Source organism: Kitasatospora sp. NPDC006697, from assembly GCF_042869935.1.
Classification (GTDB): Bacteria; Actinomycetota; Actinomycetes; order Streptomycetales; family Streptomycetaceae; genus Kitasatospora.
Genome location: NZ_JBIAGU010000001.1, coordinates 1 through 56,024 on the forward strand (window position 1 = coordinate 1; position 56,024 = coordinate 56,024).

Here is a 56,024-nt window from a genome sequence, read left to right on the forward strand (position 1 = left end):
CCTTTCGGTGGGTTACCCCCCCCCCGGGGCGCCGGCGCGGGGGCCCCCCCCCCCGCGCGCCCCCCCCCCCCCCCCCCGGGGGGGGGGCGGGGGGGGGGCCCCCCCCCCCCCCCCCCCCCCCGCGCCGCGTGCGTTCACGCCGGCCGGAGTTGACAGCCAGTCAACTCCGCTGAGCGCGCCTCGCCAGAGAGCCCAGTAATCAACAGTTCCGAACGCGGGCCCGCCACTCCGCCGCGACCACCGGAAACCACCCGGCCGCCGCCCGCGATTCCACTCAAGTTCCTGCTCAGTATGGATTCACCGCATACCACCGGCAGCCACGGCCGTCCGGATCCGGTCACGGCCCGGCCGTCGAACGGCCGGAAACCACCCATCAGAATCCAACGTTGACGCACACTCAGGCCTGTGCAATTGTAGTGTCACATTGAACAGAGCGTGAGCGCGCACTCCTCCCGCAGGCACCCGGACGACGGGGTCCGGGGGCGGGCCTTCGGTGAGGACGCGCGCCGGCTGTTCGGCTGGGCGGCGTGGGGGCGCGCCCGACTCACGGCGCCCACGGGCATCGGCGACCGACGTCTGCCGCCAGGCCTGTGCCCCTCCGTCCATCGCAACTCAACGCAACCCTCCTCCGGAAGGTGAGCCGTGCCGAGTACGAACACGAAGAGCGTCAACGAGGAACCACGAGAAGCACAGGAAGCCGACCCCACCGACGTGGTCGTCGTCGGTGCCGGGTTCACCGGCCTGTCGGCCGCCTTGGAGCTGGCCGAGCGCGGGGTGCGGTGCCGGGTGATCGAGGCGGAGCCGGAGATCGGCGGGCTGGCCGGCACCTTCGAGGCGGGCGGGAACCGACTGGACCGGTTCTACCACCACTGGTTCTCCTCCGATCAGGAGATGCTGGACCTGGCGGCCGAGTTGGGGATCTCCCGACTGCTGGAGGCGCACGAGACCCGGACCGGCGTGTACTACGCCAACACCATCTTCCGGCTCTCCGCCCCGCTGGACGTGCTGCGCTTCGCGCCGCTGGCCATGACCGACCGCATCCGCCTGGGCCTGCTCGCGCTGCGCGCGCAGCGGGTCAGGCACTGGCGCGACCTGGAGCACCGCACCGCCGAGGAGTGGCTGGTCTCGCTCGGCGGGCGCCGGGTCTACGAGGTGGTCTGGCGCCCGCTGCTGGACGGCAAGTTCGGCAAGTACGCCGACCAGGTGGGCGCCACCTGGATGTGGACCAAGCTGCACCTGCGCGGCGGCAGCCGCACCAAGTCCGGCAAGGAGACGCTGTACTACCTGAAGGGCGGCTGCGAGGCGCTGCTGGATGCCTTCCGCGCCCGACTGGAGTCGCGCGGCGTCGAGTTCGTCATGAACACCCGGGTGGATGCGGTGCACGTCAGCGAGACCGGCGGCGTGGAGGGGGTGACGGCCGGCGGGCGGTTCCACCCGGCCCGGCAGGTGCTGGTGACCTGCGCGCCGCAGGCCGCCGCGGAGTTGCTGGACCAGCCGGCGGCCGAGCACCTGGCGCTGCCCGAACTGCTGCGCAGCTGGCGGGGCGTGGACTACCTGGGCAACGTCTGCCTGGTTCTGGAGAACAACCGGCGCCTGTCCGACACCTACTGGCTGAACGTCAACGACCCGAGCTTCCCCTATGTCGGGGTGATCGAGCACACCAACCTGGACCGGCCGGAGCGCTACGGCGGCAAGCACGTGGTGTACCTGTCCAAGTACCTGCCGACGGACGCCGCGCTGTACACGATGTCCGACGAGGAGGTCTTCGAGTCCAGCCTGCCGCACATCCGCCGGATGTTCCCGCGCTTCGACCGCAACTGGGTGGACCGCTACCACGTCTGGCGGGCGCCGTACGCGCAGCCGGTGATCACCCCCGGCTACACCCGCACCATGCCCGCCGTGGAGTCGCCGGTCGGCGGGCTGTTCCTGGCCGGCATGGCCCAGGTCTTCCCCGAGGACCGCGGCATCAACTACGCGGTCCGGGACGGCCGCCGGGTCGGCCGCCTGATCGCCGACCGGCGTGCCGGCCGCGCCGCCGCCGGCACCGCCGAGGTTCTCTCCACGACCGGGAGCAGCGCATGACCGAGCTCATCACCCTGGACGAGTGCGAGCAGCTCACCACCGAGCAGGTGCACGACCTCTACCGGCGCTACGTCTCCCGCAGCCAGGTCTCGCTGATCGGCTCCTTCGGCTTCGGCCGGGACCTGGTGGACCACGCCGAGGGCTGCTGGATCCACCTGCGGGACGGCCGGCGCATCCTGGACTTCACCGGCGGGGTGGGCGTGTTGAGCCACGGCCACAACCACCCGCGCGTCCTGGCCGCCCGGCAGCGGTTCCAGCGGCAGCGCCGGATGGAGGTCCACAAGAACTACTTCTCGCCGTACGTGGCGGCGCTGAGCCACAACCTGGCGGCGCTGCTGCCGGGCGACCTGAACATCAGCTACTTCCCCAACTCCGGCGCGGAGTCGGTGGAGGGCGCGGTCAAGCTGGCGTACAAGTACCACAAGGGCCGGCGCGGCACCGTGCTGCACAGCGACATCGCCTTCCACGGCAAGCTGATGGGCGCGGGCAGCCTGACCGCCTCGCCCGAGGTGCACTTCCCCTATCCGCGCATCCCCGGCACGGACAGCTTCGGCTACGACGACCTGGACTCCTTCCTGCTGGCGCTGGAGCGGCACACCGACTCGGCAGGCGGCAGCGACGTCTACGCGGTGGTGCTGGAGCCGTTCTCCGCCTCCAGCCTGCGCGAGTGCTCGGCGCACTTCCTGCGCGAGGTGCGCCGGATCTGCACCGAGAAGGACATCGTGCTGATCTTCGACGAGGTGTACACGGGCTGGGGCAAGACCGGCGCGCTCTTCCACTTCATGCACCACCCGGGCCTGGTGCCGGACATCGTCACCACCTCCAAGTCCTTCGGCGGCGGCAAGGCCTCGATCTCCGGCTACATCGCCCGCGAGCCGGTCTTCCGGGCCGCCTACGACAACCTCTCCGACGCCACCCTGCACTCCACCACCTACTACGGCTTCGGCGAGGAGACCGCCACCGCGCTGGAGGCGGTGTCGATCGTGGTGGAGGAGGACTTCCCGGGCCGGGCCCGGGAGTTGGACGAGCTGCTGGGCTCCGGCCTGGCGAAGATCCAGGCCCGGCACTCGCGCCTGGTGCGCGACGTCAAGGGCCGCGGGGCGCTGCACGGGGTGTTCCTCACCCCCGGCCCGCGCATCCCGCCAGCCCTGCGCTCGATCCTGCCGCCCGGCGCGGCGCGCGACCCGCAGATGGTGGCCAAGCTGCTGACCGGCGCGGTGATCGCGGCGCTCTACCGCGACCACGGCATCCTCACCTTCTTCGGCTCCAACCGGCTGATCGCGCTGATCGTCTCGCCGCCGCTGGTGGCCGGAGCGGACGAGGCCCAGCTCTTCCTCCAGGCCCTGGACGAGGTGCTGGACCAGGGCGCCGTCCGGCTGCTCACCGGCCTGGTCCGGGAGAAGGTGACCGGATGACCGGCCCCGAACGGCGCCTGCACCGCGCCCTGCTGGCCTCCGGTCTGCCCGGCGTCTGGCCCTGCGAGTACGAGGCGCTGCGCACCCGCGACGCGCAGCAGCGCGGCGTGCGGCACGCCGCCCGCAGCCTGGCCCGGATGCCCGCCGGCTACCGCTGGGGCGTGACCGCGGCACTGCGCCTGCTGCCCACCGCCTTCTGGGCCCTGACCCGCCACCAGCTGGCCGGGACGAACGGGCCGGCGCTCCGCCAGGGACTCGCCCGGCTCCGCCGCACCCCCGGCTACGCCGAGGTGCTGCGGGCGGTCACGGCCCTGGCCCTCTTCGGCGCGCTCGACGGCACCCCGAACAGCACCCTGCCGGGCACCCCCGCATGAGCACCCGACTCGTGGACTGCGAGACCCTGGTGATCGGTTCCGGCGCGGGCGGCGCGGTCGCCGCGCTGGAACTCGCCCGCGCCGGCCGGTCGGTGACCGTGCTGGAGGAGGGACCGCGGGTGACCACCGCCGAGCTGGCCGCCGCCTCCCCCGCCGACTCCATGCACCGCCTCTACCGCAACGCGGGCGCCACCGCGATCTTCGGCGCCCCCACCATCGCCTACGGCGAGGCCAGTTGCGTCGGCGGCACCACCGTGGTCAACGGCGGCCTGTTCTGGGAGCCCTCGGCCGCCCTGCTGGACCGCTGGGCGGCCTGGACCGGATACGACGGCTTCCGCCGCCCCACCCTGTCCCCGCACTTCGCCGAGGCCGCCCGGCGCCTGGGCATGACGGTGCAGCAGCACGGCGACGGCAACCAGGACTCCCGCCTGCTCGCCGCCGCGGCCGACGAACTGGGCTGGCGCTGGCAGCACCCCCAACGCGCGGTCCGCGGCTGCCTGCACCGCAACCGCTGCGCCACCGGCTGCCCCAGCGGCGCCAAGCAGTCCATGGCCCTCAGCTACCTCCCGCAGGCCGAACGGGCCGGCGCCGTCATCGAACCCGGGGTACGGGCGACCCGGCTGCTGCACGACCGCGGCCGGGTCCGCGAAGTCCTCGCCACCCGCGCCGACGGCCGTACCCTGCGCTACCGCCCGCGCACCGTCTTCCTGGCCGCCGGCCCGATCGGCAGCCCCGTCCTGCTGCGCCGCAGCTCCATCCAGCGCCACCGCGCCGGCCGCACCCTGGCCCTGCACCTCAACCTGCGCACCATCGCCCGCTTCGACCAACCCGTCGACGCCGAACGCGGCACCATGTTCACCGCCCAGGTCAACGAGTTCACCGAGCACGGCCTGCTCGTCATGCCCTCCAACCTCACCCCCGGCGGCCTCGGCGCGGCCCTGGCCGGCCGCGACCCGCACACCGTCAACTCCCTGCTCGCGCAGCGCGACCGGCTCGGGATGTTCACCACCCAAGTCCAGTTGCAGGGCCCGGCCGCCCTGGCCGGCGTGCTCGCCGGCTCGCCGCTGCTGCGCCACGGCCTGACCCGCGCCGACCACCACGCCCTGCGCCTGGCGTTCCGCCGCACCGCCCGGCTGCTGTTCACCGCCGGCGCCGTCGAGCTGGTCCCGCCGGTCTCCGGCGCACCGACCCTGCGCAGCCCGGCCGAAGCCGACCGGTTCTGCGCCGACGTCCGCCCGGGCGACTGGGAGCTGGTCTCGGTGCACGGCATGGCCACCTGCCGCATCGCCCGCCCGGAACGCGGCGGCGTCTGCGACGACCACGGGCGGCCGCACGGCTTCCGCAACCTCCACCTGTGCGACGCCAGCGTCCTGCCGGGCGCCACCGGCATCAGTCCACAGGGCACCATCATGTCCTTCGCCCACGAGATCGTGGGCCGCCACCTGGAGCACCAGTGACCGACACCATGGCAGCAGAACCGCACCACCACGCCCAACCCGAGCTGCCGCCAAGGGTGTTCAGCCGCACCGCCGTCATCGCTTCCTGTGCGGCGTTCGTCCTGATCGGCGCGCTGCAGGCCTTCTACGGCCCCGCCATCCCCGGCCTGCGCCCCAGGTTCGGCCTCTCCCCGGCAGCGGCCGGCCTGGCCCTGAGCGCGCACTTCGCCGGCGGAGTCGCCGGCGTGCTGCTCTTCGACCGGATCTACGGCAGGGTCGGCAACCGGATCGTGCTGGCCGGCTCCCACCTGCTGATGGCCGCGGGCGCCGCCGGCTTCGCCCTCGCCCCCTCCTGGCCGCCCGCCCTGGCCTGCGCACTCATCGCCGGCCTCGGCTTCGGCGGCATCGACTACGGCCTCAACCAGCTCTTCGCCGTCGCCTTCGGCAACCGCTCCACCGCGATGCTGAACATCCTCAACGCCCACTTCGGCATCGGCGCCATCCTCGGCCCGGTGCTGGTCGGCGCGGTCGGTGCCCAGCACTACACCGTCGTCTTCTGGGCCTTCGCCCTCGCCTGCCTGCCGCTGGCGTTCTGCCTCAGCGGCGTCCGCGACACCCCCCGCGAGCCGGCCGGCAGCACCGCCACCGGTGCCCGCACCCGCAGCCTGGCCGCCGTCCTCGGCGTCTTCGTCCTGCTCTACGTCCTGCACGTCGGCATCGAGGCCGGCGTCGGCGGCTGGGAGCCCACCCACCTGGAGACCATCGGCTACGGCGCCGGCCTGGCCGCCACCGCCACCTCCGTCTACTGGCTGATGATGACCCTCGGCCGCTTCCTGGTCGCCCCGCTCGCCCTGCGCTACTCCGCCCAGCAGATCATCGCCGTCGCCTGCACCGGGATGACCGCCTGCCTGCTGCTGGCCTCGATACGCCCGCTCGCGCCCTTCGCCTACGCCGGCGTCGGCCTCTTCATCGCGCCGATCTTCCCCACCGGCCTGCCCTGGCTCAACCGCGCCGCGCCCCGGGCACGCGCGGCCGGGGCCCTGGTCATCGCCGCCTCGATGGTCGGCGGCGTCGCCGCCGGCCCCGTGCTCGGCAGTGCCATCGAACAAGCCGGCATCCGCTCCGTCCCGCTGATCCTCGGCGCCGTCTCGGTCGGCTGCCTGGCGGCGACGGTCTGGCTGGTCCGGGCGGCGAAGGAGGCCTGAGCCCGGACCAGCCGCGGCTCCGCCTTACTCGATGACGAGCTGCACCGGGATGTTGCCGCGGGTGGCGCGGGAGTACGGGCAGACCTGGTGGGCCTGCTCGACCAGCTGCTGCGCGGTGCCGCGGTCCAGGCCGTCCGGCAGCTCGACCCGCAGCACGACCTCCAGGCCGAAGCCCGCCTCGTCCTTGCCGATGCCCACCTCGGCGGTGACGGCGGCCTCGGAGGTGTCCACCCCGGCCTCGCGGCCGACCAGGCCGAGCGCGCTGGCGAAGCAGGCCGCGTAGCCGGCGGCGAAGAGCTGCTCGGGGTTGGTGCCCTGGCCGTTGCCGCCGAGCGCCGGCGGCATGGCCAGCTGCACGTCCAGCTTGCCGTCGGAGCTGACGGCGCGGCCCTCGCGGCCGTGGGTGGCGGTGGCGACGGCGGTGTAGATCGCGCTCATGGTGATGTCCGTCCTTCTCTGCTGGTCCGGCGTGGCGTCCGCGGGCCCGGAGGCCCTGCGGCTCGGTACGGGATCGATAGTTGCACACAATTCAGTTGCGCACAACTAATTGGCGGACAACCCGAGTGGTAGCCTCGGTGTATGAGCACTGACGAGGTGGATGCGGACTGGCTGCGACTGGACAACCAGATCTGCTTCGCCCTGCACGCCGCCTCCCGCGCCTTCACCGCGCTCTACCGCGACACGCTCGACGAGCTCGGCCTGACCTACTCGCAGTACCTGGTGATGCTGGTGCTCTGGGAGCGCGGCCCGCTGCCCGTCAAGCAGATCGGCGAGCACCTGCGGCTGGACTCCGGCACCCTCTCCCCGCTGCTCAAGCGCCTGGAGGCGAACGGCCTGGTGGTCCGCGAGCGCAGCGCCGCCGACGAGCGCTCGGTCACCGTCCGGCCCACCGAGGCGGGCGCGGCGCTGCGCGAACGCGCCGTCGAACTCCCCCGCCGGGCCGCCGAGGCCACCGGGCTCGACCTCTTCGAGGTGACCGAGCTGCGCGACCGGATCGTCCGGCTCACCGAGTCGCTGGACGCCGCCACCACGGCAGGCTGAGCGGGGTCCACCTACCCTGGAGAGGTGATCAACCGGGTCCACCTGGAGTCCCAGTGGCGCAGGGAGGCGCTGCGGACCAACCTGTGGCTGGTGCCGACCGCGGAGGTGGTCGTCGCCGCCCTGCTCTTCCTGACCACCTGGGAACTGGACCGGGCCGCCTACCGCGGCGACCTCACCCTGCCGTCCTTCGTGATCAGCGGCACGGCCGACGCGGCGCGGCAGATCCTGACGGCGATCGCGGCCGCGCTGATCACCGTGGTGGGCGTGGTCTTCTCGATCACGATCGTCACGCTCACCCTGGCCTCCACCCAGTTCGGGCCGCGGATGCTGCGCAACTTCATCCGGGACCGGTCCACCCAGCTGACCCTGGGCACCTTCGTCGGCACCTTCGTCTACGCGATCCTGGCGCTGATCTCGATCGGACCGGGCACCCACGGCGACTTCGTGCCGCACCTGTCGATCACCTGCTGCCTGGTGCTGGTGCTGGCCGACCTGGCGGTGCTGATCTACTTCATCCACCACATCGCCGTCTCGATCCAGCTCCCGCTGGTGATCGCCTCGATCGCGGCCGAGCTGTCGCAGGCGATCGAGGCGGGCGCCGGGATGCCGCAGGGCGGCGGTCCGGGGCGCGGGCCCTCGGCTGCGGAGCTGAACGCCCGGCTGGACGAGGCGGGCGTGCCGGTGACGGCGCCGACCAGCGGCTACCTGCAGTTCGTCCGGCACCGCAGCCTGGTGCGGATCGCCGACCAGCTGGACGCGGTGATCCGGCTGGACCACCGGCCGGGCCACTTCCTGGTGCAGGGGCACCGGCTGGCCACCGTCTGGCCGCCGGAGGCGGCGCCCGCGGTGGCCCGCAGCTTCGCCCGGGCACACCTGACCGGCCCGTCCCGGACCCTGGCCCAGGACATCTCCTTCGCCGTGGACCAGCTGGTGGAGATCGCCATCCGGGCGCTCTCCACCGCCGTCAACGACACCTTCACCGCGCTGGCCTGCATCGACTGGCTGGGCGAGGGGCTGTGCCGGATCGCCCGCAGCTGGCAGCCGGACCCGGTGCACCGGGACGCGGACGGGCAGATCCGGGTGATCACCCAGCCGGTCGGCTACGAGCGGCTGGTGCAGCGGTCGTTCGAGAAGATCCGGCAGGCGGGCGCGGGGATGCCGGCGGTGCTGATCCGGCAGCTGGACGCGCTGGCCGAGATCATGGCCGCCACCCGCACGCCGGGCCAGCGGGTGGTGCTGCTGGCCCAGGCCGAGATGATCGACCGGCAGAGCGCGGCCACCGTCACCGAGCCCGCCGACCAGGCGGACGTGCACCGGCGCTACCTCGCGGTGCTGGCCGCGCACGCCGCCCGGCAGTAGCGGCCGGGCTCAGACCGCCGGCTCCCGCTCGAACAGCAGCGAGGAGACCAGTGCCCCGTTGCCGACGTTGACCACGGTGTTCGCCGAGCCGGCCGGCACCGCCCGGGTCAGCGCGCCGGCGAACCCGTCGGCCCCGCTGAAGACGCCCCAGGTGACCACCCAGTCCGACCACTCCCCGCTGTCGTCCAGGAACTGCTCGGGCAGCGGCTCGGCCCGGCGCTGCAGCAGGTACGGCCCGTCGACCGCCTCCCGGACGGCCCGCTCCCAGCGCTCCGCGGTCATCTCGCGGTCCCAGCCGAGCAGCACGCCCCGGCCGCCGTGCGAGAGGGTGGGCTTGAGCGCCAGCTCCTCGCGGTGCGCCAGCGCGTGGGCCAGCAGGTCGCCGCGCTCGCCGTCGGCCAGCGTCACCCGGCCCTCCCGGACCAGCCGGGTCCACGGCAGCAGCCGGTCCAGCGCGGCCAGCTCCGCGGGGTCGTACAGCCCGCGGTGCCGCTCGTCGGAGAGCAGCGCCAGCGCGCCCTTACTGGTGAAGGCCTCGGTCTCCATCGGGGTGAAGATCCGCACCCAGCCCGCCTCGGCGGCCTCCAGCACCGGGGCCATCAGCGCGGGCGCGCCCGGCGACTCCAGCAGGTCCTCCACCATGAAGGTGCGCACCACCAGGTCGATCGGCCGGCCGTGCAGCCACACTCGCTTCTGACGGACCGTCAGTTCGCCGAGGTGGCACGGGTGGGCCTCCAGGCCGTAGCCCGCCCAGCGGTCGCAGAGCAGCCGGTTGTACGGGGCCAGCTGCTGGTAGCTGCTCGGCCAGTCGGCCAGCGCCACCACCGGGCGGTCGGTGCGCGCGTAGCCGGACTCCAGCAGGGTGTTGGCGACCTGCACCTCGGTGGTGTCCACGTGGGTCAGCCGGTGCTCGGCCGCAAAGCCGGCCAGCACCGGGTGCTCCAGCAGCGCCGCCGCCATCTCGCCGTTGTCCAGCCCGCCCAGTGCGCTGCCCAGGTTGCACTCCAGCATCTTGAAGCCGTCCGCGGTGCGGTGCAGGTCGGCCCTGGACTGCCTGGTCATCCGCTCGCCGCGGCCCTTGAGCACGGCCGCGACCTGCACCTCCGTCATGCCGACCGCACGGGCGAAGGCAGCCAGGTCGCCCTCGAAGAGCCGGTCGGGCAGGCTCTCCAGGGCCCGGTGCCAGTGCGCCAGGTCCCGTTCCAGCGCGGTCTTCTCGTGGTGGCCGAGGAAGAGCGGCCGGGAGAGGAACCCCCCGCCGTAGGCGGCGGTCAGGTGCTCGGTCCGCGGCAGCCGGCCGGTCAACTCGGCGGCGGTGGCGCCGGATTCGCGCACCCGGCGGTGGTACAGCGCGGTCAGCTCCGCACCGCCGGTCATGGCTCGCGCCGGCCGGCCGGGGCGTCCCGCAGCTCCAGGGTGCAGCACTTGACGCTGCCGCCGGCCTTCAGCAGCTCGGACAGATCGACGCCGATCGGCTCGAAGCCGCGCTCCTTCAGCTGCGCGATCAGCCCGGCGGCGGCCTGCGGCAGCAGCACGTTGCGGCCGTCGCTGAAGGCGTTCAGGCCGAACACGGCGGCGTCCTGGGCGCTGGCCAGCACCGCGTCCGGGTAGAGCTCGCGCAGCACCGCCTGCGAGCCGGGGGTGAACGCCTCCGGCCAGTACATGATCTCGGTGTCGGAGAGCACCGCCAGCGCGGTGTCCAGGTGGTAGTGGTTGGGGTCGACCAGGGTCAGCCCGGTCACCGGGAGGCCGAAGAACTCCTGCGCCTCGGCGTGCGAGCGCTGGTCGGTGCGGAAGCCGGTGCCGGCCAGGATGCGGCGGCCGACCACCAGGTAGTCGCCCTCGCCCTCGTTGATGTGCTCGGGCCAGAGCACGTCCTGGTAGCCGTTGCGCAGGAACCAGGAGAGGTAGGCCGGGCCCTCGGCGGTGCGCTGCACGTGGCGGAACCGGGCGCCGAGCACCTTGCCGTCCACCACCGTGGCGCCGTTGGCGGCGAAGACCATGTCGGGCAGGCCGGGCAGCGGGTCCAGCACCTCCACGGTGTGGCCGAGCGAGGCGTAGAGCTCGCGCAGCCGCTCCCACTGGAGCACGGCGAGGCTGTTGTCCACCGGCTTCTCGGGGTGCATCCACGGGTTGATCGAGTAGCACACCTCGAAGTGGCTGGGCCGGCACATCAGCAGCCGGCGGGGTCGGGCCACCCGGACCGGCGCGGGCTCGGTCCGGCTGCTGATGACGTCGGTGCAGGGCATGTCGTACTTCCTCGGGTTCGGAGCGGTCTCGGGTTCGGAGTGGTCCGGGCGAACGGGCCTTGTGGGCCCGCCGGGACGAGTGGAGCACCGCGCGGAGTACGGGCGGTTACGGCTGGTCGAACCAGCCGTGGCCGAGCAGCGCCTCGACCAGCCGGGCCGGGTCGGCGGCCCCGTCCACCACCGCCACCTCGGGCAGTTCGGCGGCGACGTGGCCGCGCTCGAAGCCCGAGCCGGTGAGGAAGACCACCGCCTCCGGGCCCAGGCCCAGGGCCTCGGCGGCGCGGCGCAGACTGCCCGCCCGGGAGGTCCAGCCGGCCGGGTGCCGGACGAACAGCTCGGCGGGGAGGGGCGGTTCGGCGCCGCGGTGGCAGCCGGCCGGGTCGGCGGGGAGCAGCCGCACGCCCTGGTCGGCCAGCCGGCGCACGGTGCGGGCCAGCTCGGCGGGCCAGCCGGCCGCGTCCGGGCCGAGCGCCAGCGCCCGGCGCGACAGGCCCAGCCGCGCCTGGGCGATCCGCCGCACCTCCTGGGCGAGCAGCAGCAGGGCCGCGTCGCTGTACCCGGCGGCGCCGGAGCGGGCCGGGCCGCCGGCGGTGGCCAGCAGGCCCGCCAGGTCCACCGCCTGGATCCGGCCGTCGGCCCCGGCCAGCTCCAGTAGCCCGCAGTTGAGCCGGGACCAGTGCCGGGTCAGCACGCCCCGGGCGTGCAGGCCGAGCACGGTGTCGCGCAGCCGCCTGGGCAGCGGCACGGTGTGCAGCACCAGGGTGGCGGTGCCGGAGTCCAGCGCGGCGGCGGCCAGGGCGGCCAGCCGGTCCAGCCGGCCGGCCAGGTGGGCGCCGAGCGGGTCGGGGTCGGTGAGGTCGAACCGGTGCGGCAGGAACCAGCGTTCGTCCAGCAGGACGACCACCAGCTCGGCGGCCGCGCCGGCCAGTTGGGCCTCGAAGCACGGGTCGGCCCGCCCGGTCGACGGCTCCGGCTCGGCGCCGGGCCAGGCGCCGGCCGCCACCAGGACCGCCCGCAGCAGCGGGGCGAGCGGCCCGGACGGGCAGTCGGCCACCAGCAGCAGCCGGACCGGCCGCAGGGCTCCCGGCCGCTCGCCCAGCCGGCCGAGCAACCGGCCCGCGGTGCCGAGCAGTTCGGGGTCGCCGCTCTGGGCCAGCGCCAGCCGCACGTCGGCGGGCGGTGCGCCGCCCGCCGCGACGGCCTGCCGAACGGCCTCGATCAGCTCGGGCATCGGGCGGCTCAGGCCTCGGAGGCCGGTGCGGTGGCGGGGGCCGGCACCTCTTCCAGGTAGGAGATGCCGCTGTCGCCGTCGCGCCCGTACCGCTCCCACCACTCGCGCAGCAGGATCCGGCCGTCGGGCAGCGTGCTGGGCTCGGAGTGGCAGCGGCCGGAGACCACCTCGCCGGAGCCGAGCACCATGCAGTAGGCGAAGTCCAGCACGCCGTCCGCCGAGCAGACGCCGGTGAGCACCCCGCGGCGGGTGTCCCCGCCGGCGAACTCGCCCCAGAGCAGGTCGCCCTGCTGGTGGTAGCGGGCCGAGCGGCCGGCCTCCTCCGGGTCCTCGCTGACCGGGCGGAACCGGCGGCCGTCGTAGTCGATGCGCAGTGCGGAGTCGGTCATCGCGGGTCCACCGCCACCTTGATCAGGTCGGCGAACTCCATCATGGTGTCCATCGCCTCCGGCCAGGAGCTGCCCATGGTGCCGAGGAACCCGATGATCGAATTGCCGTGCGGCGGGCGCAGATTGGTGTCGCCCGGCTTGGCCGTCAGCTTCAGCAGGAAGACCCGGTCGGAGGAGCTGACCCGCTCGGGCACCTCGATCTCCCGGATCGTCCCGCTCTCCTCGCTGATCAGGCACATCGCGGTGATGTGGGTGCCGGTCGGCCGGTAGTGCCGCACCTCGGGCTTCACACCGCGGGCCACGTCCACCACGGCCCGGATCGGGTCGTAGCCGGCGGTCAGCCGGGCGCACTCGTCCAGCCCGCCGCCGCCGACCCGGGCGGCGATCTCCAGCAGGTAGGGCTCGCCGCGGTGGAACCGCACCTCGGCGTGGGCGACGCTGCGGCGCAGGCCCTGGGCCTGCATGCCAGCCTTCACCACCCGGTGCACGGCGGCGAGTTCGTCCGCGGTCAGGGTGGTGGGCCCGTGGTGCACGTCGTCGTCGAAGGTGGCGCCCTCGACGGTGATCCGGTCGATCACCGAGCCGAGGTAGACCTCCTCGTCCCAGGCCAGCGCCTCGATCAGCAGCTCCCGGCCGTCCAGGAAGGACTCGATCAGCAGCCCGTCCGGGCCGAGGTCCACCCCGGCGGCCTCGGCGTGCGACCAGTACATCCCGGCCAGGCCGTCGGCGGCCTGCCGGTAGCGCTCGGCCAGTTCCTCGGGGGTGTCCGCCTTGAAGACGAAGTTGCTGGCCGCGCCCAGGGTGGGCTTGACGATCACCGGGTAGCCGAACTCCTCGGCGGCCGCCAGGGCTTCCGCCTCGGTGGCGGCCAGCCGGAAGCCGGGGTGGGCGGCGGCGCCGCGCTGGTGGGCCTGGCGCATCAGGTACTTGTTGCGGCTGGCCACGGCGGCCTCCAGGCCGAGGCCGGGCAGGCCCAGCGCCTCGGCGACCACGGCGGCGGCGACCACGCCCGCCTCGTTGAAGGTGATCACGCCCTCGAACCGCTCGGTGCGGTGCCACTCCCGGGCGAGCTCGACCAGCTTGGCGGCCTCCCGGCTGCCGGCCAGCCGGTACCGGTCGGCGGGCCAGAACTCCGGGTCCCCTTCGCCGTTCAGCACGTAGAGGTCCACGCCGAGCTCGATCACCTGCTGGTAGCGGGACTTGTAGTACTCCTTGTTCTGGGCGCTCTCGATGGCGAGCAGCTTCATCTGCGACGGTCCTTCGCTCTCTCAGCCGGTGGTGGCGCGGTGGGTGGGCAGCGGGGTCAGCCGGAACGGCGTGATCTTCTCGGCCCGGGCGGCGGTCTCCTGGTCGAGGTCCAGGCCGGCCGCCCGGGCGGCCTCGGCGGTGTCCACCAGGATCGGGGCCGACCAGGCCAGCAGCGCCTGGGCGCCGGCCAGCAGGTCGCCCAGCGGCGCGCCCTGCTCGGCCAGTTCGGCGAGCTCCGCGAGGTGGGTGGCGAGCAGCCGGGCGGCCCTGGCGATGCTGAAGTCCACCGGCCGGTAGCAGCCGCGGAGTTCGGCCGCGAGCCGGGCGGCCCGCTGCCGGGCGGCGGAGCCGACCGGCACCGGTGCGCCGTCCTGGCCCTCGGACAGCCGGTCGATCGCGGTCGCCAACCGGCCCCAGGGCTCGATGAGTCGACGCTGCGTCAGCTCGTCCAGCTCGGCCCGGGTGAAGTTGGTCCGGGCCAGCTCGGGCAGGGTGGCGGCCAGGTGGAACCGGATCAGGTCGCGCGGCACGCCCTGCTCCACCAGCTCGGTGGCGCGGATCAGGTGGGCCCGGCTGGTGGAGAACTTCGCGTGCTCCAGCTCGTAGAACTCGTTGACCACGCCGGCGGCGGGCAGCACGTAGCGGTCGCCGAAGGCGAGCAGCAGCACCAGCGCCACCAGGCCCCAGTGGTAGACGTTGTCGAAGCCGTGCAGCAGGACCAGCTCGGCCCCCTGCTCGGCCCGCCAGTACCAGTCGTAGGGCAGGTGCGGATCCTGGCCGTTGGCCCACCAGGTGGCGTACATGGCCAGCGCCATCGCCTCGGCCCACGGGTAGACGACCTGGCCGGGCGTCTGCTCGAAGGGCGCGGGCACGCCCCAGTCGCCCGGCACGGTGACCGGCAGGTCGGGCAGCGGCCCGGCGAGCAGCTGCTCGACCAGCGCGGCGGGGCGGGGGCGCCAGTGCGCGGCGGCCTGCCCGAAGTAGGCGGTCAGCTCGGCCCGGAAGTCCTCCAGCGGCAGCACCAGGATCCGGACCTCGCGGTGGCCGACCGGCTCCTGCGGGTCCACGGTGGAGCGGGGGCCGGCGAGTTCGTCGAAGTTGTTCGGTGCGCCGCAGTCCTCGCAGACGCCGCCGTTGCTGCCCGCGCCGCAGGCGGGGCAGCCGCCGGCCAGCAGCCCGTCGTAGAGGTGGCGCCCGGTGCGCTCGCCGTACGGCAGCCGCACGGTGCGCCCGCGCAGCCGGCCGGTGGCGTGCAGGGCGGTGACGAACTCGGTGACGGCCGCCCGGGTGCGCCCGTCCACCGGCGGCAGCGAGCGGTCGGTGGCGCTGGTGAGGTCGATCGCCATGGTGCGCAGCGAGTGCTCGATCGCGGCGGCGGAGTCGGCGGCCAGCCGCTCGGGGGTGGTGCCCAGCCGGGCGGCGCTGGCGATCACATAGGTCTGGCTGTCGTCGGTGGTGGTGGTCCAGGTCACCGGGACGCCCTCGGCGCGCAGTTGGCGGGCGTAGACGTCGGCCGCCAGGTAGGGGCCGGCCAGGTGGCCCAGGTGCAGGTCGCCGTTGGGCGTCGGGGTGGCCGCGACCAGGATGCGCGGGCGCGGCGCGGCGGCGCTCACTCGCCCTCCTGCGCCCGCTGGTCGGTCTCGGCGGCGTGCCGGTCCAGGAAGGCGACGGCCAGTTCGGTGTCCCACCAGATCGAGTAGAACTCCAGGTTCTCCCCGGCCCCCTTGTCGTTCAGCGCGAAGTGCTCGGTGCCGGGGGTGAAGTGGACGACGTCCCCGGCGGCGAACGGGCGCCGCGCCCCGTCCGCCTCGATCTCGCCCGCGCCCTTGGCGGCGATCCAGATCTCGTACTCGTGGTGCGCGTGCGGGCGCGAGGAGGTGCCGGGCTCGACGATCGACCAGCAGCCCTGGAACGGCGCGTTCAGCAGCGGCCAGGGGAAGAGTCGCTGGGTGTGCAGGTCGTACTCGAAGACGAGCCGCGAGCGGTCGAGCGGGCGGATCTCCATGGTCATCGGGGGCTCCTGAGGGTTCGGGGCGGCGGGTCAGGCGACGTCGGCGAGCAGGCCGGGCCGCACCCGGTCCCGGAGCAGGTCGGAGACGATCTCGCTGGAGCGGGCGGCCAGCACGCTCAGCAGCGAGTCGGCAATGCCGTGCGTGGCCTCGTTGACGCCCTGCAGGTAGACCGCCGGGCCGTCCGGCGAACCTGGCACCACCAGGCGGTAGTTGCGGTCCACGGTGGTCTCGGCCAGGCCCAGCCGCTCGGCCAGGCCGCGCACCAGGGCGGGCATCCGGCCGTCGAAGCCGGTGCCCAGCAGCAGGTGGTCGGCGGCCAGTTCGGAGGTCTGGCCGGTGCGGCGGTCGGTCAGGGTGAGCCGCAGTTCGCCGTCCTGCTCGCGGGCGGCGGTGATGTCGGTCATGGTGACCAGCTTCAGCCGCTCCTCGCCGGCCAGCCGCTCCAGGTAGCGCTGCCGGTAGAGGGTGTCCAGCATGGCCGGGGCCAGGCCCGCGTAGTTGCTCAGGTGCATCTCGCGCAGCAGCTGCTCCCGGGCCGGGCCGGGGGCCTGGAAGAAGTCGTCGATGAACGAGCTGTAGTAGACCTCGTTGGTGAACTTGCTGGACTCGTAGTTCTTCAGGCCGATCGAGCGCATCACCATGGTGGTGTCCGAGGCCGGGAAGCCCTGGTGCACGGCCCAGAGCAGCTCGGCCGCGCTCTGTGCGCCGCCGACCACCACGAACCGGTGCTTGGCGGCCGGGTCCAGCCGGCCGATCCGCTCGCTGAACTCCACACTGTGGATGACGCGTTCGGCGGGCAGCTCGGCGAACTCGGCGGGCACCCGGGGGTCGCGGCCGGCGCCGATCACCACGTCCCGGGAGTGCACCTCGGAGCCGTCGGTGAAGCCGGTGATCCAGCCGGTCAGCCGGCCGCCCGCGCCGAGCTGCGGGGTGATCGCGGTGGCCCGGCGGCCGTAGTCGATCCGCACCCGGCCCAGCGAGTCGGCGACCCACTGCAGGTAGCCGGAGATCTCCTGGCGGTAGGGCGTGAAGCTGCCCAGGTTGATGAACTCGTCCAGCCGGCCGGAGCTGTGCAGGTAGTTGACGAAGGAGAAGCGGCTGGTCGGGTTGCGCAGCGTGACCAGGTCCTTGAGGAAGGAGACCTGGCTCTGGGTCCACGGCAGCAGCATGCCGCGCTGCCAGACCACCGAGTCGTACTGCTCGGCGATCACCGTCCGGTCGGCGAGCTCCGCGGGGGCCAGTTCCTCCAGCGCCACCGCCAGGGCGAGATTCGCCGGGCCGGCGCCGATGGCGAGCAGTTCCACGTCCTGGCGTGCCAAGGCCGTCTCCTTTCGAGGGGTACGGGGCCACCCCGGGCGGTCCGCCGCGGTCGGGTGGCTGGTGTGTCCGGAAGCCAATCATTCGGCCGAGTTGCCGACAAGACGTTCAACTGAACGATTTTTCAAAGCAGTTGACGGTTAATCAGGAGATTCCTTCGAGCAGTTCGGCAGCCGCCGTCCGGCTCGCCGCCAGCACGGTCTTGGCCGCGCCGCCGGTGCCGCCGGTGAAGGTGGCGAACCCGCCCGGCGGCAGCGGGCGCAGCCGCAGGCCGCCCGGCCGGTCCGCCGGGGCCCAGCAGTCGGCGGCCGTCACGGTGCGGGCGGCCGGGCCCGGCCAGTCGGCCAGCCCCAGCCGCTGCGCCGCGCGGCGGGCCAGCTCGGGCGCGGGTAGCGGGCGCAGCGCGCCCGGGTCCGCCGGCCAGCTGTCGGTGGGCAGCCCGAGCAGCGCGCGGCCCGGCCCGTCGGGGCGGCCGTAGAGCCCGGTGGTCTCGTCCACGAAGGCGGGCAGCCCGGGCAGTGCGGCCCGGCCGAGGGTGTACTGGATCTGCTTCACCCGCAGCCCCTGGTCCGGCAGCCCCCAGCGCCGCAGCAGCCCCGGCGTCCATGGTCCGGCGGCCAGCACCACCGTGCGGAAGCGCTCGCGCCCGCCCGATCCGCTGGTCAGCTCCCCGTCGGGCGAGAGCTGCTGGACGGCCTCATGGCGCAGCGTGCCGCCGTCCTCCCAGACCGCGGCCAGCAGTGCGGCCCGCAGCCGGGCCGGCGACAGGCAGCCGGCGGCCGGCTCCAGCACCGCCACCGTGCCCGGCGGCAGCCGGCGGAAGACCGGCAGCTCGGCGGCCTCCACGGCCCGGGCCCCCGGCGGGAGTTCGCCCGGGTCGGTGCCGGGCCGCAGCAGGTAGGCGGAGCGGAGCTCGCGGTAGCCGGCCCAGTCCCGCAGTTCGGGGCTGGCCCGCAGCTCGGCCAGCCCGAGCTGCGCCTGCCGGGCGGCCTCGGGGTCGGTCTCGTAGCCGCGCAGCAGCCCGCCGGAGGCCTCGGTGGCATCCCGCCCGGTCAGCGCGCCGCCGGTGAACAGGGTCACGGGGCAGCCCAGTCGGCCGAGCCGCCAGGCGAGCGCCGCGCCGGCCAGACCGCCGCCGATGATCGCCACCGGGGTGCGCGGGCCGCTCACCGGGTCAGCCGGTCTGCTGGGCACGGCACTGGAGTTCGAGGGCCAGGCGGTGCCAGATCTCGGCACACTCCTCGGCGAGTTCGGCGACCACCGGCAGCAGGTGCGAGGGGATGCTGTCCAGTTCGTCCTCCGCCTCCCCGACCACCACCAGCCGCCGGTGCAGCCAGACCAAGAGCGCCCGCCCGTGGTCGGTGAACCGCAGCGAGGGGTCGCGCCGCAGGGTCTCCAGACCGGCGAACGGCTCGGCGCGGTGCGCCCGCGGCACGGCGGCGGCCCGGCCGATCCGCGGCACGGCGGGTGGTAACCCGGGGTCGGCCGGCCCCAGCGCGGCCACCCCCGCCCCGGCCGGCTCCAGGGCGGCCACGCCGGCGGCCTCCGCCGCCTCCCCGCCCCGGCCGGCCCGTAGCGGGTCCTCGCCGCGCTCCAGCCGGGCCCGGATGTCGTGCGCCGTGCCCAGCGAGACGCCGGCGGCCTGCGCGATCTCCCGCAGCGAGGCGTCCGGGCTGTCCCTGATCACCGCCACCGCCCGCCGCCGCCCCTCGCCGCCGTCGACCGGCCGCAGCCGCCCGTCCTGGCCGACCCGGGTGGCGCAGCGGGCCGCCTCGCTGGCGCACTGCCGGCGGATGGTGCCCACCGTGCTGGCGGCGAGGCCGGTGGTGCGGGCCACCGCCCGGTCGGCGAGCTCGGGTTGCAGCTCGACGATCCGCCGGGCCGCCGCCTTCCGCTCGGCCAGCGTGAGCGGCAGGCCGTGGGCCACGTTGGCCCGCACGCCGATGATGTAGGCGTCGGCCTCGGTGCCGTCGAAGAACTCGGCGGTGATGTGCTGCGCGCCCTTGCGGCGGGCGGCGCTCAGCCGGTGTGCGCCGTCGATCACCCGCATGGTGACGCGGTGCACCAGGATCGGCGGCAACTCGGCCTCGGATTCGGCCAGTCGGCGCACGTGCTCCTCGTCCACCGGCTGGAACCGGGGCGAGTCCCCGGGCCGCAGGGTGTCGAGCGGGATCAGCTCCACAGGTCTCATCGATGCCCCCCGGGCAGCTTTTGGTGCCAGAACCGTCACCGGGCGCCATGTCACGGGGCCCGGGTCTTTCGAGCAGCTTCGAGCGGCGCGGTGTGCGCTGCGCGGCGGAGCGGGCGGCCGGGCGGCGGGCCGCGCGGGATTGCCGCGCGTCGCACCGCCCGGGCGCCGGGCGGGCCCGGTCCTCAGACCCCTTCGGCGACCGGCTCGGCCTCCGCGCCGGCCGTCCGCGCCTCGACCAGCGGCTGGATCGGCCGGATGCCGAGCGCGCCGAACACGGTCGAGAAGACCGCGAAGACCGCCACCACCGGCCAGACCCCGTGGTGCAGGCGCTGGAAGAGCAAGCCGCCCACCACCGGGCCGATCGCCGTGCCGGCGGTGAACATCAGCTGGAAGCTGCTGATGTAACGGGCCTTCAGCCGCTCGGGCGCGACCAGCCCCGGGTAGGCGAAGAGGGTCGGCCCGCCCAGGATCTCGCCGAGCGTCCAGATCAGCGTGCCGATCAGGATCACCGCCGCGCCCAGCGGCAGCCCGTAGAACGCCTCGCCGAGCCCGACCAGCGCGAAGGCGCAGCCCGCGGTGATCCGGATCGGCCACCGCTGGGTGAACTTGGTCAGCGGCAGCTCGATCGCGATCACGATGATGCTGTTGGCCGAGACCGCCAGGCTGTACCAGAAGACGTTCACCCCGGAGCGGGCCACGTCCAGCGGCAGGGTGGAGAGGTACTGCGAGTAGATGATCGCATTGGCCAGCGAGGCGAGCAGGAAGAAGACGAAGCGGGTGTCCCTGAGCACCTGCAGATAGCTCTCCTTCCCGGCCGAGGCCGAGGCCGTGCGCGAGCCCGTGGCCGTGCCGGTGGCCCTGTCGCCGTCCTGCGCCGGACTCCCCTGCTGCGCCGCCTTGCCCGGCAGCGTCGCGAACGCCAGCACCGCGTACGCCAGCGCCACCGCCGCCTCGCCCCAGAACAGCATCCCGTACCCGTGCCCGCCCAGCCGGTAGAGGCCGAAGCCGAGCTGCGGGCAGAGCGTGGTGCCCAGGTTGAGCCCCAGCCGCCAGATCCCGAAGACCATCACCTGGCGCTCGGCCGAGGTGAGTTCGGAGAGCAGCGCGGCCGAGGCCGGCCGGTAGATGGTCTGGAACAGCCCGACCAGCACCACCGAGCCGACGATCAGCGGGTAGCTGTGCACGTAGTAGACCAGCACCAGCAGCAGTGCCGAGCCGGTCATGCTCAGCACGGTGGCGTTGCGCGCGCCCAGCGCGTTGGCCAGCGCGCCGCCGATCAGCACGCCCGCCACCCCGCCGGCGCCGTAACCGCCCAGGGCCAGCGCGGCCTGGTCGGCCGAGTAGCCGCGGGCGGTCAGGTAGAGCACCAGGAAGATGCTGAGGAACGCACCCAGCCGGTTGATCACCACCCCGGCCAGGATCGCCTTCACGGCGAGCGGGGACTCGGTGAAGGTGGTCCACGGTCCGGTGCTCCCGGCCGTCGCCTGCTCGCTCATCCGCTGCCCGGTCCTTCGGTCGAATCGGTCCGCACGGCCGCCGCCCCGTCAGGCGGGTTCGACGAGCAGCGCGGCGGCGGCCGCGTCCAGCGCGCGGTCGCAGGCGGTACGGCTGTCGGCGGCCACCGTGGTGTAGGCGATCCGGCCCCAGAGCGTGCCCTTGGGCGGCGGCGAGACCACCGCGCCGGGGGCGGCGACGGCGACGGCGCGGTCCACCTCGGCGGGCAGCCGCCGCTCGTCGAAGCCGATGCTGCCGATCTCGGTGTCGTCCTCGGCCACGTAGAAGAACCGGATCGCGGTGCTGCGGGCCCGGGTCGGGGTGGTCTGCGGGGCCAGTCCGCAGGCCACCCGGGCGGCCGCCAGGCCGGGGTCGATGCCGGTGGCGAGCCGGCCCAGGTAGGGGATCAGGTCGCCGCCGAGCCGCCCGTTGACCTCGATCAACCGGGGACCGTCGGCGGTCAGCATGAACTCGCTGTGGGTCCAGCCGTCGGTGAAGCCGAGCGCGGCGTGGATCGCGGTGAGCAGGTCGGCGAAGCCGGCGTCGGCGAGCAGCGGGTCGGCGCCCTCGACGTGGTGGCCGACCTCCTCGGCGTAGGGCGGGTAGCCGACCACCTTGCGGCCGACGAAGAGCGGCACCGCCTTGCCGCCCTGCACCACGGCGTCGACGCTGACCTCCTCGCCCGTCACGCACTCCTCGACCAGGTAGGGCTCGGCGGAGTTGTAGGTGATCGGGTCGGGCAGGGTGGCGGCGCTGGTGAAGGCGAAGCCGGCGGCCAGCTGCTCCGGCCCGTCCACCCGGATCACGCCGACGCTGGCGCCGAAGCCGCGCGGCTTGAGCACCACCGGGTAGCCGATCCGCTCGGCGGCGGCCCGCGCCTCGGCCTCGGTGCCGACCGGGACGGAGGCGGGCTGCGGCAGCCCGGCGGCGGCCAGCGCGGCCCGGGTCTGCGCCTTGTCGCGCAGCCGCCAGAGCACGGCGGGGTCGCCGTTCGGCAGGCCGAGCGCGCCGGCGATGTACGAGGCGGCGTGGATCCGGGCCTCGTCCCAGCAGAGCACCCCGTCGAAGGGCTGCTCGCCGTGCAGCGCGGCGGCGGTGGCCGCCATCGCCGGTCCGTCGTAGCTGTCCGGCACCACCGTCCAGCCGCTCAGGTACTCGCGCTCCCAGGTGGGTTCCACCGTGTGGAAGAGGTGCACCCGGAACTCGGAGGCGATCGATCGGAGCAGGTACTCCCGATAGGACCGCATGCCGGTCGCGAGCAGCAGGAGGAGCGGCCGCGCTGCCGCTCCGTTGCCGGTGATCATTTCAATCCCTTCCTGGACTCCCTCTCCCCCCGCTCGTCCGAGCACGGATGGGGTCGCCGCCACGGAGTCCCGGCGAATTCGACCCACAAGCTACAAGCGTTCCTGACACAGTGTCGACAGTCTTGCGGACAGTTCGCCAACGCTCTGTCGAACTGCCCGGAAGCACGCCCCTGACCTGCACTGATGATCCGTCAACTACCGCCACCGGGAACGGATCGGACCGCCGGGCGGGACGGTTGCGGGATCACGGACGCGTTCAACCATCCGATTCCCGCGGTTGAACGCGCGGGAGACCGGCGCTTTCATTCAGTGAATGGACCGGGCCCTGGGAATTCCGACCGGAAGCCGATATCCTGCCGCATTCCACCGGGGGTGCTCGGTTCACTATTCACAGACCGTACGCGCAGCCTATTCACCATGCGCACGTCAAATCAACCCCCGGCACCATCCCGCACCGGCACGGGAATTTCTTCCGGCCGCCCGGCCCGCGGGTGGGATTCGTCCACCCCGCGCGGCCACCAGGTGGACAAGTTCCGCCGCTCCGGGGGCTGCGCCGAAAACCCCTCCGCACCCGGCTGATCAGCGATTTCGCGGCCGCCGCGGCCCCGGGTACGGTCCAGGGAGCGGACAGCCGAGCGGGCCGGCCGCCCGGTCGCACAGGATCACCACCGGCGCCCGCGAGACCCCAGACCCCGCCCGGAGGACCGCCCCGTGAGCACTGCGACCACCGACCCGGCGACCATCGACCCGGCAGCCACCGGCTCGCTGAACGGCCCGCGCCTGGCCCGGATAGCGCAGCGGTACGGCACCCCGGCCTGGATCTACGACGCCGACCGGATCCGCGCCCAGATCGCCCGGCTGCGTGGCTTCGACGTGATCCGGTTCGCCCAGAAGGCCTGCTCCAACACCCACATCCTGCGCCTGATGCGCGCCGAGGGCGTGCTGGTGGACGCCGTCTCGCTCGGCGAGATCGAGCGCGCGCTCACCGCCGGCTACCCGGCCCAGGGGCCGGACGAGCCGATCGTCTTCACCGCCGACCTGCTGGACCGGGCCACCCTGCGCCGGGTGGTGGAGCTGCGGCTGCCGGTCAACGCCGGCTCGCCGCAGATGCTCGACCAGCTCGGCCGGGTCAGCCCCGGCCACCCGGTCTGGCTGCGGATCAACCCCGGCTTCGGGCACGGCCACAGCCGCAAGACCAACACCGGCGGCGAGCAGAGCAAGCACGGCATCTGGCACGAGCACCTGGCCGAGAGCCTGGACCTGGTGGACCGGCACGGCCTGGAGCTGATCGGCCTGCACATGCACATCGGCTCCGGGGTGGACTACGGCCACCTGGAGGCGGTCTGCGAGACCATGGTCAAGCAGGTGCGGCTGAGCGGCCGGGACGTCCGGGCGATCTCGGCCGGCGGCGGCCTCTCGGTGCCGTACCGGGAGGGCCAGCCGGAGGTGGACACCGAGCGGTACTTCCGGCTCTGGGACTCCGCCCGGCAGGAGCTGGTGCGCGAACTGGGCCACCCGGTGCGGCTGGAGATCGAGCCGGGCCGGTTCCTGGTGGCCGGCGCGGGCGTGCTGGCCAGCGAGGTGCGGGCGCAGAAGCCGGTCGGCAGCAACCACTTCGTGCTGGTCGACGCCGGCTTCAACGACCTGATGCGGCCGGCCATGTACGGCAGCAGCCACCGGGTCTCGGTGCTCTCGCCGGCCGGCGAGCCGCGCACCGGGACGGCGCTGGACACCGTGCTGGCCGGGCCGCTCTGCGAGTCGGGCGACGTCTTCACCCAGGTCGAGGGCGGCGACGTGGAGCCGATCCCGCTGCCCCGCGCCGAGATCGGCGACCTGGTGGTCTTCCACGACACCGGCGCCTACGGGGCCAGCATGTCCTCCAACTACAACTCCCGGCCGCTGCTGCCCGAGGTGCTGGTCGAGGGCGAGGGCGAGCGGCTGATCCGCCGCCGCCAGACGGTGGCCGAGCTGCTGGCCCTGGAGACCGAGCTGGGCTGACCGCCCGGAGCGGGGGGGGGGGGGGGGGCCCCCCCCCCGGCCCGCCGGCCCCCCCCCCCCCCCCGCCGGCCCCCCCCCCCCCCCCCCACAAACCCACCCCCCCCCCCCCCCCCCCCCCCCCCCCCCGTGGGGGGGGGGGGGGGGGGGGGGGGGGGCGGGGGGGGGGGGGGGGGGGGGGGGGGGCGGGGCGGCCCCCCCCGGCCGGCCCCCCCCCCCCCCCCCGCTCCTCGGCCGTACCTCAGCCGTACCCCAGCCATACCTCAGCCGTCCGCCCGCCGCTCGGCCACCAGCCCCGCCACCCCGTCGAGGAACCGCCGCACCACCGCGACCTCCTGCGGCGGGTAGCCGTCCAGCATCCCCACCAGCGCGCCGATCAGCGGCCCGAAGAACTCCTCGCCGAGCGCCACCGCCCGCGGCTCCACGGCCAGCAGCACCCGTCGCCGGTCCCGCTCGTCCCGGGAGCGCCGGACCAGGCCCAGCCGCTCCAGCCGGTCCAGCAGCGCCGTGGTACCCGCCGAGTTGAGCTTCAGCTGCGCACCCAGCCACCCCGGCGTGGCCTGCTCGCCCGCCCGGGCCGCGTCCAGCAACTGGATCAGGGCCCGCAGATCGGTCGGGTGCAGCCCGTGGCGCTGGGCGAACTCTGCTCCCAGCGCGTCGAGTTCGACCGTGACCCGGCGCAGCTGGTGCACCACCGCGAACTCCGGCCCGGCATTCGGCACCCGATCCATCTCGCACTCCCGTCCGATCGAGGCGTATTCTCTCGCTCAGCGAGATACTTGCCCGGCAATACTTCTCCAGGGGGTTCTACCATGGCCGACCGACGGCTCGACTGCGAGCGCGCCCAGCGGGCGCTGCTGGAGCGCTGGCGGCTCCCGGTCGAACGGATCGAGCTCGACTCCGGTTTCGGCACCACCGCGGTCACCGCCTGCGGACCGCGCGACGGCGAACCCCTGGTGCTGCTGCACGGCGGTTCCACCACCTCGGCCGTCTGGTTCGCCAACGCCCCCGCGCTCGCCCGCACCCGCCGGCTCTACGCCGTGGACCGGATCGGCGAGGCCGGCTTCAGCCGCCCCGGCGCCCGCCCCCCGCGCACCACGGCCGACCTGCACGATTGGCTGGACACCGTGCTGGACGGCCTCGCCCTCCCCGCCGCCGACCTGCTCGGCCACTCCTACGGCGGCGCCATCGCACTCGCCCACACCCTGGAGCGGCCGCACCGGGTGCGCCGGCTCGCCCTGCTGGACCCCACCCAGTGCTTCAGCGGCTTCCGCCCGGGCTACCTGCTGCGGGCGCTGCCGATGCTGCTGCGCCCCACCGCCGCGCGGGCCCGCGCCTTCCTCCGCTGGGAGACCGCGGGCCTGGAGCCGGACCCCGCCTGGCTGGAGCTCTACGGCCGGGCCGCCGAGTTCCCGAGCGCACGCCCCATCGTGTCGCGCCGCCCCCCCGCCGACCGGCTGGCCACCTGCCGGACCCGGGTGCTGGCCGTCTACGCCGCCGCGAGCCGCGCCCACGACGCCCGCCGCGCCCTGGCCGCCACCCAGCGCCTGCTCCCGGCCGCCGAGACCGCCCTGCTGCCCGGCGCCACCCACCACGGACTGCCCTACCAGGCGGCGGAGCAGGTCAACCGGCTGATCGAGGACTTCCTGGCGAAGCCCTGAGCCCGCCCCTCGGCCATGGGCGGCCAACCACTTTCCATAGCAGCCTAATTCGGACAATCGCGACAGCTTGACCAGGCCGCCCGTGTCCTTGCTCGAGTTCGGCCGTTGGTCCACGCAACACCCGTTCCGCAAGCCCCCCAACAGCCCAGGATCTTCCCATAAACCTATGATTTCCAATTGATATAGTCTCCCGCCAAGAGCCCAGGGAGGACCTGGCAAGGCCAACTTGGTGGACACCTATGACGCTTGACGGTAACCGCTCAACCGACGGTCAACCGGCCAACGGGACTCCGGTGGAAGGCGGTCGTGCCGCCGCGCGCCGTGCTGCCCAGCAGGCCGCCAAGGGCGGTGGCCGCGGGCGTCGGGCCGCGGGCAGCGGGAGCAGCGGGGGCGGAGGCGGAGGGAGCGGCACCGGCACCCCGGCCGCCTCAGGCGGCCGCGCACGCAGCCGCAAGGCCCCCCTCACCAAGGCCGCCAAGCGCAAGCGGGCCCTCAAGTACACCGCCTACGGCATGGGCATCACCCTGCTGGTCTCGGTCGGCGGCGGCTACCTCTACATCCAGGAGCTCAACTCCAACATCCGCAAGGGCGACCTCAACAACGGCGGCTCCGCCCTCGCCCCGGACTCCAAGGCCGACGCGGCCGGCCGCAAGCCGATGAACATCCTGATGCTGGGCTCCGACGGCCGCGCCAACGCCGACGACTGCAAGCTCGGCGGCTCCTGCGACGGCAGCGCCCCGCACGCCGACGTGGAGATGCTGGTCCACCTCTCCGCGGACCGCAGCAACGCCTCGATCATGAGCATCCCGCGCGACACCCAGGCGCAGATCCCGGACTGCACCGACCCCAAGACCAAGAAGGTGCTCAAGGGCCGCACCAGCCTGATCACCGACAGCCTCAACGTCGGCGACCCCGGCTGCGTGGTGGACACCTGGGAGAAGCTCACCGGCATCCACATCGATCACTACATGATGATCGACTTCGCCGGCGTGGTGAGCATGGCGGACGCCATCGGCGGCGTCGAGGTCTGCACCAAGCAGAACGTCAAGGACTACCAGCCCTTCACCGACGCGCAGGGTGTCTTCCACCAGATCGGCTCGCACCTGGTGCTGCCGGCCGGCACCCACTCGATCAAGGGCGAGCAGGCGCTGGAGTGGCTGCGCACCCGGCACGCCTTCGGCGACGGCACCGACATCGGCCGGGCCCAGGCCCAGCACCTCTACATCAACTCGATGATCCGCGAGTTCAAGTCCGCCAAGACGCTGGCCGACCCGATGAAGCTCAACGACCTGGCCCAGGCCGCCACCAAGGCGCTCTCGGTGGACAACGCGCTCGGCTCGGTGCAGGCGCTGGCCAACCTGGCGCTGGACCTGAACAAGGTCCCCAGCAACCGCATCACCACGGTCACCATGCCTTGGCAGTACGTCAAGGACCCGAAGAATTCGCAGGCCGACCTGGTGGTGGCCACGCCGGACTCCAAGAAGCTGTTCCAGATGATCGTCAACGACGTGCCGTTGGACAAGAACGCCCCGCCGGCCGCCACCGACCCGTCCAGCCCGGCCGCCGCGCCCAGCCCCGCCGCCCCAGCGCCGAGCTCCGCGCCGGCCGCCCCGGCCGCGCCCGCCGTCACCGTCGACAAGGCGACCATCCACGTCGACGTGCAGAACTCCAGCGGCGCCGCCGGCCGGTCCACCGCGATCTCGGACGCGCTGGTGAAGCAGGGCTTCAAGCTCGCCGTCAAGGACGCCAGCAAGGTGCCCAACTCGCCCACCAAGCTGATCTACCCGGCCAACAAGGCGGACTCCGCCAAGACCGTGGCCGCCGCGCTCAACCTGCCGGACTCCGCGCTGGAGCAGTCCGGCGCCTCGGGCACCTCGCTGACCCTGAAGGTCGGCACCGACTGGACCGCCGGCGACACCTTCGGCTCCGCCCCGGCCGCCGGCGGTGCGAGCGCCCCGGCCGCGCCGCCCGCGCCGACCGCGCTGCCGACCACCGTGCAGTCGCAGAACGCGGACGACTCCAGCCAGTGCATGGACGTCAACCCGGCGCCGCACTCGGCCTTCAAGGACGGCCAGAGCGACTACATCTACAGCTGGGTCGGCCCGAACGTCCCGAACGTCCCGCAGCCCTGACCCGTCAGGACCCGCACACCCCGGTGCCGCCGAGCAGCGCTCGGCGGCACTGCCGTCCCCACCAGCTCGAATTCCGGTCGGGCCGCCGGTTCGCGGCCGATAGAATGGGCGGCATCCTCGGCGATGGCCGCCGACAGCGCGCCCGGCCCGCACGGGGCCAGGGCGGCGCTCCCCTAGATGAAGGAGCTTCTCCGGATGGCTCGACACCTGATCACCAGCGCGCTTCCCTACATCAACGGGATCAAGCACCTGGGGAACATGGTCGGGTCCATGCTCCCGGCGGACGTGTACTCCCGCTACCTGCGCCAGCGCGGCCACGAGGTGCTCTACATCTGCGCCACCGACGAGCACGGCACCCCGGCCGAGCTGGCCGCCAAGGCCGCCGGCCAGTCGGTCGAGCAGTTCTGCGCCGAGCAGCACGACGCGCAGAAGGCCATCTACGACGGCTTCGCGCTCTCCTTCGACTACTTCGGCCGCTCCTCCTCGCAGCAGAACCGGGAGATCACCCAGGAGTTCGCCCGCGAGCTGCAGGCCAACGGCTTCATCGAGGAGCGGGCGATCCGGCAGGTCTACTCGATCGCCGACGGCCGGTTCCTGCCGGACCGCTACATCGAGGGCACCTGCCCGCACTGCGGCTACGACAAGGCCCGCGGCGACCAGTGCGAGAACTGCACCCGGCTGCTCGACCCGACCGACCTGATCAACCCGCGCTCGGCGGTCAGCGGCTCCACCGAGCTGGAGGTCCGCGAGACCTCGCACCTCTTCCTGCTGCAGTCCAAGCTGGCCGGCGAGGTCGAGGCCTGGATCGACGAGCACGGCAAGGACTGGCCGACGCTGGCCTCCTCGATCGCCCGCAAGTGGCTGACCGAGGGCCTGAACGACCGTGCGATCACCCGCGACCTGGACTGGGGCGTGCCGGTCCCGGCCGACGTCTGGCCGGAGATGGCCGCCCAGGGCAAGGTCTTCTACGTCTGGTTCGACGCTCCGATCGAGTACATCGGCGCCACCAAGGAGTGGTCGGACGCCGACCCGGCCAACCGGGACTGGAAGTCCTGGTGGTACGAGGCCACCGACGTCCGCTACACCGAGTTCATGGCCAAGGACAACGTCCCGTTCCACACCGTGATGTTCCCGGCCACCCAGCTGGGCACCCGGGCGCCGTGGAAGAAGGTCGACTACGTCAAGGCCTTCAACTGGCTGAACTACTACGGCGGCAAGTTCTCCACCAGCCAGAAGCACGGCATCTTCACCGACGCCGCGCTGGAGCTGCTGCCCGCCGACTACTGGCGTTACTTCCTGATGGCCAACGCGCCGGAGTCGGACGACACCAGCTTCAGCTGGGAGCTCTTCTCCGCCACGGTCAACAAGGACCTGGCCGACACCCTCGGCAACTTCGTCAACCGGGTGCTCTCCTTCTCGCTCAAGCGGTTCGGCGACACCGTGCCGGCCGGCGCCGAGCTGGGCGAGGCCGAGGCGGCGCTGGGCGCGGAGGTGGCGGGCCTGCTCGCCGAGTACCAGGGCCACCTGGACACCCTGCAGTTCCGCAAGGCGGCGCAGGCGCTGCGCGCGCTGTGGAGCGCGGGCAACGTCTACCTGGAGACCAAGGCGCCCTGGCTGGAGATCAAGACCGACGAGGCCGCCGCCGCGCTCACCCTGCGCACCGCGATGCAGCTGATCCACCTCTACGGCGTGGTCTCGGCCCCGTTCATCCCGGCCTCCAGCGCCGCGATGCGCGCGGTCTTCGCCGACGACACCGCCGCCGAGCCGGGCTGGATCTCCCAGGAGCAGGCCACCGCGCTGGAGTTCGTGCCGGCCGGCACCGGCTTCGCCGTGCCGCCGGTGCTCTTCGCCAAGATCACCGATGACGACCTGGCGGCCTGGCGCGAGCGGTTCGGCGCGCAGTAACCACGGATCCCCGCAGGCGGGGGGGGGGGGGGGGGGGGGGCCCCCCCCCCCCCCCCCCCCCCCCCCGCTCGCGTTCCCCCGCGCACCGGCGCGGGGCCCTCGGCCGCGCGCCCCTCAACTGCGCGGGAACGCTCCCTGGTTGACCGGTGACGGGCCGTCTACCGTCGGTAGTCGAGAGAGGCCCGACCCCGGAGGAACCCGTGTCGCTCGACCCCGCCGCCCCCGCCGAACCGCTGATCCCGCTGCACTGCCTGCGGGCCATGGAGCCCGCCCCGCCCACCCTCACCACCCTGCGCACCGGCACCCCCGTCTACCTGGTCCGCCGGCACGCCGACGTGCGCCAGGTGCTCACCGATCCGCGCCTGGACCGGGCCGGCCTGTTCGCCCCCGGCGCCCCGCCGATCACGCCCTACCCGAACCTGCTGGACGACCCGGACACGATCCTCAACCTGGACGGGGTCGAGCACCAGCGGCTGCGCCGCACCGTGCAGCGCGCCTTCACCCCGCGCGCCGTCGCCCGCTGGCGCCCCTGGGTCGCCTCGGTGGTGGACGACCTGGTCGAGCGGCTGGCCGCGGCCGAGCGGCCCGCCGACCTGGTCGCCCGGCTCACCCGTCCGCTGCCGATCGCGGTGATCTCCCGGCTGATGGCCCTGGAGGAGGTGGACTTCAAGCGGCTGGAGCACTGGAGCGACCACGCGCTCTCCGCCGCCGCCTACTCCCCCGAGCAGGTGGTGCAGGCGCTGCACGAGTTCGTCGGCTTCGGCGCCGAGCTGGTCGCCCAGCGCCGGGCCGAGCCGGGCGAGGATCTGGTCAGCTCGCTGGTCCGGGCCGCCGACCAGGACGCCGAGGTGACGGACGACCAGGTGGTGCGGCTGGTGATCGGCCTGGTGGTGGCCGGCCACGAGACCACCATGACCTCGCTCGGCAACGCCCTGGTCTACCTGCTGGCCGAGGACCGGGAGGCCTGGCGGGAGCTGGCCACCGACGAGGGCCGCGCCGCCGCCGCGACCGAGCAGCTGCTGCGCGGCATCCCGCTGGGCGGGAACGACGTGCTGCCCGGGAGCCTGCGCCGGGCCAAGGAGGAGCTGGAGATCGGCGGGGTGCGGATCCCGGCCGGCGCGGTGGTGGCCGCCGACGGCTTCGCCGCCAACCACGACCCCGAGGTCTACCCGGTCCCCTGGCACGCCGCGCTCTTCGAGCCGCCCGGCACCCCTCACCTGGCCTTCGGCGCCGGCCCGCACCACTGCCTGGGCGCCTGGCTGGCCCGGCTGGAGCTGGAGCTGGCCCTGCACCGGCTGGCCCGGCGGCTGCCGGAGCTGCGCCTGGAGGTGTCGGCGGCGGAGATCGACTGGCGGCGCGGACTGATGACCCGAGGCCCGCAGACCCTGCCGGTCTCCTGGTGACCGCCGGACCGGACGGCGGCCTGACCGTCGCCGTGGACCGCACGCTCTGCGCCGGCACCGGCCTCTGCGTGGGCAGCGCCCCCGCCGACCTGGAGTTGGGGCCGGACGGCCGGGCCCGGACGCTGCGCGCGCTGACCGGTGCCCGCGAGGAGGTGCTGGAGGCCGCCGAGTTCTGCCCGATGGGCGCGCTCACGGTGCGGGTGGCGGCCACCGGCGAGCAGTTGGCGCCCTGAGACAGCGGGGTGCCGGTCCGGCACCCCGCTGTCGGTCAGCGCAGGTCGCCCAGCGCGTCGCGCTGCTGCGGGTGGTTCAGCACCACCAGCGGCGCGGCGGCGAACTGGGGCGCCATCGGCTGACCCGGCGTCACCTGGTCGGCGCCGTCGGTCAGCGGCAGCCGCAGCTCGGAGCGGGCCAGGTCCACCGTGAGGGTGGGCCGGGTGTCCGGCGGGTCGATCAGGTTGGCATCGGTGCCGCCGATGATCAGCGCCAGCCGGTGCCCGGCCGGCACCACGTGGTCGGTGGCGGCCAGGTGCACGGTCATCCGGTAGGGCGTGCCCGGGGTGAGCGGCTGCTGCCGGTCCAGCGAGGCGGCGTGGCCGAGGTCGATCCAGCCCCGGCTGAACACGGTCGCGCCGACCTGCGCGGTGGCGGCGGCGGTGTCCAGGAAGCAGCCGCTGTCGCCGCTGGTGCCCTCGCCCCAGCAGGACCGGGTGCCGAGGGTGCGGATGCCCTCGCCGGCGCCCTGGTAGTCCCGGATCACGGCCGGCCCGATGTCCACCAGCACGGCGCTCAGGTGGGCGCTGGCGGTGCTGGAGCTGACCGTCAGGGTGACCGAGCCGCTGCCGGAGATCCGCAGGTCGTGCGCGAGCACCCCGCTGCTGAGCGCGGCCTTGTCGGGGGTGGCGCGGTCCACGTCGGCGGCCCAGGCGTTCTCGTCCCGGGTCGGGTCGTCGGTGAGGCTCACCGTGCCGTGGTTGCCGCCAGGGGCGGCCAGCGTGCCGGGGCCCAGCGCGACCGCGTCCTGCGAGGTGCCGGGGGCGGGCCACTTGGCGTCGGTGCTCCACTGGTCGGGGGCCCGCTCGACGTCGGCCATCGGCTCGCGGTCGATGCCGTTGTCGACGCCCATCAGGTAGTGGTCGAACCAGCGGTGCAGGGTGTCCACCCAGTCCTGGCGCCGGTAGTCGAACGGGTCGACGTGCCCGGTCTGGGAGAGCCAGATCTTGCGCGGCACCCCGCGGGCGGCCAGCGCCTGCCACCACTGCCCGTAGTTGACGGTGCGGACGTTCAGGTCCTGCATCCCGTGTACCAGGAAGACGCTGGCGTGCACCTGCGCGGCGTCGGCCACGTAGTCGCGCTGCTGCCAGAGCGGTGTCCAGTCGCCGTCGTAGGGCGCGCCGGCCGCCAGGTCGGCCTGTTCGGCGGCGCAGGCCGTGGTGGTGGCCGGGTCCTCGACGTAGCCGGCCAGGTCGGCGGGGGTGCCCTGGTAGAGCGGGGCGCCCTGGGAGCGGTAGTAGTCGTACCAGGAGCTGATCGCGGAGATCGGCACGATGGTCTTCAGCCCGGCGACCCCGGTGGCGGCCACGCCGTTGGCGATGGTGCCGTCCCAGGACTTGCCGATCATGCCGACCGAGCCGTTCGCCCAGCCCGCCGCCACCCGGTCCGCGCCGGTGCGCGAACCGTAGCCGGCGGCCCGGCCGTTCAGCCAGTCGATGACGGCCTTGGCGCTGTCCACGTCGGACCGGCCGCCGACGTCCACGCAGCCGTCCGAGCGGTTGGTGCCGGCCAGGTCGACCAGCACCACCGCGTAGCCGCGCGGCACGAAGTAGTTGTCGTAGTAGAGCGGGAACTGGACCGGGTTCCCGCCGCCGTCATAGGTCTTGAGCTGGCTCTCGTTGCCGCGCCCGCAGCAGGAGAAGTACGGGCTGGCGTCCATGACGACCGGGATCCGGCGGCCGTGGGCGGCCGGTTCGCGGGGGCGGATGATGTCGGCGGCGACCCGGTCGCGGTGGCCGTCCCGCTGCCCGTCCAGTCCGGTGTCGACCCAGACGGTCTCCCGGACCGCGTCGGCGTAGGAGTAGACGGGTTGGCTGGCGCCGTCGTGGACGGAGCCGGCCCAGGCCGTGCCGGCCGGCCCGAGCAGGGCGGCGGCGAACGCGAGCAGCAGGGTGGCGACGACCGTCACCGAAGGGATGCGGGGGTGTCTCACAAGCAGGGACCGTACCCAGTCATGTCCATGTTGACCCGTCAGTCGACGGGATGAACTGACGGAGCATCACCCCCACCGCAGAAGGCGCGCGGCCCGGTCGGGTGACCGGGCCGCGCGCCGCACCGCCGTGCGCTCAGAGCGGATAGCTGGGCACCGCCCCCAGCTCGTCGATCTCCTCGTGCGCCTTGTCCAGCAGCTGCCTGGCCAGCGCCTGCAGCGCCCTGGCCGCCGCGACCTCCTCGCCGACCCGGTCCTGCTCCGGATCGGCGGGGTGTCGGCTGGTGTCACCGCGGGCCCGCAGCTCCCGGCCGTCCGGCAGCCGCAGCAGCGCCGCGGCCGCGGTGTGCGGGGCCTCCTCGGCGAACTCCACCTCGATGTGCCATCCCACCAGCGTCTTCGTCATCGCCGTCACCTCCACGGGTACCCCTCCAGCATGCACCCGCCCGGCCGCCGCATCTCACGCACGGTGAGCGACACTTCCGCCCAGGTGGACGCAGCGTCACACGTTCGTACGCGGTGTAGTGGCAGCGCGCGCCGACCCGGCCGACGGTGGAGCAGGCAGCCCCGGATGTCCCCCGGTCGACCGACGGTCGACCCGTCCGGCCTGCGCCCAGGAAAGGGAAAACCCCATCATGCGTCGTGCACACCACCTCGCCGCGGCGGTCCTCGCCGCCGCCGCGCTGAGCCTGGCCCCGACCATCGCCTCCGCCGAGGCGATGCCCGGAACCCCGGCCGACCACCCGGTCACCGCGCAGTCCGACGACCACAAGGCCGACGACCACGGCACCGAGCAGCAGAAGCCGGAGGACAAGGACCACGCCGACCGCTCCGACCACGACCGGGACGGCAAGGACCGGGACGACAAGGACCGCGGTGACAAGGACCACGGTGACAAGGACCACGGTGACAAGGACCGCGGCCGGGAGCACACCCAGGACTGGGCCGACGGCAGCCACGACGGCGAGCACCGCCCGCACGGCGGCGTGCACACCGGTGGCGGCTTCGGCGCGCTGACCGCCGACCACAGCCTGGCCACCGGCAGCGTGCTGCTGGCCGGCGGCCTCGCCGTCGGTGCGCTGGCGCTGCGCCGCCGCAAGCCCGCGCGCCCGCAGGCCTGAGCCACCCGCCCCGCGAGACGCGCCGCCCGCCCCGTCCCCGGCGGGCGGCGCGCCCCGTCCGATCCACCGAGAAAGGCCCGGCCGTGGCACCCAAGGTTCCGCACGACGGCGACCCCGCCCCGCTCAACGAGAAGCTCAGCCGCCGGCGCCGGAACGCGCTCTTCGCCGCTCTGCTCAGCTGCCTGCTCGGCCTGCTGCTGATCCACCGCTCGGACGACCCGCGCCCGGCCCTGCCGCCCAAGCAGCCCCCCGCCGTGCAGGCCGCCGCCTCGCCCGGCCCCGTCGCCCGGCGGACCACCCCGGCGGTCGCCGTACCGGACGCCCACCCGGTGAAGCTGGCGATCCCCTCGCTGGGCGTGGCCGCCCCGTTCACCGGCCTGGACCTCGGGCAGAACGGCGTGCTCAACGCCCCGCCGCCGGACGACACCAACCTGGTCGGCTGGTACCGGGGCGGCACCGTGCCCGGCAACAAGGGCCCGGCCATCGTGCTCGGCCACGTGGACACCAAGACCGCGCCCGCCGTCTTCTGGGGCCTGTCCACCCTGACCCAGGGCGCCACCGTGGACATCGACCGGGACGACAAGGTGACCGCCACCTTCACCGTCGACAGCGTCGAGGTCTTCGCCAAGGACGACTTCCCGGACAACCGGGTCTACGGCCCCACCAAGGACGCCCAGCTGCGCCTGATCACCTGCGGCGGCGCCTACGACCGCCAGCACGGCGACTACACCGCCAACGTGGTGGTCTTCGCCCACCTGAGCGGCCTGCGCGAGACGTAGATCCTGCGGAACCCGGCACGCCGGGCCGGGATCCGGCGCATCATCGAGCGGTACGCCGATCCGAGGAGGCCGCCCGATGACCGTGCCCGACTGGCTGTCCGAGGCCGTGCTCTACCAGGTCTACCCGCAGTCCTTCGCGGACTCCGACGGCGACGGCATCGGCGACCTGCCCGGCCTGACCGCCCGGCTCGACCACCTGGCCGAGCTGGGCGTCACCGCGCTCTGGCTCAGCCCCTGCTTCGCCTCCGAGTTCGGCGACGCGGGCTACGACGTGGCCGACTACCTGACCGTCGCCCCGCGCTACGGCACCAACGCCGACCTGGCCGACCTGGTCGCCGCCGCCCGCGAGCGCTCCATCCGGGTGCTGCTCGACCTGGTGCCGGGCCACACCTCGCACCGCCACCCGTGGTTCCGCCGGGCCGCCGAGGACCCGGCCGACGACCGCTACGTCTGGTCCGACCGGATCACCTCGCCGGTGCACCAGTGGATCCCCAACCTGGGCGCCCGCGGCGGCTTCTACCGGGCCAACTTCTTCCCGATCCAGCCCGCGCTCAACTTCGGCTACGCCCGGCCGGACCCGGCCGAGCCCTGGCGCAGCCCCGTGGACGGCCCCGGCCCGACGGCCAACCGGGCCGCGCTGCGCGAGATCATGGCGCACTGGTTCGAGCTGGGGGTGGCGGGCTTCCGGGTGGACATGGCCTCCTCGCTGGTCAAGGACGACCCGGAGTTCCGGGAGACCGGCCGGCTCTGGGGCGAGCTGCGGGCCTGGCTGGACGGCACGTACCCGGACCGGGTGCTGATCGCCGAGTGGGGCGACCCGGCCCGCTCGGTCCCGGCCGGCCTGCACGCCGACTTCTTCCTGCACTTCAACGGCCGGGCGCTGCGCTCGCTCTGGGACAACGGCACCGGCAGCCAGGGCAGCTGGGCGGACGGACGGCCGTGCTACTTCGACCCCGAGGGGGCCGGCTCCCCCGCCGAGTTCCTGGCCGCCTGGCGGGCGGCCGACCGGGCGATCGGCGGGCGGGGCCTGGCCGCGCTGCCCACCGCCAACCACGACTTCTCCCGGCTGGCCTGCGGCCCGCGCACCCGGGAGCAGACCGCCTGCGCCTTCGCCTTCCTGCTCAGCTGGCCCACCCTGCCGGTGATCTACTACGGCGACGAGATCGGCATGCGCTACCTGCCGGGCCTGCCGGAGAAGGAGGGCAGCCAGTTCGGCACCGAGGCCCGGCAGGGCTCACGCACCCCGATGCAGTGGGACGGCTCGCCGAGCGCCGGCTTCTCCACCGCCGACCCGGCCGACTTCTACCTCCCGCTCGACCCGGCCCCGGACCGGCCGGACGCGGCCGCCCAGTGGGCCGACCCCGATTCGCTGCTGCACCAGGTGCGCCGGCTGGTCCGGCTGCGCCGGACGACCCCGGCGCTCGGCACCGGCGCGCCGGTGACGGTGCTGGGCGAGGGCTACCCGCTGGTCTACCGGCGCGGCGAGCACCACCTGGTGGTGGTCAACCCGCGCCGCGAGCCCGCCTCCTTCACCCTGCCGGAGCCGGTGACCGCCGCCACCGGGCTGGCGGTGCGCGGGGTGGCCGTCGAGGGCGACCGGGTGCGGGCCGAGGGCTTCGGCTACGGCATCTTCGAGACCGGCTGACGCGCTGTCGGCTGACGGGCTGCCAGCTTCGGATGGCTGTCCGGTTCCTCCCTCTTTATGCTGGTTGGCGATGACAGTCGACCGCCGCAGCATCCTGCGGACCTCAGCCCAGCTGGCCGCCCTCACGGCGGCCGGCGGCCTGCTGGCCGGCTGCGGCCGTGAGGCCGCCACCGCCGCCGGCGCGCCGCACCCGCCCGCCGCGAGCCCGAGCGCGCCGCCGACCAGCGGCTCGCCGCACTCCCCCGACCTGATCCCGCACGTGCCGGCCGGTCCGGCCGCCGCCTCCCCCTCGCCCACCGAGCCGGCCAGTCCGAGCCCGGTCGCCGAGCAGCCCCCGCTCGCCGAGGGCACCCCGCAGGAGGTGGTCAACGGGCCGCGCGACCGCCCGCAGGTCGCCCTGACCTTCCACGGCCAGGGCGATCCGGCGCTGGCCACCGCCCTGCTGCAGGCGGCCGAGCAGCGCGGCGCCCAGCTCACCGTGCTGGCGGTCGGCAGCTGGCTGGACCAGCAGCCGCAGCTCGCCCGCCGGATCCTGGACGGCGGCCACGAGCTGGGCAACCACACCCAGAACCACCTGGACATCTCCGCGATGTCCCCGGACCAGGCCTTCGCCGAGATCACCGCCTGCGCCGACCGGCTGAAGGCGCTCACCGGCTCGATCGGCCGCTGGTTCCGGCCCTCCGAGGCGCAGTACGCCACCAGCCAGGTGAAGGAGCAGGCCCTGCGGGCCGGCTACGAGCACCTGCTCTCCTTCGACCTCGACCCGCGCGACTACGCCGACCCGGGCGCCGACGCGGTGCAGCGCCGGATCCTGACCGCGGTCAAGCCCGGCTCGATCGTCGCCCTGCACATGGGCCACCAGGGCACGGTGGACGCGCTGCCGGCGGTGCTGGACGCGCTGCGCGAGCGCGGGTTGGCCGCGGTCACGGCGAGCCGGCTCTGCTCCTGACGGCCCATCGGCCCTCCGGGGCTCAGCCCAGCGGGTCGTCCTCCCCGTAGGGCCGCAGCCGCAGGGTCCGGGCGTCCATCGCCCGGATCCGCTCGGCCCGGGCCACCAGCTGCTCCAGGTTGTCCCGCCCGGCGTGGAGGAACCGCCCGTGCAGCGCGTCGAATCGGCCGCGGGCGGCGTCTACCGCGACCGCCACCATGTAGGGGATGGAGTTCCACTCCTTCATCCCCGCGAACATCGGCATCCCGGCGGTCATGTCGGTGGCCACCGCGCCCGGGCTGATGTCCAGCAGCACCACGTGGTGCTCGGCCAGCGAGTCGGCGATGTTGTCGGAGAGCTGCAGCAGCGCCCCCTTGGAGGTGGCGTAGGCCGAGTAGTGGCCGTCGGGGCGGACCGCGAAGCCGGAGTTCAGGTTGAGGATCCGGCCCCGGCGCCGCTCCACCATGCCGGGCAGCACGCTGCGCATCAGGTTGAAGGGCCCGCGCAGGTTCACCTCCAGCACCTGCCACCACTGGGCCGGGTCGGCCTCCCAGACCGGCACCTCGGCCCGGTCCACCTGGCCGGCGTTGTTGACCAGCAGGTCGATCGGCCCGAGGTCGCGCTCCACGCTGCGCACCGCCTCCCGGACCGCGCCGGGCCGGGCCACGTCGGCGGTGACCGCGATCCCCCGGGCGCCCTCCCGGACACAGGCCTTCAACGTCTCGGTCAGGCTCGCCAGGGTGCGGCCGACCAGCCCGACCGCCATCCCCTCGGCGGCCAGGCCGAGTGCGATCTCCCGCCCGATCCCCCGGCCGGCCCCGGTCACCAGGGCCACCTGTCCCTCCAGCGTGCCGCTGCGCATCGCGGCTCCCTCCCACCTCGGCGTTGATCCGCACCAGCATCCTCGCCGGGGCCACCCGGCACAGCCGGCCACACGCACGGGCCCCTGCCGCTCACCCGTCCGGAGTAGCGGCCGATCTCCCGGGGGAGGTCACCACGGGGTCCTACCAGGTAGTACGGTCGAGCGACAACGGTCGTGCGACCACGGCCCCGCGGCGATCCCGTCGGGCCGGTTTCCGGAAAGGCAAGTTGAGTGAGCGACATCTCGCGCGTGGGTGTGGTCGGCTGCGGGCTCATGGGCTCGGGCATCGCCGAGGTCTTCGCCCGGTCGGGGCTGGAGGTGCTGGTCTCCGAGGCCAGCCCTGCGGCCCTGGAGGCCGGTCGGGCCCGGTTGACGAACTCCCTGGACACCGCCGTCAAGCGCGGCAAGCTCACCACGGAGCAGCGGGACGAGGCACTGGGCCGGATCGGTTTCACCACCGAGCTGGCCGAGTTCGCCGACCGCGACCTGGTGGTCGAGGCGGTCGCCGAGATCGAGGAGATCAAGGTCCGGATCTTCCAGACCCTGGACCAGGTGGTCACCCGCCGGGACGCGATCCTGGCCTCCAACACCTCCTCGATCCCGATCGTGAAGCTGGCCGCCGCGACCAGCCGCCCGGAGCAGGTGATCGGCCTGCACTTCTTCAACCCGGCGCCGGTGCAGCGCCTGGTCGAGGTGATCCCGACCCTGACCACCTCCGCCGAGACCACCGCCCGGGTGGAGGCCTTCGCCGTCGAGGCGCTGGGCAAGGAGCCGATCCGGGCCCGCGACCGGGCCGGCTTCGTGGTCAACGCCCTGCTGGTGCCCTACCTGCTCTCCGCCGTGCGGATGTTCGAGTCGGGCGTGGCCACCGCGGCCGACATCGACAAGGGCATGGAGGCCGGCTGCGCCCACCCGATGGGCCCGCTGCGCCTGTGCGACCTGATCGGCCTGGACACCATCGTCTCGATCGCCGAGTCGATGTACGAGGAGTTCAAGGAGCCGCTGTACGCCGCTCCCCCGCTGCTCTCCCGGATGGTCGACGCGGGCCTGCTGGGCCGCAAGTCGGGCCGCGGCTTCTACGACTACACCGCCACCGCCTGATAGCGCGCATCGGCCCGGCCCGATCCATCCGGGCCGGGTCGGTATCGTGGGTCCCTGTTTTCGGGGAACGGGAAAGGCCCACTGTGCTCACAACCTCGCCGCCGGGGCGGCTCGCCGCGGCATGGGCGGTGCTGCAACGCCGGGCCGGCTGGCTCCTGGCCTGCTCGCTCGCGGTGCACCTGGTGCTCACCGTGCTGGCGACCGACATGTTCGACCTCAAGGTCTACTACCAGGGCGCGCCGCACCTGCTGCACGGCGACCTCTACGACTTCCAGCTGGTCCGGGCCGACCCGCGCGCCATGGCGCTGCCGTTCACCTACCCGCCGTTCGCCGCACTGCTCTTCCTGCCGCTGGCCGCCCTCCCCTGGACCGCCGCGGCCACCGCCTGGCAGCTGGTCTCGCTGGCTTCGCTGGCGCTGCTGGTGCACTGCTCCTTCCGGCTGCTCGGCCGGGGCGGCCGGAAGCGGCCGGCCATGCTCTGGCTCGCCCTGGCGCTCTGGCTGGAGCCGGTCAAGCACGGCCTGGACCTCGGCCAGATCGACCTGGTGCTGGCTGCCCTGGTGCTGGCCGGGATCGCCTACGGCCGCCCGCTCGCGGCCGGCGCGGGCGTCGGGGTGGCCGCCGGGGTCAAGCTGGTCCCGGCGATCACCGGCCTCTACTTCCTGGTCACCCGGCAGTGGCGGGCGGCCTGCTGGTCGGCCGGCGTGTTCTTCGCCACCCTCGGCCTGGCCTGGGCGGTCGCCCCGGCGGAGAGCCACCGCTACTGGTTCGAGCTGCTCGGAGACCCCAGCCGGATCGGCCAGGTGGCCTCCTACGAGAACCAGTCGCTGCGCGGCGCGCTGGCCCGCACCCTGGGCCACGACGCCGGCCTCTCCCCGCTCTGGCTGCTGCTCGCCGTGCTGTTCGCGGCAGCCGCCGCCCTGGCCCTGCGCACCGCCGCCCGGCACGGCGAGCGGCTGGCGCTGCTGGTGGTCACCCAGCTGCTCGGGCTGCTCTACAGCCCGATCTCCTGGAGCCACCACTGGATCTGGTTCCTGCCCGCGCTGATCTGCCTGGTGCACGGCCCGGCCCGGCGCGCCCCGCTCGGCAGGCTGGCGATCGGCGGCTGGCTGATGGCCACCGCCGGCTGGCTGGTACCGCTCACCGGCCACGCCGCCACCCGCTACGGCAGCCACTGGTACCTGGTCGCCCTGGACTGGTGCTACCCGGTCTGCACCCTGCTCAGCTTCCTCGCGCTGGCCTTCGCCCCGCGCCCCGGGCCGGCCGCCCCGGCGCCGCTGCCGGAGCAGGCCGCCGAGCCCGCCCCCGCCCTGGACTGACGCACGGAGAAAACGCCAGTGGGCCCCGGCCGAAGCCGGGGCCCACTGGCGTCGCGTCAGCGGTCAGGCGCCGCGGAGCACCGCGCCGGTGCGCTGCCGCGCGACGGCCACGGCGGCCTCCCGGGCGGCCGAGGCCTCGTCGGCGGTCAGCGTCCGGTCGGTGGCCCGGAACCGCAGCGCGTACGCCAGCGACTTCTTGCCCTCGCCCACCTGGTCGCCGGTGAAGACGTCGAACAGCCGGATCGCCTCCAGCAGCTCGCCCGCGCCGTCCCGCAGCGCGGCCTCCACCTCGGCGGCCGGCACCGCGGTGTCCACGATCAGCGCCACGTCCTGGGTCGCCACCGGGTAGGTGGAGACGGTCGGACCCTGCACCCGCTGCTCGCCGTCGGCGGTCAGCGCGTCCAGGTCCAGCTCCATCACCGAGGTGCGCTCGGGCAGGTGCAGCGCCTTGACCACCCGCGGGTGCAGCTCGCCGGCGTGGCCGACCACCCGGTCGGTGCCCGCCACCACCAGCTCGGCGCACCGGCCCGGGTGCCACGGCGCGGCGTGGCCCTGACGGACCGCCAGCTCCACCCCGGCGGCCGCGGCCACCGTGCGGGCGGCCTGCACCGCGTCCGCCCAGCCGGCCTGGGCGCCCTTGCCCCACCAGCCGGAGGGCAGCCGCTCGCCGGCCAGCGCCACCGCGACGTGCCGCGGCTGCGCGGGCAGCGCGGCGTCCAGCGCGGCCAGCTCCTCGTCGGTCGGGCGCCGGTCCACGGCCGGGCGCGGGGCCACCTGCGGCTCGGCACCGGGCAGGAAGACCAGCCCGGTCTCGAACAGCGCCAGGTCGGTGTTGCCCCGGCCGACGTTGCGCCGCACCGCGCCGAGCAGGCCCGGCAGCAGCGTGGTGCGCAGCGCCGGCTCCTCGTCGTTGAGCGGGTTGACCAGCTTCACCGTGCGGCGGCGCTCGTCGCCCGGCTCCAGGCCGAGGTCGTCGAAGGCCTGGTCGCCGAGGAACGGGTAGTTGTTGATCTCGACGTAGCCGGCGCCGGCCAGCGCCACACCGACCCGGCGGTGCATCCGCTGGGCCGGGGTCAGGCCCCGGCCCGGCGGCAGCTGGGGCATCCGGGCGGGCACGTTGTCGTACCCCTCCAGCCGGATGACCTCCTCGGCCAGGTCGTTGGGGTCGGTCAGGTCGGGGCGCCAGGTCGGCGGGGTGACCTCGAGCAGGTCGGCGCCGACCACGGTGCAGCCGACCTCCTGGAGCCGGCGGGTGACCGTCTCCCGGCCGTACTCGGTGCCCGCGACCCGGTCCGGCAGGTCGGCGGCGATGGTGATGGTGCGCACCGGCTGCGGGCCGACGATGTCGGTGACGCCCGCCTCGGCGGTGCCGCCGGCGATCAGCACCAGCAGGTCCACCGCGCGCTGGGCGGCGGCCCGGCCGGCCTCCGGGTCCACCCCGCGCTCGAAGCGCTTGGAGGCCTCGGAGGGCAGCTTGTGCCGCTTGGCGGTGCGGGCGATCGCCACCGGGTCGAAGTGCGCGGCCTCGATGATGATCTCGGTGCTGCCGGTGACCTCGCCGGTCTCCGGGTCCTGCACCGGGTCCAGGATCTCGGTGGACGCGCCGCCCATCACCCCGGCCAGGCCGATCGGGCCGGAGTTGTCGCAGATCAGCAGGTCCTCGGTGGACAGCTCGCGCTTGGCCCCGTCCAGCGTGGTCAGGGTCTCGCCCGCGGCGGCCCGGCGGACCGTGATCGGGCCGTCCACCCGGTTGCGGTCGTAGGCGTGCAGCGGCTGGCCGATCTCCATCATCACGTAGTTGGTGATGTCCACGGCCAGCGAGATCGGGCGGATGTGCAGCTTCTGCAGCCGGCGCTGCAGCCAGATCGGCGACTTGGCGCCCGGGTCCACGCCGACCACGGTGCGGGCCACGAAGCGGTCGCAGCCGGCCGGGTCGGCCACCTTGACCAGGTAGCCGTAGGAGTTGGCCGGCGGCACGTCCAGCAGCGCCGGGTCGGCCAGCGGCAGCCCGAAGGCGGCGGCCGCCTCCCGGGCCACGCCGCGGATCGACAGGCAGTAGCCGCGGTCCGGGGTGACGGCGATGTCCAGCACCTCGTCGACCAGCTGCAGCAGCTCGATCGCGTCGGTGCCGGGGGCGTACTCCGGCGGCAGCACGATGATGCCGTCGTGGTCCTCCCCCATGCCCAGCTCGCGGGCGGAGCAGATCATGCCGGCCGAGGTGCGGCCGTAGGTCTGCCGAGCGGCGATCGGGAACGGGCCGGGCAGCACGGCGCCGGGCAGCACCACGACCACCTTGTCGCCGACCGCGAAGTTGCGGGCGCCGCAGACGATCTCCTGCGGCTCGCCGGTGCCGTTGGCGTCGCCGACGTTGACCAGGCAGAACCGGATCGGCTTCTTGAAGCCGGTCAGCTCCTCGATGGAGAGCACCTCGCCGACCACCAGCGGGCCCTTGAGGTCGCCGCCGAGCTGCTCGACGGTCTCCACCTCCAGGCCCGCCCGGATCAGCTTCTCGGCCACCTCGCGACCGGTCACCGACTCCGGCAGGTCGACGTACTCACGCAGCCAGGAAAGCGGGACGCGCATCAGATCTCCACCCCGAACGGGAGAGTGAAACGGACGTCACCCTCGACCATGTCGCGCATGTCGGCGACGTTGTGACGGTTCATCAGGATTCGCTCCAGGCCGAGGCCGAAGGCGAAGCCGCTGTACCGCTCCGGGTCCACACCGGACGCCACCAGCACCCGCGGGTTGACCACGCCGCAGCCGCCCAGCTCGATCCAGCCCTCCGAGGAACAGGTCCGGCACGGCCGGTCCGGGTTGCCCACGCTCTCGCCCCGGCAGACGAAGCAGAGCAGGTCCACCTCGGCGCTCGGCTCGGTGAAGGGGAAGTAGGACGGCCGCCAGCGCAGCGGCAGCTCGTCGCCGATCAGCTTGGAGACCAGCAGCTCGATGGTGCCCTTGAGGTCGGCGAAGGTGATGCCCTCGTCCACCGCGATGCCCTCGACCTGTCGGAACACCGGGGTGTGGGTGGCGTCCAGCTCGTCGGTGCGGTAGACCCGGCCGGGCGCGATCGCGTAGACCGGCGGCTCCTTGGCCAGCATGGTGCGGATCTGCACCGGCGAGGTCTGGGTGCGCAGGACCATGCCCGAGTCGGGCGAGCCGTCGGCCGCGGCGACGAAGAAGGTGTCCTGCATCGAGCGGGCCGGGTGGTCCGGGCCGAGGTTGAGCGCGTCGAAGTTCAGCCACTCGGCCTCCACCTCGGGGCCCTCGGCGATGGAGTAGCCCATCGCGACGAAGGTGTCCTCGATCCGCTCGGCCAGCGTGGTCAGCGGGTGGCGGGCGCCGCGCGGCAGCCGGTCGTAGGGCAGCGAGACGTCCACCGCCTCCTCGACCAGAACCCGGGCGTCGCGCTCGGCCTCCAGTTCGGCCTGACGCTTCGCCAGCGCCTGGTTGACCGCCCCGCGGGCCTGGCCGATCAGCTTGCCGGCCGCGGCCTTGGCCTGCGGCGGCAGCGCGCCGATCTCGCGGTTGGCGAGGGCGAGCGGGGAGCGGTCGCCGGTGTGCGCGACCTTGGCCTGCTTCAGCTCCTCCAGGCTGCCGGCTGCGGCGAAGGCCGCGACCGCCTCGTCACGGGCGCGCTCGACCTCTTCGGGCTTCAATGCCTCGACCTCCACCGGGTCATAGGACTTGTTGGGTGCCGACATCTCGATGTTTTCCCGTGCTCCTGCTCGTCTCCGTGGCGTTACACCAGGTCGAGTGTAGTCGCAGGGCGACCTCGGACCCGGTGCGCGTCCCTTGCGCGGACTGCCCGCCGGGGCCCTGTGGACGGTCGCTCAGACCATGAACTCGGGCACCCCGGCGGGCAGGATGAATCGGAACCGGGCGCCGCCCCCCGGGGCCCGGTCGATCCTGATGGTGCCGCCGTGCGCCTCGACGATGCCCTTGACGATGTAGAGGCCCAGGCCCGTCCCGCCGCGCTTGGAGCCGCGCCAGAACCGGGTGAAGACGCGTGGCATCGACTCCTCGGGGATGCCGCCGCCCTCGTCGCTCACCGTGACCGCCGTTCCCTCCAGGTACCGGGGCGCCGTGCCCGGCTGCTCCCAACTGGCCGGCTCGACGATCTCCTTCGCCGGCGCCACCTCGATGGTGACAGTTCCCTCACCGTGCCGCACCGCGTTTTCCAGCAGGTTGGCCAGCACCTGGTCCACCTTGTCCGGGTCGGCCCACTGCTGCGGCAGGTCCTCGGCGAGCCGGATGTCGAACCGGGAGGCCGGGATGCCGGCCGCCACCTTGCCCGCCACCTGCCGGCGCACCGCGGCCGACAGGTCCACCACCTGGCGGCGGACCTCCAGCCGGCCGGCGTCGATCCGGGAGATGTCCAGCAGCTCGGCGATCAGCCGGGTGACCCGGTCGGCGTCGGCGTTCACCGTCTCCAGCATCACCCGCTTCTGCCCGTCGGTGAACCGCTCCCACTTGTTCAGCAGGGTCGCGGTGAAGCCCTTGACGCTGGTCAGCGGGGAGCGCAGCTCGTGCGCCACGGTGGCGATCAGCTCGGCGTGCGCCCGCTCGGTGCGCCGGCGCGCCTCGGTGCCGCGCAGTGCCACCACCAGCCGGTGCACCGGCCCGCGGGGGTGCGTGCGCACGTACCGGGCGGAGACCAGCACCTCGCGGTTGGAGCCGGGCAGCAGCAGGTTGCGCTCCGGCTGCCGGCTGCGGATGGCCGGCCCGCCGTACGGGTCGGTCAGCGGCCACCAGCGGCGGCCGTCCAGGTCCTCCAGCGGCAGCGCCTGCTCCAGCGGGCGGCCCAGCGCGGCCGCCGGGCTGATCCCGGTGAGCCGGGCCGCGGCGGTGTTGAAGCAGACCACCAGGCCGTCCCGGTCTGCCACCACCAGGCCGTCCGGCAGCTCGTCCGGGTCCACCCCGAACGGCGACGGACCGTCAGGACCGCTCAGGGGCCCGGCTGTTGCGGCAGTGGGCCCGTCCTCGCCGCCGACCATGGGCGTCCTCCCGATCCCACACGCCTCGCGCACACTCCGGCCCCCGTCCAGGCACGACCCTAGCGCTCGGTGGCCGACTCGCGACACCCTGAGGGCGAACGCTGGGCTCGAGCCGAGGCATAGAGGCAGACGGCGGCGGCGGTGGCGAGGTTCAGGCTCTCGGCGTGCCCGTGAATGGGCACGCGCACCACCTCGTCCGCGAGTGCGCGGGTCTGCTCCGGGAGCCCCCAGGCCTCGTTGCCGAAGATCCAGGCGGTCGGCGCGCCCAGAGTGCCCTGGTCCAGCTCCTGGTCCAGGTCGCGGTCGCCGGCGCCGTCGGCGGCCAGCACCCGCACCCCGGCGGCCTTCAGCTCGGCCACCGCCTGCTCCACCGGCACCCCGACCGCCACCGGCAGGTGGAACAGGCTGCCCACCGAGGCCCGCACGGCCTTGGGGTTGTAGAGGTCCACCGAGGCGTCGGTGAGCACCACGGCGTCCGCCCCGGCCGCGTCGGCGGTGCGCAGCACGGTGCCCGCGTTGCCGGGGTCGCGCACGTTGGCCAGCACCGCCACCAGCTTCGGCCGGGCCCGCAGCACCTCGGCGAACGGGGTGTCCATGAACCGGCAGAGCGCCACGATGCCCTGCGGGGTGACGGTGTCGCAGATGTCGGCGATCACCTCGTCGCTGGCGGTCAGCACCGGCAGGCCCGCCGCGAGGGCCGAGTCCACGATCTCCGCGTGCCGCTCGGCGGCCTCCGCGGTGGCGTACACCTCGACCACCACGTGCTCGCCGTCCGGCAGCCGGCCGAACGCCACCGCCTCGCGGACCGCCTGCGGCCCCTCGGCGAGGAACCGGCGGTCCTTGCCGCGCTGGGCCCGCCGCGCCAGCTTGCGGGCGGCGATCACCCGCGGCGAGCGGAGTGAGGTGAGCAGGGGGCTGTCGGTGCTGGCCATGGTTCGCTTTCTCGGAAGGACCCTCTTAACAGCAGACCCGCAGGCCCCTGACGGAGCCTGCGGGTCTGCGGAGCTGCGACGACGATCAGGCGGCGTCGGCGGCGACCTTCGGCGCGTTGACGTCGGTCGGCAGCGCCTTCTGGGCGGCCTCGACGAGCGCGGCGAACGCGTTCGGGTCGTTGACGGCCAGCTCGGCCAGCATCTTGCGGTCGATCTCGATGCTGGCGGCCTTCAGGCCCTGCACGAAGCGGTTGTAGGTCATGCCGTTGGCACGAGCGGCCGCGTTGATGCGCTGGATCCAGAGCTGACGGAAGTCGCCCTTGCGCTTCTTGCGGTCGTTGTAGTTGTAAACGAGCGAGTGGGTGACCTGCTCCTTGGCCTTGCGGTACAGGCGCGAGCGCTGGCCACGGTAGCCGCTGGCGCGCTCCAGGATGACCCGGCGCTTCTTGTGGGCGTTCACTGCCCGCTTGACGCGTGCCACTTCATTACTCCTTGGGTTGGACCACGGACTACTTCACGTGGTCCGTCATTCGAATCGGGTCGGGAAGGATCTGCCGGGGCGCCACGGCGGTCAGCCGCGGCGGGCGATCACTTGCCGAGAAGCTTCTTGATCTTCTTGGCGTCGCCGGGGGCCATCTCGGCGGTGCCGGTCAGACGGCGGGTCAGCGTGGAGGGCTTGTGCTCCAGGAGGTGGCGCTTGCCGGCGCGCTCGCGCAGCACCTTGCCAGAACCCGTGATCTTGAAGCGCTTGCTCGCGCCACTGTGCGTCTTCTGCTTCGGCATGTCGCCGTATCTCCTCGTCGGTCCGCCTCGGCCCGCGTGCACGCACACGGGCCGGGGCGCTGGGTGTTCTCCGGTCACCGGGGCGGGAGCCCCGGAACCGCGGTGGCCGGATCACTCCAGTCGGCCGAGCCCTGGGGCTCAGGCGTCCTGGGCGACCTCGGCCGGCTGCTCGGCGGCGTCGGCGTGGGCGCCGTCCTCCGCCTGGTCCTCGGTCACGTCCTCGTCGACGATCTCGTCATCGATCTCGTCGTCGACGATGTCCTCGTCCACGACGTCATCGGCCTCGGCGTCCGCCTGGCCACGGCCCAGGCGCTCGGCCTTGCGCGCGTCCTGCGCGGCGCGGGCCTCGGCCATGGCCTCGGTCTTCTTCTTGTGCGGGCCGAGAACCATGATCATGTTCCGGCCGTCCTGCTTGGCCGAGCTCTCGACGAAGCCCAGGTCCTGGACATCGTTGGCGAGCCGCTGCAGCAGTCGGAAGCCCAGCTCGGGGCGGGACTGCTCACGACCGCGGAACATGATCGTGATCTTGACCTTGTCGCCCTGCTTGAGGAACCGGACGACGTGACCCTTCTTGGTGTCATAGTCGTGCGGGTCGATCTTCGGCCGGAGCTTCATCTCCTTGATGACCGTGTGCGCCTGGTTCTTGCGCGCTTCACGGGCCTTCATGGCCGACTCGTACTTGAACTTGCCGTAGTCCATGAGCTTGCACACCGGCGGCCTGGCGGTCGCCGCGACCTCGACCAGGTCGAGGTCGTACTCCTGCGCGAGCTCCAGCGCCTTGGCAAGCGGCACGATGCCGACCTGCTCGCCGCTGGGACCGACGAGTCGCACCTCGGGGACGCGAATCCGGTCGTTGATGCGGGGCTCGGTGCTGATGGGGCCTCCTCGGTTGCACCTTCTGCGACGCGGCCGTCAGGGGCGGTCGCACGTAGTGGACATTCGACCACTGGGCGGGACTTCATGCGTGCTGCGCTGCTGTACTGCACCGCGGCACGAAAAAAGCCCCGCTCGAATAACAAGCGGGGCTTCCACACGACCGGGGGCATCCGTTGCCGGATGACTGGCGAACCTCGGCCATCGCTGACCTGACTCGCGGACCGGGACCCGTCGACCCTGAGGTCGACCAGGTGGGAGATGGAACCTCCACTTGCTGGCCGGGCACGATGAAGCGCACGGCCGGTCAGTGGAAACTGTACACGACGCCGACGCGGGTTGTCGCCGGGCCCTCCTTGTACCCTCCAGGGAGTATCCGTTCACCACGATGGAATGAGCCTGGCGTGAGCAGCGAGCCCGATTTCGACGACCTGACCCGCGACATCGCGGAGGTGCCGGCTGTCGAGGTCATCACCACCGTCGCGGTCCACCTGATGAGCGCCGCGGCGGTCAAGTGCGGGCTGGCCGAGGGCGGCGACAAGGACAAGGACCTGGACGAGGCGCGCAAGCTGATCACCGCGCTGGCCGGGCTGGTCACCGCCGGCGCCCCGGAGATCAGCAACTTCCACGCCGCCCCGCTGCGCGACGGCCTGCGCTCGCTGCAGCTGGCCTTCCGCGAGGCCTCCCTGGTGCCGGACGCCCCTGGCGCCGGCCCCGGCGAGAAGTTCACCGGGCCCGTCTACTCCTGAGCCCTGCGGTAGAAGGCGCCGTTCGCGGCGCCCTCCGGCAGCAGCGCCAGGTCCAGGCCGCGGGCCAGCCGGACCCGCAGCAGCGGGTCCGCGGCCAGCGCGCCGGCCAGCCGCTGGGCCAGCTCCTGGACCGGCGCGCCCGCGGCCGGCCGCAGCGCCAGCACCACGTCGGTCTGCTCCCCCGCTCGCAGCTCGGCGGCCAGCACTCCGGGCTCGGCCGCCAGCAGCGCGGTGAGCGCGGCCCGCACCTCGGGGTCGTCCACCGGCGGCACCCAGTCCCGGTTCTCCGCCACCGCGCGAAGCCGGGCGCCGGTCAGCTGGTAGGGCACCGGGCCGGCCGGGTCGATCAGCAGGGTGTCGGCCTGCTCGGAGTAGGCGGTCAGCGCGGCCTGCGGGGCGGCCACCGGGGCCGGGCGGGCGTCGGCCCGCCAGGCGGCCATCGCGGCCAGCGAGGTGAAGGCGGGCAGCGCCCGGCGCCCGTCCGCGGCCTGCACCACCGGCACCGCCATGTCGCTGGTCTTCTCGTGCTTGTGGCCGTGCTCGTCCACCTCGACCTCGCCGAGCAGCGCCACGATCGGCACCATCAGCCGGGCGGTGCGCAGCGCGGCGAGCAGCGCGGGCTCTGCGGCCGGGTCGGCCGCGTGCGCCGCCAGGGCGCCGGCCAGCGCCGGGTCGGCCGCGCCGCCGTCGCCCGAGAAGCCGGGGTCGGGGATGTTCTTGAGCTGCTGGTTCGCGCTGTCCACCCGGCGAGCCTAGCCGCCTGGCCGGGCCGTTCGGAGCAGAGTGGATCCCATGACCGAGGTACTGCTCGCGGTGGGCACTCAGAAGGGCCTCTTCCTGGGGCGCAGCTACGGCCGCCGGGACTGGGCCTTCACCGGCCCGCACTTCCCGATGAACGCGATCTACGCGATCGGCATCGACCGGCGCGGCGGCCGGACCCGGATCCTGGTCGGCGCGGACAGCAGCCACTGGGGTCCGTCGGTCTGGCGCTCCGACGACCTGGGAGCCGGCTGGAACGAGCCGGAGCGGCCGGCGGTGCGGTTCCCCGAGCACACCGGCGCCTCGCTGACCCGGCTCTGGCAGCTGCAGCCGGCGGGCCCGGAGGCGCCGGGCGTGGTCTACGCCGGCAGCGAGCCGGCCGCGCTCTTCCGCAGCGAGGACGGCGGTGAGACCTTCGCACTGGTGGAGGCGCTCTGGCAGCACCCGCAGCGCCCGGAGTGGGGCGAGGGCTTCGGCGGCCAGGGCCTGCACACCATCGTGACCGACCCCCGGGACCCGGCCGCGCTGACCGTGGCGGTCTCCTCCGGCGGCGTCTACCGCAGCACCGACGGCGGGGCGAGCTGGGCGCCGTCCAACACCGGCATCCGGGTCAGCTTCCTGCCGCAGGAGTACCCGGAGTTCGGGCAGTGCGTGCACAAGATCGCGGCGGACCCGACCGATCCGGACCGGCTGCTGCTGCAGAACCACGGCGGGGTCTTCCGCAGCGACGACGCGGGCGCCAGCTGGCGGCCGGTGGAGCAGGGGCTGCCGGCGGTCTTCGGCTTCGCGGTGGCCGCCCACCCCCGCCGGGCCGGCACCGCCTACCTGGCCCCGCTGGAGGCCGACGCGCTGCGCTTCCCGCCCGGCCGCCGCTGCCGGATCTACCGGACCGAGGACGGCGGGGCGAACTGGCACCCGCTCAGCGAGGGGCTGCCCACCGAGGACCACTACGGCGTGGTGCTGCGGGACGCCCTGCGCTGCGACGACGCCGACCCGGCCGGGGTCTACTTCGGCAACCGCAACGGTGAGCTGTGGGCCAGCGCGGACGAGGGCGACAGCTGGCGGCTGCTCGCCTCGCACCTGCCCGACGTGCTCTGCGTGCGGGCCGCCGTGATCGGCTGAGCCGCCCTGACGGGAGGATGGCCGGTGACGCGGGCCTACCCACGGGTATTGACGGTGTGGCAGTCTGCGCGCATGGCCCAGCTCATCTCCTCCCAGGCGGCCCTTCCCGGTGTCTCCCGCACCGCCGACCGGGCCCGTTACGACCGCGCCACGGCGCACCTGACGGCGCCGCTGGCGATCGTCGACCTGGATGCCTTCGACGCCAACGCCGCCGACCTGGTGCGCCGGGCCGCCGGCAAACCGGTCCGGGTGGCCAGCAAGTCGCTGCGCTGCCGGGCCCTGATCGACCGGGCGCTGGCCACCGACGGGTTCGCCGGGGTGATGAGCTTCACCCTGGCCGAGTCGGTCTGGCTGGCCCGCTCCGGCCTCACCGACGTGCTGCTGGCCTACCCCTCGGCCGACCGGGAGGGCTTCGCCGAGCTGACCGGCGATCCCGAGCTGGCCGCCCGGATCACCGTGCTGGTGGACGATCCGGCGCAGCTGGACCTGATCGACGCGGCCCGGACCGGCGGCGAGCGGGTCCGGGTCTGTCTGGAGCTGGACACCTCGCTGCGGATGCTGGGCGGGCGGCTGCGGGTCGGCGCCCGGCGCTCGCCGCTGCGCACCCCGGAGCAGCTGGCCGGGCTGGCCGCGCTGGTGGAGCGGCGGCCCGGCTTCACCGTGGTCGGGCTGATGGCCTACGAGGGCCACATCGCCGGGGTCGGCGACCGGCTGGCGGGCCGGCCGCTGCGCTCGGCGGCGATCCGGCTGATGCAGTCCCGGGCGGCCGCGGAGCTGGCCGAGCGGCGGGCCGCGGTGGTCCGCGCGGTGCGGGCGGTGGCGGACCTGGAGTTCGTCAACGGCGGTGGCACCGGGAGCGTGGCCGGGACGGCCGCCGAGGCGGCGGTCACCGAGGTGGCGGCCGGGTCCGGGCTCTACCAGCCGCGGCTCTTCGACAACTACCGGGCGTTCCGCGGCCGGCCGGCCGCGCTCTTCGCCCAGCCGGTGGTGCGCCGGCCCGGGGTCGGGGTGGTGACGGTGCTGGGCGGCGGCTACCCCGCCTCCGGCGCGCCCGGGCCGGACCGGCTGCCCGAGCCCTACCTGCCGGCCGGACTGCGCTACGACCCGCAGGAGGCGGCCGGCGAGGTGCAGACCCCGCTGCTCGGGGCGGCCGCGGACGACCTGCTGATCGGCGACCGGGTCTGGTTCCGGCACGCCAAGGCCGGGGAGCTGTGCGAGCGGTTCGACCGGCTGCACCTGGTCTCGGGCGACCGGGTGGTGGAGACCGTGCCGACCTACCGGGGCGAGGGGCGCACCTTCCTCTGACCGGCGCGGCACGCCTGACGGCCCCCCGGGCGGAGCCTGGGGGGCCGTTCGTGAGCGTTCGGGTGCTGCCGGGTGCTGCCGGGTGCTGCCGGATGCTCAGGTGTTGGTGCCGCCGGAGGCGCCCGCGCCGGTGCCGCCGTTGAAGTCCTTTACGCCGCCGATGATGGTGTCCATCTGGGAGACGGCCGGGGCCTTGTCGGAGATGTCGAAGCCCAGCTCCACAGCGGTCAGGCCCTTGCCGTCGGCGGTCGGGAAGACCACCACCTCGACGGTGCCGTCATTGCCCTGCTGGGCTCCGACCTGCCAGCGGACCAGGTAGCCGCTGCGGCCGGCCACGGTGACCGCCTCGGCCTTGAGCTCCTGGTGGGACTTGATGGTCGGGCCGTAGGCGGCGCCGGCCAGCTTGCTGATGTCCTGCTGGGCGGCGGCCTTGGGGTCGGTGCCCTTGAGCCGCTTGGTGTTGACGCTGGCCAGCGAGCAGGTCGGGCTGGAGTCGCCGTTGCCCTGGGTGCCGGGGCACTGGTACTCGCCGATGTCCATGTAGGCGGTGCCGTCCTGGAGGGTGACGCCCTTCCAGCCGGCGGGGATCGGCAGCGAGACGCCGTTGACCAGGTCGATCGCCTGGGTGCCGTCGCCGAGCCCGGGGATGGCACCGCCACTGCCGCCGCCGCTCAGGCCGCCGCCGGAGCCACCGCCGCTGCCGCCACCGCTCAGACCGCCGCCACCGCTGCCGCCACCGCTCAGGCCCCCGCCGCCACCGCTGCCGCCGCCGCGCTGGCGGCCGTGGCCGTTCTGGTTGCCCTGGCCGTTCTGGCTGTTCTGGCTCGGCTGCTGCGGCGCGGCGGCCGCCCTGTCGTGGTGGTCGTGCCGGGTGGCCAGGTAGGTCGCGCCGGAGCCGATCGCCAGGCCCAGCACACCGGCCACGGCGGCCGCCACGATCGCCTTGCGCCCGAGCCGGCTGGCCAGCGAGGGCTTCTTCGGGGCCGGCGGGTACGGGTAGCCGTAACCCGGCAGGGCGGCGCCCTCCGCCGCGCCGTCCTGCGGAGCCGTCGGCGGCTCCGGGTAGCGCACGGTGCCGTGGTCGTTCAGGACGGTGCCCTCCAGCACCGCCGTCGGCTCGCCGTCGGTCTCGGTCTCGGTCTCGGTCTCGGTCTCGGGGGCACCGGGGCCCGGGCGGGTGGTGGCCGTCCAGCCGGTGCCGTCCCACCAGCGCTCCGGCCGGGGGGTCGTCGTCGTGTCCTTGGGGTCCGGGTACCACCCGGCCGGAATCTTGGTTTCGCTCACACCCAAAAATGTATGGGCACATGGATAAACGCGATATCAGCGGGAGGGCACAATCGGCCCAATTCACCTGAGATTTCCGTGAGAGTGTCCGGCGGCCCACCTGCGGCGGTCCGGCCGCCGACGGGCCCAGGCGGGAACGACAACGGTCACCAATGCAGCCTTTGGATCTTTCTCCGATCTGGGGTTCACTTCCCTCCGGGGCACCCCTCCCCGACCACCTTCGGCGTGTCAGGAGACGACGCGATGGCCGGCCACACCGAACGGCAGCAGGCGCTCGGCAGCGAGCGGCACGACCACGACACGCACGACCACGACGCGCACGACCATGGACGCGACCACGGGCACGACGGCCCCGGCGGCCACGGCGGCCACGGGCACGGGCCCGGCGGCCACTCGCACGGCGTGGCGGCCGATGCCGACCGCCGCTGGCTGACCAGCGCGCTGACCCTGATCACCGTCTTCATGGCCGCCGAGGTGGTGGTCGGCTTCGCCGCCCGCTCGCTGGCCCTGATCTCCGACGCCGCCCACATGCTCACCGACGCCGCCTCGATCGTGCTGGCCCTGGTCGCGATGCGGCTGGCCGCCCGCCCGGCCCGCGGCGGCTACACCTACGGGCTGAAGCGGGCCGAGATCCTCTCCGCCCAGGCGAACGGGATCACCCTGCTGGTGCTCTCGGCCTGGCTGGGCTACGAGTCGGTGCGCCGGCTGATCGAGCCGCCCGCGGTGCACGGCGGGCTGGTGCTCTTCACGGCGCTGGTCGGCGTGGTGGTCAACATCGCGGCCGCCTGGTGCATGTCCAAGGCCAACCGCAGCTCGCTCAACGTCGAGGGCGCCTTCCAGCACGTGCTGACCGACCTCTACGCCTTCATCGCCACGGCGGTGGCCGGCGCGGTGATGCTGGCCACCGGCTTCGCCCGGGCCGACGCCATCGCCTCGCTGGTCGTGGTGGCGCTGATGCTGAAGGCCGGCACCGGACTGGTCCGGGACTCCGGGCGGATCTTCCTGGAGGCCGCCCCGGCCGGGGTCGACCCGGACCAGCTGGCCGACCGGCTGGTCGCCGCCACCGCGGTGGAGGAGATCCACGACCTGCACGTCTGGGAGATCACCTCCGGGCAGCCCGCGCTCTCCGCGCACATCCTGGTCGCCCCGGGCGGCGACTGCCACGCCGTCCGCCGCGAACTGCAGCGCACCCTGCGCGAGGAGTACCGGATCACCCACGCCACCCTCCAGGTGGACCACGTCGGCGAGGACGACGACCAGCACCTGCTGCAGATCACCGACCCGTCGGCGGCCGCCGAGGCCGCCGAGCACTGCGCGGATTCGCACGGCCCGGTGCACCGAAGCGGCCCCCACCCGCACTGACCCTGGCTAGTGTCTGGGTCATGACGGAGACACTCACGGAGACACTGCGGTACGCGGCCTTCAGCACCGATCCGGCGGGCGGCAACAAGGCGGGGGTGGTGCTCGGCGCGGACAGCCTGACCGAGGACGAGATGCGGGCGGTCGCCGCCGACCTCGGCTACTCGGAGACCGGCTTCCTGGTGGCGCTGGGCGAGGGCCGCTACCGGGTGCGGTTCTTCGCGCCGGCCAAGGAGATCGCCTTCTGCGGCCACGTCACGGTCGCCGCCTCGGTGGCGCTGGCCGAGCGGACCGGGCTGGGCGAGCTGCTCTTCGAGACCAACGTCGGCGAGGTGCCGGTGGCCGTCGCCGCCGGGGCGGACGGCGTGCTGCGGGCCACCCTGACCAGCGTGGAGCCCTACACCGAGCCGATCGCCCCGGAGGACCTGGCCGAGGCGCTGGCCGCACTCGACTGGCCGGC

The 56,024-nt window shown here is 73.9% G+C and carries 50 protein-coding genes (1 of these 50 running past the window's edge); 24 read left to right on the plus strand and 26 right to left on the minus strand.

The features are described 5' to 3' along the window. Positions 1 to 642 precede the first annotated feature (642 nt). Genes ACFYNO_RS00005 through ACFYNO_RS00025 form a run of 5 tightly spaced genes read left to right on the plus strand, consistent with a single transcriptional unit; the run spans position 643 to position 6,512 of the window. Complete coding sequence (locus ACFYNO_RS00005; RefSeq protein WP_388002518.1) at positions 643 to 2,082, plus strand: NAD(P)/FAD-dependent oxidoreductase; 1,440 nt, start codon at positions 643 to 645, stop codon at positions 2,080 to 2,082. Then, complete coding sequence (locus ACFYNO_RS00010; RefSeq protein WP_388002521.1) at positions 2,079 to 3,497, plus strand: aspartate aminotransferase family protein; 1,419 nt, start codon at positions 2,079 to 2,081, stop codon at positions 3,495 to 3,497. The genes ACFYNO_RS00005 and ACFYNO_RS00010 overlap by 4 nt, the downstream gene beginning before the upstream one ends. After that, complete coding sequence (locus ACFYNO_RS00015) at positions 3,494 to 3,871, plus strand: hypothetical protein (protein WP_388002524.1); 378 nt, start codon at positions 3,494 to 3,496, stop codon at positions 3,869 to 3,871. The genes ACFYNO_RS00010 and ACFYNO_RS00015 overlap by 4 nt, the downstream gene beginning before the upstream one ends. Next, a complete protein-coding gene (locus ACFYNO_RS00020) occupies positions 3,868 to 5,328 on the plus strand; it encodes an FAD-dependent oxidoreductase (protein ID WP_388002527.1) in 1,461 nt (486 codons plus the stop codon). Before ACFYNO_RS00015 ends, ACFYNO_RS00020 begins: the two co-directional genes overlap by 4 nt. Before the next feature lie 8 nt (positions 5,329 to 5,336). Further along, positions 5,337 to 6,512 (plus strand): MFS transporter, encoded by a 1,176-nt coding sequence (locus ACFYNO_RS00025; protein ID WP_388004259.1) that lies wholly within the window; start codon positions 5,337 to 5,339, stop codon positions 6,510 to 6,512. Positions 6,513 to 6,536: 24 nt separating this feature from the next. Here the strand turns inward: ACFYNO_RS00025 and ACFYNO_RS00030 are convergent, their stop codons facing one another. After that, a complete protein-coding gene (locus tag ACFYNO_RS00030; RefSeq protein WP_388002530.1) occupies positions 6,537 to 6,950 on the minus strand; it encodes an organic hydroperoxide resistance protein in 414 nt (137 codons plus the stop codon). A 141-nt stretch (positions 6,951 to 7,091) separates the two neighbouring features. On the opposite strand from ACFYNO_RS00030, the gene ACFYNO_RS00035 reads away from it, so the two are divergent. Both ACFYNO_RS00035 and ACFYNO_RS00040 read left to right on the plus strand, forming a co-directional pair. After that, a complete protein-coding gene (locus ACFYNO_RS00035; protein ID WP_388002533.1) occupies positions 7,092 to 7,553 on the plus strand; it encodes a MarR family winged helix-turn-helix transcriptional regulator in 462 nt (153 codons plus the stop codon). Positions 7,554 to 7,577: 24 nt separating this feature from the next. After that, positions 7,578 to 8,912, plus strand: a complete 1,335-nt coding sequence (locus ACFYNO_RS00040; protein WP_388002536.1) for a DUF2254 domain-containing protein — start codon at positions 7,578 to 7,580, stop codon at positions 8,910 to 8,912. Between the two features lie 9 nt (positions 8,913 to 8,921). On the opposite strand, the gene ACFYNO_RS00045 is transcribed toward ACFYNO_RS00040, so the two are convergent. The 12 genes from ACFYNO_RS00045 to ACFYNO_RS00100 form a co-directional block, all read right to left on the minus strand. Continuing rightward, positions 8,922 to 10,289 (minus strand): hypothetical protein, encoded by a 1,368-nt coding sequence (locus ACFYNO_RS00045; protein WP_388002539.1) that lies wholly within the window; start codon positions 10,287 to 10,289, stop codon positions 8,922 to 8,924. Then, positions 10,286 to 11,161 (minus strand): dimethylargininase, encoded by an 876-nt coding sequence (gene ddaH, locus ACFYNO_RS00050; RefSeq protein ID WP_388002542.1) that lies wholly within the window; start codon positions 11,159 to 11,161, stop codon positions 10,286 to 10,288. Before ddaH ends, ACFYNO_RS00045 begins: the two co-directional genes overlap by 4 nt. Before the next feature lie 106 nt (positions 11,162 to 11,267). After that, the gene (locus ACFYNO_RS00055) at positions 11,268 to 12,392 is read right to left on the minus strand and encodes a hypothetical protein (RefSeq protein WP_388002545.1); all 1,125 of its coding nucleotides are present in this window, start codon (positions 12,390 to 12,392) and stop codon (positions 11,268 to 11,270) included. 8 nt (positions 12,393 to 12,400) lie between these two features. Continuing rightward, entirely contained in the window at positions 12,401 to 12,781 is a 381-nt protein-coding gene (locus ACFYNO_RS00060) for a hypothetical protein (RefSeq protein ID WP_388002548.1), read from the minus strand. Further along, complete coding sequence (locus ACFYNO_RS00065; protein ID WP_388002551.1) at positions 12,778 to 14,028, minus strand: ATP-grasp domain-containing protein; 1,251 nt, start codon at positions 14,026 to 14,028, stop codon at positions 12,778 to 12,780. The genes ACFYNO_RS00060 and ACFYNO_RS00065 overlap by 4 nt, the downstream gene beginning before the upstream one ends. Before the next feature lie 21 nt (positions 14,029 to 14,049). Continuing rightward, the gene (locus ACFYNO_RS00070; protein ID WP_388002554.1) at positions 14,050 to 15,642 is read right to left on the minus strand and encodes a class I tRNA ligase family protein; all 1,593 of its coding nucleotides are present in this window, start codon (positions 15,640 to 15,642) and stop codon (positions 14,050 to 14,052) included. Beyond that, positions 15,639 to 16,040, minus strand: a complete 402-nt coding sequence (locus ACFYNO_RS00075; protein ID WP_388002557.1) for a cupin domain-containing protein — start codon at positions 16,038 to 16,040, stop codon at positions 15,639 to 15,641. The genes ACFYNO_RS00070 and ACFYNO_RS00075 overlap by 4 nt, the downstream gene beginning before the upstream one ends. Before the next feature lie 30 nt (positions 16,041 to 16,070). Further along, complete coding sequence (locus ACFYNO_RS00080; protein ID WP_388002560.1) at positions 16,071 to 17,360, minus strand: lysine N(6)-hydroxylase/L-ornithine N(5)-oxygenase family protein; 1,290 nt, start codon at positions 17,358 to 17,360, stop codon at positions 16,071 to 16,073. A 142-nt stretch (positions 17,361 to 17,502) separates the two neighbouring features. Then, on the minus strand, positions 17,503 to 18,528 hold the full coding sequence (locus ACFYNO_RS00085) for an FAD-dependent oxidoreductase (protein WP_388002563.1): 1,026 nt from the start codon (positions 18,526 to 18,528) through the stop codon (positions 17,503 to 17,505). A 4-nt stretch (positions 18,529 to 18,532) separates the two neighbouring features. After that, on the minus strand, positions 18,533 to 19,549 hold the full coding sequence (locus tag ACFYNO_RS00090) for a ParB N-terminal domain-containing protein (protein WP_388002566.1): 1,017 nt from the start codon (positions 19,547 to 19,549) through the stop codon (positions 18,533 to 18,535). 182 nt (positions 19,550 to 19,731) lie between these two features. After that, complete coding sequence (locus ACFYNO_RS00095; protein ID WP_388002569.1) at positions 19,732 to 21,045, minus strand: MFS transporter; 1,314 nt, start codon at positions 21,043 to 21,045, stop codon at positions 19,732 to 19,734. 48 nt (positions 21,046 to 21,093) lie between these two features. Then, entirely contained in the window at positions 21,094 to 22,347 is a 1,254-nt protein-coding gene (locus ACFYNO_RS00100) for an acetyl-CoA carboxylase biotin carboxylase subunit family protein (RefSeq protein WP_388002572.1), read from the minus strand. A gap of 711 nt (positions 22,348 to 23,058) precedes the next feature. Between ACFYNO_RS00100 and lysA the strand changes: the two genes are divergently transcribed. Further along, a complete protein-coding gene (gene lysA, locus ACFYNO_RS00105) occupies positions 23,059 to 24,345 on the plus strand; it encodes a diaminopimelate decarboxylase (RefSeq protein ID WP_388002575.1) in 1,287 nt (428 codons plus the stop codon). A 260-nt stretch (positions 24,346 to 24,605) separates the two neighbouring features. On the opposite strand, the gene ACFYNO_RS00110 is transcribed toward lysA, so the two are convergent. Continuing rightward, positions 24,606 to 25,073, minus strand: a complete 468-nt coding sequence (locus ACFYNO_RS00110; protein ID WP_388002578.1) for a MarR family winged helix-turn-helix transcriptional regulator — start codon at positions 25,071 to 25,073, stop codon at positions 24,606 to 24,608. A gap of 81 nt (positions 25,074 to 25,154) precedes the next feature. Here ACFYNO_RS00110 and ACFYNO_RS00115 point away from each other — a divergent pair, with 81 nt between their 5' ends. The 5 genes from ACFYNO_RS00115 to ACFYNO_RS00135 all read left to right on the plus strand — a co-directional run bounded on the left by ACFYNO_RS00115 (position 25,155) and on the right by ACFYNO_RS00135 (position 31,676). Next, on the plus strand, positions 25,155 to 26,003 hold the full coding sequence (locus ACFYNO_RS00115; RefSeq protein ID WP_388002581.1) for an alpha/beta fold hydrolase: 849 nt from the start codon (positions 25,155 to 25,157) through the stop codon (positions 26,001 to 26,003). A gap of 293 nt (positions 26,004 to 26,296) precedes the next feature. After that, positions 26,297 to 28,135 carry an LCP family protein gene (locus ACFYNO_RS00120; protein ID WP_388002584.1) on the plus strand — a complete coding sequence of 613 codons (1,839 nt, stop codon included), beginning with the start codon at positions 26,297 to 26,299 and terminating at the stop codon, positions 28,133 to 28,135. Positions 28,136 to 28,330: 195 nt separating this feature from the next. Continuing rightward, positions 28,331 to 30,040 carry a methionine--tRNA ligase gene (metG, locus tag ACFYNO_RS00125; protein ID WP_388002587.1) on the plus strand — a complete coding sequence of 570 codons (1,710 nt, stop codon included), beginning with the start codon at positions 28,331 to 28,333 and terminating at the stop codon, positions 30,038 to 30,040. A 200-nt stretch (positions 30,041 to 30,240) separates the two neighbouring features. Further along, on the plus strand, positions 30,241 to 31,443 hold the full coding sequence (locus tag ACFYNO_RS00130) for a cytochrome P450 (protein WP_388002590.1): 1,203 nt from the start codon (positions 30,241 to 30,243) through the stop codon (positions 31,441 to 31,443). Beyond that, a complete protein-coding gene (locus tag ACFYNO_RS00135) occupies positions 31,440 to 31,676 on the plus strand; it encodes a ferredoxin (RefSeq protein ID WP_388002593.1) in 237 nt (78 codons plus the stop codon). The genes ACFYNO_RS00130 and ACFYNO_RS00135 overlap by 4 nt, the downstream gene beginning before the upstream one ends. A 35-nt stretch (positions 31,677 to 31,711) precedes the next feature. Here ACFYNO_RS00135 and ACFYNO_RS00140 read toward each other — a convergent pair whose 3' ends face one another. Together ACFYNO_RS00140 and ACFYNO_RS00145 are read right to left on the minus strand one after the other, a co-directional pair. Continuing rightward, positions 31,712 to 33,625 (minus strand): Xaa-Pro dipeptidyl-peptidase, encoded by a 1,914-nt coding sequence (locus ACFYNO_RS00140; protein WP_388002596.1) that lies wholly within the window; start codon positions 33,623 to 33,625, stop codon positions 31,712 to 31,714. Between the two features lie 157 nt (positions 33,626 to 33,782). Beyond that, a complete protein-coding gene (locus ACFYNO_RS00145; RefSeq protein ID WP_388002599.1) occupies positions 33,783 to 34,052 on the minus strand; it encodes a dsRBD fold-containing protein in 270 nt (89 codons plus the stop codon). Between the two features lie 229 nt (positions 34,053 to 34,281). Between ACFYNO_RS00145 and ACFYNO_RS00150 the strand changes: the two genes are divergently transcribed. From ACFYNO_RS00150 to ACFYNO_RS00165, 4 genes are all read left to right on the plus strand, one after another. After that, positions 34,282 to 34,767 carry a hypothetical protein gene (locus ACFYNO_RS00150; RefSeq protein WP_388002602.1) on the plus strand — a complete coding sequence of 162 codons (486 nt, stop codon included), beginning with the start codon at positions 34,282 to 34,284 and terminating at the stop codon, positions 34,765 to 34,767. An 83-nt stretch (positions 34,768 to 34,850) separates the two neighbouring features. Continuing rightward, a complete protein-coding gene (locus tag ACFYNO_RS00155) occupies positions 34,851 to 35,546 on the plus strand; it encodes a class F sortase (protein ID WP_388002605.1) in 696 nt (231 codons plus the stop codon). 76 nt (positions 35,547 to 35,622) lie between these two features. Next, the gene (locus tag ACFYNO_RS00160; protein ID WP_388002608.1) at positions 35,623 to 37,191 is read left to right on the plus strand and encodes an alpha-amylase family glycosyl hydrolase; all 1,569 of its coding nucleotides are present in this window, start codon (positions 35,623 to 35,625) and stop codon (positions 37,189 to 37,191) included. Positions 37,192 to 37,261: 70 nt separating this feature from the next. Further along, on the plus strand, positions 37,262 to 38,140 hold the full coding sequence (locus tag ACFYNO_RS00165; RefSeq protein WP_388002611.1) for a polysaccharide deacetylase family protein: 879 nt from the start codon (positions 37,262 to 37,264) through the stop codon (positions 38,138 to 38,140). Between the two features lie 22 nt (positions 38,141 to 38,162). Here ACFYNO_RS00165 and ACFYNO_RS00170 read toward each other — a convergent pair whose 3' ends face one another. After that, positions 38,163 to 38,981: an SDR family NAD(P)-dependent oxidoreductase gene (locus ACFYNO_RS00170; protein WP_388002614.1), complete on the minus strand. Its 819-nt coding sequence runs from the start codon at positions 38,979 to 38,981 to the stop codon at positions 38,163 to 38,165. Between the two features lie 231 nt (positions 38,982 to 39,212). On the opposite strand from ACFYNO_RS00170, the gene ACFYNO_RS00175 reads away from it, so the two are divergent. Further along, positions 39,213 to 40,082 carry a 3-hydroxybutyryl-CoA dehydrogenase gene (locus ACFYNO_RS00175; RefSeq protein ID WP_388002617.1) on the plus strand — a complete coding sequence of 290 codons (870 nt, stop codon included), beginning with the start codon at positions 39,213 to 39,215 and terminating at the stop codon, positions 40,080 to 40,082. A gap of 83 nt (positions 40,083 to 40,165) precedes the next feature. Further along, positions 40,166 to 41,401 (plus strand): glycosyltransferase 87 family protein, encoded by a 1,236-nt coding sequence (locus ACFYNO_RS00180; protein ID WP_388002620.1) that lies wholly within the window; start codon positions 40,166 to 40,168, stop codon positions 41,399 to 41,401. A gap of 63 nt (positions 41,402 to 41,464) precedes the next feature. Here ACFYNO_RS00180 and pheT read toward each other — a convergent pair whose 3' ends face one another. The 7 genes from pheT to infC all read right to left on the minus strand — a co-directional run bounded on the left by pheT (position 41,465) and on the right by infC (position 48,989). After that, the gene (pheT, locus tag ACFYNO_RS00185) at positions 41,465 to 43,984 is read right to left on the minus strand and encodes a phenylalanine--tRNA ligase subunit beta (RefSeq protein ID WP_388002623.1); all 2,520 of its coding nucleotides are present in this window, start codon (positions 43,982 to 43,984) and stop codon (positions 41,465 to 41,467) included. Next, positions 43,984 to 45,105 carry a phenylalanine--tRNA ligase subunit alpha gene (gene pheS / locus ACFYNO_RS00190; protein ID WP_388002626.1) on the minus strand — a complete coding sequence of 374 codons (1,122 nt, stop codon included), beginning with the start codon at positions 45,103 to 45,105 and terminating at the stop codon, positions 43,984 to 43,986. The genes pheT and pheS overlap by 1 nt, the downstream gene beginning before the upstream one ends. A gap of 129 nt (positions 45,106 to 45,234) precedes the next feature. Then, positions 45,235 to 46,398 (minus strand): ATP-binding protein, encoded by a 1,164-nt coding sequence (locus ACFYNO_RS00195; RefSeq protein WP_388002629.1) that lies wholly within the window; start codon positions 46,396 to 46,398, stop codon positions 45,235 to 45,237. Between the two features lie 59 nt (positions 46,399 to 46,457). Continuing rightward, positions 46,458 to 47,330 carry a TrmH family RNA methyltransferase gene (locus ACFYNO_RS00200; RefSeq protein ID WP_388002632.1) on the minus strand — a complete coding sequence of 291 codons (873 nt, stop codon included), beginning with the start codon at positions 47,328 to 47,330 and terminating at the stop codon, positions 46,458 to 46,460. An 85-nt stretch (positions 47,331 to 47,415) separates the two neighbouring features. Next, the gene (gene rplT, locus ACFYNO_RS00205) at positions 47,416 to 47,811 is read right to left on the minus strand and encodes a 50S ribosomal protein L20 (RefSeq protein WP_145907004.1); all 396 of its coding nucleotides are present in this window, start codon (positions 47,809 to 47,811) and stop codon (positions 47,416 to 47,418) included. Positions 47,812 to 47,918: 107 nt separating this feature from the next. Then, a complete protein-coding gene (gene rpmI, locus ACFYNO_RS00210; RefSeq protein WP_388002636.1) occupies positions 47,919 to 48,113 on the minus strand; it encodes a 50S ribosomal protein L35 in 195 nt (64 codons plus the stop codon). A gap of 138 nt (positions 48,114 to 48,251) precedes the next feature. Next, on the minus strand, positions 48,252 to 48,989 hold the full coding sequence (gene infC, locus ACFYNO_RS00215; protein ID WP_388004262.1) for a translation initiation factor IF-3: 738 nt from the start codon (positions 48,987 to 48,989) through the stop codon (positions 48,252 to 48,254). 401 nt (positions 48,990 to 49,390) lie between these two features. On the opposite strand from infC, the gene ACFYNO_RS00220 reads away from it, so the two are divergent. Beyond that, positions 49,391 to 49,735, plus strand: coding sequence for a DUF1844 domain-containing protein (locus ACFYNO_RS00220; RefSeq protein WP_388002639.1), 345 nt, complete (start codon positions 49,391 to 49,393; stop codon positions 49,733 to 49,735). Here ACFYNO_RS00220 and ACFYNO_RS00225 read toward each other — a convergent pair. After that, a complete protein-coding gene (locus tag ACFYNO_RS00225) occupies positions 49,726 to 50,478 on the minus strand; it encodes an SseB family protein (protein WP_388002642.1) in 753 nt (250 codons plus the stop codon). The two genes, ACFYNO_RS00220 and ACFYNO_RS00225, sit on opposite strands and share 10 nt — an antisense overlap. A gap of 49 nt (positions 50,479 to 50,527) precedes the next feature. Between ACFYNO_RS00225 and ACFYNO_RS00230 the strand changes: the two genes are divergently transcribed. Beyond that, positions 50,528 to 51,616 (plus strand): WD40/YVTN/BNR-like repeat-containing protein, encoded by a 1,089-nt coding sequence (locus tag ACFYNO_RS00230; RefSeq protein ID WP_388002645.1) that lies wholly within the window; start codon positions 50,528 to 50,530, stop codon positions 51,614 to 51,616. Positions 51,617 to 51,688: 72 nt separating this feature from the next. Beyond that, the gene (locus tag ACFYNO_RS00235; RefSeq protein ID WP_388002648.1) at positions 51,689 to 52,921 is read left to right on the plus strand and encodes an alanine racemase; all 1,233 of its coding nucleotides are present in this window, start codon (positions 51,689 to 51,691) and stop codon (positions 52,919 to 52,921) included. Positions 52,922 to 53,017: 96 nt separating this feature from the next. On the opposite strand, the gene ACFYNO_RS00240 is transcribed toward ACFYNO_RS00235, so the two are convergent. After that, a complete protein-coding gene (locus tag ACFYNO_RS00240; RefSeq protein WP_388002651.1) occupies positions 53,018 to 54,205 on the minus strand; it encodes a DUF2510 domain-containing protein in 1,188 nt (395 codons plus the stop codon). Positions 54,206 to 54,448: 243 nt separating this feature from the next. On the opposite strand from ACFYNO_RS00240, the gene ACFYNO_RS00245 reads away from it, so the two are divergent. Together ACFYNO_RS00245 and ACFYNO_RS00250 are read left to right on the plus strand one after the other, a co-directional pair. Then, positions 54,449 to 55,567, plus strand: coding sequence for a cation diffusion facilitator family transporter (locus ACFYNO_RS00245; RefSeq protein WP_388004265.1), 1,119 nt, complete (start codon positions 54,449 to 54,451; stop codon positions 55,565 to 55,567). A 20-nt stretch (positions 55,568 to 55,587) separates the two neighbouring features. Next, positions 55,588 to 56,024, plus strand: the 5' portion of a protein-coding gene (locus tag ACFYNO_RS00250; RefSeq protein WP_388002654.1) for a PhzF family phenazine biosynthesis protein. Its footprint extends 418 nt past the window's final position; only the first 437 of its 855 coding nucleotides appear in the window; it begins with the start codon at positions 55,588 to 55,590; the stop codon falls past the right edge of the window.

What these genes read in the sequence shown, in the direction of transcription:
- ACFYNO_RS00010 (WP_388002521.1), top strand. Translation starts at nt 2,079, where the DNA reads ATGACCGAGCTCATCACCCTGGACGAGTGCGAGCAGCTCACCACCGAG.
- ACFYNO_RS00015 (WP_388002524.1), top strand. Translation starts at nt 3,494, where the DNA reads ATGACCGGCCCCGAACGGCGCCTGCACCGCGCCCTGCTGGCCTCCGGT.
- ACFYNO_RS00020 (WP_388002527.1), top strand. Translation starts at nt 3,868, where the DNA reads ATGAGCACCCGACTCGTGGACTGCGAGACCCTGGTGATCGGTTCCGGC.
- ACFYNO_RS00025 (WP_388004259.1), top strand. Translation starts at nt 5,337, where the DNA reads ATGGCAGCAGAACCGCACCACCACGCCCAACCCGAGCTGCCGCCAAGG.
- ACFYNO_RS00030 (WP_388002530.1), bottom strand. Translation starts at nt 6,950, where the DNA reads ATGAGCGCGATCTACACCGCCGTCGCCACCGCCACCCACGGCCGCGAG.
- ACFYNO_RS00035 (WP_388002533.1), top strand. Translation starts at nt 7,092, where the DNA reads ATGAGCACTGACGAGGTGGATGCGGACTGGCTGCGACTGGACAACCAG.
- ACFYNO_RS00045 (WP_388002539.1), bottom strand. Translation starts at nt 10,289, where the DNA reads ATGACCGGCGGTGCGGAGCTGACCGCGCTGTACCACCGCCGGGTGCGC.
- ddaH (WP_388002542.1), bottom strand. Translation starts at nt 11,161, where the DNA reads ATGCCCTGCACCGACGTCATCAGCAGCCGGACCGAGCCCGCGCCGGTC.
- ACFYNO_RS00055 (WP_388002545.1), bottom strand. Translation starts at nt 12,392, where the DNA reads ATGCCCGAGCTGATCGAGGCCGTTCGGCAGGCCGTCGCGGCGGGCGGC.
- ACFYNO_RS00060 (WP_388002548.1), bottom strand. Translation starts at nt 12,781, where the DNA reads ATGACCGACTCCGCACTGCGCATCGACTACGACGGCCGCCGGTTCCGC.
- ACFYNO_RS00065 (WP_388002551.1), bottom strand. Translation starts at nt 14,028, where the DNA reads ATGAAGCTGCTCGCCATCGAGAGCGCCCAGAACAAGGAGTACTACAAG.
- ACFYNO_RS00075 (WP_388002557.1), bottom strand. Translation starts at nt 16,040, where the DNA reads ATGACCATGGAGATCCGCCCGCTCGACCGCTCGCGGCTCGTCTTCGAG.
- ACFYNO_RS00090 (WP_388002566.1), bottom strand. Translation starts at nt 19,549, where the DNA reads ATGAGACCTGTGGAGCTGATCCCGCTCGACACCCTGCGGCCCGGGGAC.
- ACFYNO_RS00095 (WP_388002569.1), bottom strand. Translation starts at nt 21,045, where the DNA reads ATGAGCGAGCAGGCGACGGCCGGGAGCACCGGACCGTGGACCACCTTC.
- ACFYNO_RS00100 (WP_388002572.1), bottom strand. Translation starts at nt 22,347, where the DNA reads ATGATCACCGGCAACGGAGCGGCAGCGCGGCCGCTCCTCCTGCTGCTC.
- ACFYNO_RS00110 (WP_388002578.1), bottom strand. Translation starts at nt 25,073, where the DNA reads ATGGATCGGGTGCCGAATGCCGGGCCGGAGTTCGCGGTGGTGCACCAG.
- ACFYNO_RS00115 (WP_388002581.1), top strand. Translation starts at nt 25,155, where the DNA reads ATGGCCGACCGACGGCTCGACTGCGAGCGCGCCCAGCGGGCGCTGCTG.
- metG (WP_388002587.1), top strand. Translation starts at nt 28,331, where the DNA reads ATGGCTCGACACCTGATCACCAGCGCGCTTCCCTACATCAACGGGATC.
- ACFYNO_RS00145 (WP_388002599.1), bottom strand. Translation starts at nt 34,052, where the DNA reads ATGACGAAGACGCTGGTGGGATGGCACATCGAGGTGGAGTTCGCCGAG.
- ACFYNO_RS00150 (WP_388002602.1), top strand. Translation starts at nt 34,282, where the DNA reads ATGCGTCGTGCACACCACCTCGCCGCGGCGGTCCTCGCCGCCGCCGCG.
- ACFYNO_RS00160 (WP_388002608.1), top strand. Translation starts at nt 35,623, where the DNA reads ATGACCGTGCCCGACTGGCTGTCCGAGGCCGTGCTCTACCAGGTCTAC.
- ACFYNO_RS00165 (WP_388002611.1), top strand. Translation starts at nt 37,262, where the DNA reads ATGACAGTCGACCGCCGCAGCATCCTGCGGACCTCAGCCCAGCTGGCC.
- ACFYNO_RS00170 (WP_388002614.1), bottom strand. Translation starts at nt 38,981, where the DNA reads ATGCGCAGCGGCACGCTGGAGGGACAGGTGGCCCTGGTGACCGGGGCC.
- pheT (WP_388002623.1), bottom strand. Translation starts at nt 43,984, where the DNA reads ATGCGCGTCCCGCTTTCCTGGCTGCGTGAGTACGTCGACCTGCCGGAG.
- pheS (WP_388002626.1), bottom strand. Translation starts at nt 45,105, where the DNA reads ATGTCGGCACCCAACAAGTCCTATGACCCGGTGGAGGTCGAGGCATTG.
- ACFYNO_RS00195 (WP_388002629.1), bottom strand. Translation starts at nt 46,398, where the DNA reads ATGGTCGGCGGCGAGGACGGGCCCACTGCCGCAACAGCCGGGCCCCTG.
- ACFYNO_RS00200 (WP_388002632.1), bottom strand. Translation starts at nt 47,330, where the DNA reads ATGGCCAGCACCGACAGCCCCCTGCTCACCTCACTCCGCTCGCCGCGG.
- rpmI (WP_388002636.1), bottom strand. Translation starts at nt 48,113, where the DNA reads ATGCCGAAGCAGAAGACGCACAGTGGCGCGAGCAAGCGCTTCAAGATC.
- ACFYNO_RS00230 (WP_388002645.1), top strand. Translation starts at nt 50,528, where the DNA reads ATGACCGAGGTACTGCTCGCGGTGGGCACTCAGAAGGGCCTCTTCCTG.
- ACFYNO_RS00235 (WP_388002648.1), top strand. Translation starts at nt 51,689, where the DNA reads ATGGCCCAGCTCATCTCCTCCCAGGCGGCCCTTCCCGGTGTCTCCCGC.
- ACFYNO_RS00245 (WP_388004265.1), top strand. Translation starts at nt 54,449, where the DNA reads ATGGCCGGCCACACCGAACGGCAGCAGGCGCTCGGCAGCGAGCGGCAC.